The organism is Microcoleus sp. bin38.metabat.b11b12b14.051 (genome assembly GCF_013299165.1).
GTDB lineage: Bacteria > Cyanobacteriota > Cyanobacteriia > Cyanobacteriales > Microcoleaceae > Microcoleus.
Map to the genome: position 1 here is coordinate 1 of NZ_JAAFKD010000003.1, position 57,671 is coordinate 57,671.

Annotated in this window: 52 protein-coding genes and 1 riboswitch (1 of these 53 running past the window's edge); of the genes, 30 read left to right on the forward strand and 22 right to left on the reverse strand. The window is 45.9% G+C overall.

What is annotated here, in order from left to right:
• Positions 1 to 138 precede the first annotated feature (138 nt).
• Positions 139 to 360, forward strand: a complete 222-nt coding sequence (locus QZW47_RS04435; protein ID WP_293124433.1) for a hypothetical protein — start codon at positions 139 to 141, stop codon at positions 358 to 360.
• 706 nt (positions 361 to 1,066) lie between these two features.
• Here the strand turns inward: QZW47_RS04435 and QZW47_RS04440 are convergent.
• Positions 1,067 to 1,339 carry a hypothetical protein gene (locus tag QZW47_RS04440; protein WP_293124435.1) on the reverse strand — a complete coding sequence of 91 codons (273 nt, stop codon included), beginning with the start codon at positions 1,337 to 1,339 and terminating at the stop codon, positions 1,067 to 1,069.
• Between the two features lie 77 nt (positions 1,340 to 1,416).
• On the opposite strand from QZW47_RS04440, the gene QZW47_RS04445 reads away from it, so the two are divergent.
• From QZW47_RS04445 to QZW47_RS04480, 8 genes are all read left to right on the forward strand, one after another.
• Positions 1,417 to 1,689: a hypothetical protein gene (locus QZW47_RS04445; RefSeq protein WP_293124437.1), complete on the forward strand. Its 273-nt coding sequence runs from the start codon at positions 1,417 to 1,419 to the stop codon at positions 1,687 to 1,689.
• Positions 1,690 to 1,936: 247 nt separating this feature from the next.
• Positions 1,937 to 2,881: an Hpt domain-containing protein gene (locus QZW47_RS04450; protein ID WP_293124439.1), complete on the forward strand. Its 945-nt coding sequence runs from the start codon at positions 1,937 to 1,939 to the stop codon at positions 2,879 to 2,881.
• Positions 2,882 to 3,121: 240 nt separating this feature from the next.
• Positions 3,122 to 3,586, forward strand: a complete 465-nt coding sequence (locus tag QZW47_RS04455; RefSeq protein ID WP_293124441.1) for a Fur family transcriptional regulator — start codon at positions 3,122 to 3,124, stop codon at positions 3,584 to 3,586.
• Positions 3,587 to 4,320: 734 nt separating this feature from the next.
• Positions 4,321 to 6,546, forward strand: a complete 2,226-nt coding sequence (locus QZW47_RS04460) for a hypothetical protein (RefSeq protein WP_293124443.1) — start codon at positions 4,321 to 4,323, stop codon at positions 6,544 to 6,546.
• 47 nt (positions 6,547 to 6,593) lie between these two features.
• On the forward strand, positions 6,594 to 8,525 hold the full coding sequence (locus QZW47_RS04465) for a DUF3685 domain-containing protein (RefSeq protein WP_293124445.1): 1,932 nt from the start codon (positions 6,594 to 6,596) through the stop codon (positions 8,523 to 8,525).
• A gap of 273 nt (positions 8,526 to 8,798) precedes the next feature.
• On the forward strand, positions 8,799 to 9,284 hold the full coding sequence (locus tag QZW47_RS04470) for a CRR6 family NdhI maturation factor (RefSeq protein WP_293124447.1): 486 nt from the start codon (positions 8,799 to 8,801) through the stop codon (positions 9,282 to 9,284).
• A 306-nt stretch (positions 9,285 to 9,590) separates the two neighbouring features.
• Entirely contained in the window at positions 9,591 to 11,123 is a 1,533-nt protein-coding gene (locus QZW47_RS04475; protein ID WP_293124449.1) for an NAD(P)/FAD-dependent oxidoreductase, read from the forward strand.
• Between the two features lie 257 nt (positions 11,124 to 11,380).
• Positions 11,381 to 12,595 (forward strand): FAD-dependent oxidoreductase, encoded by a 1,215-nt coding sequence (locus tag QZW47_RS04480; protein ID WP_293124451.1) that lies wholly within the window; start codon positions 11,381 to 11,383, stop codon positions 12,593 to 12,595.
• A 127-nt stretch (positions 12,596 to 12,722) separates the two neighbouring features.
• Here QZW47_RS04480 and QZW47_RS04485 read toward each other — a convergent pair whose 3' ends face one another.
• Positions 12,723 to 13,595: a pentapeptide repeat-containing protein gene (locus QZW47_RS04485; RefSeq protein ID WP_293124453.1), complete on the reverse strand. Its 873-nt coding sequence runs from the start codon at positions 13,593 to 13,595 to the stop codon at positions 12,723 to 12,725.
• A gap of 852 nt (positions 13,596 to 14,447) precedes the next feature.
• Between QZW47_RS04485 and QZW47_RS04490 the strand changes: the two genes are divergently transcribed.
• Positions 14,448 to 14,711 (forward strand): helix-turn-helix transcriptional regulator, encoded by a 264-nt coding sequence (locus QZW47_RS04490; protein ID WP_293124455.1) that lies wholly within the window; start codon positions 14,448 to 14,450, stop codon positions 14,709 to 14,711.
• A complete protein-coding gene (locus tag QZW47_RS04495; protein ID WP_293124457.1) occupies positions 14,708 to 15,625 on the forward strand; it encodes a hypothetical protein in 918 nt (305 codons plus the stop codon). Before QZW47_RS04490 ends, QZW47_RS04495 begins: the two co-directional genes overlap by 4 nt.
• On the opposite strand, the gene QZW47_RS04500 is transcribed toward QZW47_RS04495, so the two are convergent.
• From QZW47_RS04500 to QZW47_RS04520, 5 genes are all read right to left on the reverse strand, one after another.
• A complete protein-coding gene (locus QZW47_RS04500) occupies positions 15,591 to 16,676 on the reverse strand; it encodes a DNA methyltransferase (RefSeq protein WP_293124459.1) in 1,086 nt (361 codons plus the stop codon). The genes QZW47_RS04495 and QZW47_RS04500 overlap by 35 nt on opposite strands.
• A gap of 132 nt (positions 16,677 to 16,808) precedes the next feature.
• Positions 16,809 to 17,486, reverse strand: a complete 678-nt coding sequence (surE, locus tag QZW47_RS04505) for a 5'/3'-nucleotidase SurE (RefSeq protein WP_293124461.1) — start codon at positions 17,484 to 17,486, stop codon at positions 16,809 to 16,811.
• A 227-nt stretch (positions 17,487 to 17,713) separates the two neighbouring features.
• Positions 17,714 to 18,211 carry a transposase gene (locus QZW47_RS04510; RefSeq protein WP_293124463.1) on the reverse strand — a complete coding sequence of 166 codons (498 nt, stop codon included), beginning with the start codon at positions 18,209 to 18,211 and terminating at the stop codon, positions 17,714 to 17,716.
• Between the two features lie 267 nt (positions 18,212 to 18,478).
• Positions 18,479 to 19,168, reverse strand: coding sequence for an alternative oxidase (locus QZW47_RS04515; RefSeq protein WP_293124465.1), 690 nt, complete (start codon positions 19,166 to 19,168; stop codon positions 18,479 to 18,481).
• Positions 19,169 to 19,220: 52 nt separating this feature from the next.
• On the reverse strand, positions 19,221 to 19,502 hold the full coding sequence (locus QZW47_RS04520; protein WP_293124467.1) for a hexameric tyrosine-coordinated heme protein: 282 nt from the start codon (positions 19,500 to 19,502) through the stop codon (positions 19,221 to 19,223).
• A 728-nt stretch (positions 19,503 to 20,230) separates the two neighbouring features.
• Here QZW47_RS04520 and QZW47_RS04525 point away from each other — a divergent pair.
• A complete protein-coding gene (locus QZW47_RS04525; RefSeq protein WP_293124469.1) occupies positions 20,231 to 21,718 on the forward strand; it encodes a DUF3370 domain-containing protein in 1,488 nt (495 codons plus the stop codon).
• A gap of 141 nt (positions 21,719 to 21,859) precedes the next feature.
• On the opposite strand, the gene QZW47_RS04530 is transcribed toward QZW47_RS04525, so the two are convergent.
• Both QZW47_RS04530 and QZW47_RS04535 read right to left on the reverse strand, forming a co-directional pair.
• Positions 21,860 to 23,434, reverse strand: a complete 1,575-nt coding sequence (locus QZW47_RS04530; protein WP_293124471.1) for an FAD-dependent oxidoreductase — start codon at positions 23,432 to 23,434, stop codon at positions 21,860 to 21,862.
• A gap of 9 nt (positions 23,435 to 23,443) precedes the next feature.
• Positions 23,444 to 23,737, reverse strand: coding sequence for a Uma2 family endonuclease (locus QZW47_RS04535; protein ID WP_366930803.1), 294 nt, complete (start codon positions 23,735 to 23,737; stop codon positions 23,444 to 23,446).
• Positions 23,738 to 23,932: 195 nt separating this feature from the next.
• Positions 23,933 to 24,080: riboswitch (cobalamin riboswitch) on the forward strand.
• A 60-nt stretch (positions 24,081 to 24,140) separates the two neighbouring features.
• On the opposite strand from QZW47_RS04535, the gene QZW47_RS04540 reads away from it, so the two are divergent.
• The 6 genes from QZW47_RS04540 to QZW47_RS04565 all read left to right on the forward strand — a co-directional run bounded on the left by QZW47_RS04540 (position 24,141) and on the right by QZW47_RS04565 (position 31,669).
• Positions 24,141 to 24,860, forward strand: coding sequence for an energy-coupling factor ABC transporter permease (locus tag QZW47_RS04540; RefSeq protein ID WP_293125049.1), 720 nt, complete (start codon positions 24,141 to 24,143; stop codon positions 24,858 to 24,860).
• A gap of 3 nt (positions 24,861 to 24,863) precedes the next feature.
• Positions 24,864 to 25,196 (forward strand): energy-coupling factor ABC transporter substrate-binding protein, encoded by a 333-nt coding sequence (locus QZW47_RS04545; protein ID WP_293124473.1) that lies wholly within the window; start codon positions 24,864 to 24,866, stop codon positions 25,194 to 25,196.
• Positions 25,193 to 25,999, forward strand: a complete 807-nt coding sequence (gene cbiQ / locus QZW47_RS04550) for a cobalt ECF transporter T component CbiQ (protein ID WP_293124474.1) — start codon at positions 25,193 to 25,195, stop codon at positions 25,997 to 25,999. Before QZW47_RS04545 ends, cbiQ begins: the two co-directional genes overlap by 4 nt.
• Positions 26,000 to 26,932: 933 nt before the next feature.
• Positions 26,933 to 27,829 (forward strand): DUF2207 domain-containing protein, encoded by an 897-nt coding sequence (locus QZW47_RS04555; RefSeq protein WP_293124476.1) that lies wholly within the window; start codon positions 26,933 to 26,935, stop codon positions 27,827 to 27,829.
• 555 nt (positions 27,830 to 28,384) lie between these two features.
• Positions 28,385 to 30,493 (forward strand): SPFH domain-containing protein, encoded by a 2,109-nt coding sequence (locus tag QZW47_RS04560; protein WP_293124478.1) that lies wholly within the window; start codon positions 28,385 to 28,387, stop codon positions 30,491 to 30,493.
• Positions 30,494 to 30,586: 93 nt separating this feature from the next.
• Complete coding sequence (locus tag QZW47_RS04565; RefSeq protein WP_293124480.1) at positions 30,587 to 31,669, forward strand: leucine-rich repeat protein; 1,083 nt, start codon at positions 30,587 to 30,589, stop codon at positions 31,667 to 31,669.
• Between the two features lie 14 nt (positions 31,670 to 31,683).
• On the opposite strand, the gene QZW47_RS04570 is transcribed toward QZW47_RS04565, so the two are convergent.
• Positions 31,684 to 31,926, reverse strand: a complete 243-nt coding sequence (locus QZW47_RS04570) for a hypothetical protein (protein WP_293124482.1) — start codon at positions 31,924 to 31,926, stop codon at positions 31,684 to 31,686.
• 109 nt (positions 31,927 to 32,035) lie between these two features.
• Here QZW47_RS04570 and QZW47_RS04575 point away from each other — a divergent pair, with 109 nt between their 5' ends.
• The 5 genes from QZW47_RS04575 to QZW47_RS04595 all read left to right on the forward strand — a co-directional run bounded on the left by QZW47_RS04575 (position 32,036) and on the right by QZW47_RS04595 (position 38,743).
• Positions 32,036 to 32,629 (forward strand): Uma2 family endonuclease, encoded by a 594-nt coding sequence (locus QZW47_RS04575; protein WP_293124484.1) that lies wholly within the window; start codon positions 32,036 to 32,038, stop codon positions 32,627 to 32,629.
• 275 nt (positions 32,630 to 32,904) lie between these two features.
• Positions 32,905 to 33,765, forward strand: a complete 861-nt coding sequence (locus QZW47_RS04580; protein ID WP_293124486.1) for a methyltransferase domain-containing protein — start codon at positions 32,905 to 32,907, stop codon at positions 33,763 to 33,765.
• Positions 33,766 to 34,513: 748 nt separating this feature from the next.
• Positions 34,514 to 36,463: a long-chain fatty acid--CoA ligase gene (locus QZW47_RS04585; RefSeq protein WP_293124488.1), complete on the forward strand. Its 1,950-nt coding sequence runs from the start codon at positions 34,514 to 34,516 to the stop codon at positions 36,461 to 36,463.
• A 375-nt stretch (positions 36,464 to 36,838) separates the two neighbouring features.
• Positions 36,839 to 37,279, forward strand: a complete 441-nt coding sequence (locus QZW47_RS04590; protein WP_293124490.1) for a YlqD family protein — start codon at positions 36,839 to 36,841, stop codon at positions 37,277 to 37,279.
• A gap of 177 nt (positions 37,280 to 37,456) precedes the next feature.
• Positions 37,457 to 38,743, forward strand: a complete 1,287-nt coding sequence (locus tag QZW47_RS04595) for a dihydrolipoamide acetyltransferase family protein (RefSeq protein WP_293124492.1) — start codon at positions 37,457 to 37,459, stop codon at positions 38,741 to 38,743.
• Positions 38,744 to 38,840: 97 nt separating this feature from the next.
• Here QZW47_RS04595 and QZW47_RS04600 read toward each other — a convergent pair whose 3' ends face one another.
• On the reverse strand, positions 38,841 to 40,973 hold the full coding sequence (locus tag QZW47_RS04600) for a pentapeptide repeat-containing protein (protein ID WP_293124495.1): 2,133 nt from the start codon (positions 40,971 to 40,973) through the stop codon (positions 38,841 to 38,843).
• A gap of 25 nt (positions 40,974 to 40,998) precedes the next feature.
• Positions 40,999 to 41,316, reverse strand: a complete 318-nt coding sequence (locus tag QZW47_RS04605) for a hypothetical protein (RefSeq protein ID WP_293124497.1) — start codon at positions 41,314 to 41,316, stop codon at positions 40,999 to 41,001.
• A 583-nt stretch (positions 41,317 to 41,899) separates the two neighbouring features.
• Here QZW47_RS04605 and QZW47_RS04610 point away from each other — a divergent pair.
• Positions 41,900 to 42,349 (forward strand): hypothetical protein, encoded by a 450-nt coding sequence (locus tag QZW47_RS04610; protein WP_293124499.1) that lies wholly within the window; start codon positions 41,900 to 41,902, stop codon positions 42,347 to 42,349.
• A gap of 113 nt (positions 42,350 to 42,462) precedes the next feature.
• Here QZW47_RS04610 and larC read toward each other — a convergent pair whose 3' ends face one another.
• Entirely contained in the window at positions 42,463 to 43,905 is a 1,443-nt protein-coding gene (gene larC / locus QZW47_RS04615; RefSeq protein ID WP_293124501.1) for a nickel pincer cofactor biosynthesis protein LarC, read from the reverse strand.
• A 75-nt stretch (positions 43,906 to 43,980) separates the two neighbouring features.
• Here larC and QZW47_RS04620 point away from each other — a divergent pair, with 75 nt between their 5' ends.
• On the forward strand, positions 43,981 to 44,646 hold the full coding sequence (locus tag QZW47_RS04620) for an L-threonylcarbamoyladenylate synthase (RefSeq protein ID WP_293124503.1): 666 nt from the start codon (positions 43,981 to 43,983) through the stop codon (positions 44,644 to 44,646).
• 516 nt (positions 44,647 to 45,162) lie between these two features.
• Here QZW47_RS04620 and QZW47_RS04625 read toward each other — a convergent pair.
• A complete protein-coding gene (locus tag QZW47_RS04625; protein ID WP_293124505.1) occupies positions 45,163 to 45,447 on the reverse strand; it encodes a DUF427 domain-containing protein in 285 nt (94 codons plus the stop codon).
• A 97-nt stretch (positions 45,448 to 45,544) separates the two neighbouring features.
• Between QZW47_RS04625 and recQ the strand changes: the two genes are divergently transcribed.
• The 3 genes from recQ to QZW47_RS04640 are packed head-to-tail and all read left to right on the forward strand — an operon-like array spanning position 45,545 to position 49,598.
• The gene (gene recQ / locus QZW47_RS04630; RefSeq protein ID WP_293124507.1) at positions 45,545 to 47,740 is read left to right on the forward strand and encodes a DNA helicase RecQ; all 2,196 of its coding nucleotides are present in this window, start codon (positions 45,545 to 45,547) and stop codon (positions 47,738 to 47,740) included.
• Positions 47,741 to 47,799: 59 nt separating this feature from the next.
• Positions 47,800 to 48,921 (forward strand): AAA family ATPase, encoded by a 1,122-nt coding sequence (locus QZW47_RS04635; RefSeq protein WP_293124509.1) that lies wholly within the window; start codon positions 47,800 to 47,802, stop codon positions 48,919 to 48,921.
• On the forward strand, positions 48,918 to 49,598 hold the full coding sequence (locus tag QZW47_RS04640) for a hypothetical protein (RefSeq protein WP_293124511.1): 681 nt from the start codon (positions 48,918 to 48,920) through the stop codon (positions 49,596 to 49,598). The genes QZW47_RS04635 and QZW47_RS04640 overlap by 4 nt, the downstream gene beginning before the upstream one ends.
• Positions 49,599 to 49,768: 170 nt before the next feature.
• Here QZW47_RS04640 and QZW47_RS04645 read toward each other — a convergent pair whose 3' ends face one another.
• From QZW47_RS04645 to QZW47_RS04655, 3 genes are all read right to left on the reverse strand, one after another.
• Entirely contained in the window at positions 49,769 to 50,509 is a 741-nt protein-coding gene (locus tag QZW47_RS04645; protein ID WP_293124513.1) for a peptidylprolyl isomerase, read from the reverse strand.
• Positions 50,510 to 50,605: 96 nt separating this feature from the next.
• The gene (locus QZW47_RS04650) at positions 50,606 to 52,324 is read right to left on the reverse strand and encodes a calcium-binding protein (RefSeq protein ID WP_293124515.1); all 1,719 of its coding nucleotides are present in this window, start codon (positions 52,322 to 52,324) and stop codon (positions 50,606 to 50,608) included.
• Between the two features lie 217 nt (positions 52,325 to 52,541).
• Positions 52,542 to 52,859 (reverse strand): hypothetical protein, encoded by a 318-nt coding sequence (locus tag QZW47_RS04655; protein WP_293124517.1) that lies wholly within the window; start codon positions 52,857 to 52,859, stop codon positions 52,542 to 52,544.
• Positions 52,860 to 52,899: 40 nt separating this feature from the next.
• On the opposite strand from QZW47_RS04655, the gene QZW47_RS04660 reads away from it, so the two are divergent.
• Positions 52,900 to 53,067: a hypothetical protein gene (locus tag QZW47_RS04660; protein WP_293124519.1), complete on the forward strand. Its 168-nt coding sequence runs from the start codon at positions 52,900 to 52,902 to the stop codon at positions 53,065 to 53,067.
• Here the strand turns inward: QZW47_RS04660 and QZW47_RS04665 are convergent.
• The 4 genes from QZW47_RS04665 to QZW47_RS04680 all read right to left on the reverse strand — a co-directional run bounded on the left by QZW47_RS04665 (position 53,064) and on the right by QZW47_RS04680 (position 56,787).
• On the reverse strand, positions 53,064 to 53,366 hold the full coding sequence (locus QZW47_RS04665) for a hypothetical protein (protein ID WP_293124521.1): 303 nt from the start codon (positions 53,364 to 53,366) through the stop codon (positions 53,064 to 53,066). The genes QZW47_RS04660 and QZW47_RS04665 overlap by 4 nt on opposite strands.
• A 178-nt stretch (positions 53,367 to 53,544) precedes the next feature.
• Positions 53,545 to 53,844: a hypothetical protein gene (locus QZW47_RS04670; RefSeq protein WP_293124523.1), complete on the reverse strand. Its 300-nt coding sequence runs from the start codon at positions 53,842 to 53,844 to the stop codon at positions 53,545 to 53,547.
• 558 nt (positions 53,845 to 54,402) lie between these two features.
• Positions 54,403 to 54,867, reverse strand: a complete 465-nt coding sequence (locus QZW47_RS04675) for a HetP family heterocyst commitment protein (protein WP_293124525.1) — start codon at positions 54,865 to 54,867, stop codon at positions 54,403 to 54,405.
• Between the two features lie 117 nt (positions 54,868 to 54,984).
• Entirely contained in the window at positions 54,985 to 56,787 is a 1,803-nt protein-coding gene (locus QZW47_RS04680) for an HlyD family efflux transporter periplasmic adaptor subunit (RefSeq protein ID WP_293124527.1), read from the reverse strand.
• 78 nt (positions 56,788 to 56,865) lie between these two features.
• On the opposite strand from QZW47_RS04680, the gene QZW47_RS04685 reads away from it, so the two are divergent.
• Positions 56,866 to 57,051 (forward strand): hypothetical protein, encoded by a 186-nt coding sequence (locus QZW47_RS04685; RefSeq protein WP_293124529.1) that lies wholly within the window; start codon positions 56,866 to 56,868, stop codon positions 57,049 to 57,051.
• Positions 57,052 to 57,053: 2 nt separating this feature from the next.
• Here the strand turns inward: QZW47_RS04685 and QZW47_RS04690 are convergent, their stop codons facing one another.
• Positions 57,054 to 57,671, reverse strand: partial view of an ABC transporter transmembrane domain-containing protein gene (locus tag QZW47_RS04690; protein ID WP_293124531.1) — the final stretch only. 2,559 nt of this gene lie beyond the right edge of the window; the window shows 618 of its 3,177 coding nt (coding positions 2,560–3,177); the start codon falls outside the window, past its right edge — the gene reads right to left on this strand; the stop codon is at positions 57,054 to 57,056.

Below are 57,671 nucleotides of genomic sequence, written 5' to 3' on the forward strand. Positions count from 1 at the left end.
GGAATAAAAGTCTTACCAAAAAAGTTAAAAGAGTATCTACCCTTATGGCAACGTTCTGAAACTTTACCGAAATGGGATATCACGATTACCCCAATTTGACTGGTATTTTATTTTTCCGCGCCTCCCCAAGGCCTTGAATTGATTGACTGCGCCAAAGCCAACGCCCAACAAGGAATATCCACAGCCGCGGAGCTTTGCGGCTACGGAAGCGACCTCAACACCTTTGAGCGGGAACTGAAACTGGCTTGCCAAAAAATCGGTGTCGAAGTCAAGGAATTGAATGACTTGATTACGGATCAGCAGATGGTGCAACAAGGAATGGGCATCGAAATCGCTCCCGACACACCCTCAGAACTCTAGCTTCGGCGTCCGCCACACCTGTTTCCAAGCAAATACTGCCCAGTCTGGGCAGTATTTGGAGTCAGCTAGCTGAGGCAGGGCTAGAATATTTTGCATGGAAGCTTGCGACTCGGGCCTGGAGTCGCGTTTTGTCCCGCCAAGAGCGTGGTTTTGGCGGGCTATAATAGTTGATTTTTCCAACAAAACTCGCTTAAACTGTAGATATCTAAATGGTTTAGGCGATCGACGACTAACGTTCAGCAGATATTCCTCAGGCGAAGAAGGATGCAGAACATGAGGCTAGTTGAACGCCATCTTATTGATAAAAACCACCGAGATTGGGCTGAGATTGACGACCTCAGTTTCAAGGCAAAGAATCTCTACAATCTAGTTAATTACTACTGTAGAAAGCGATTTTTTGTAGCAAAAGGCGTGGGGACTCAATTACCTCTACTACCAGAGCAAAGAGTCGGAGGCTGACAAAGCTTTGCCAACAAAAGTTAGCAAGCAATTAGTTAAGCGCACCGTCAAATGTTGGAAGAGCTACTTTGCAGCAATCAGGGAAGATGGCAAGAGTTCCGAGAAGTTTCTGTGTGATCCTAAAATATCTGGTTACAAAACAAAACTCACGGTCGCTATGTTGTGCCCGATCCAAGCAAGGAATCAATTTACAAGACTGAACTTGTCAGCGGCATTGTACATCTATCTATGAGTGAAATTCGCATTGCTACGTGCGATCGATCAAACAAGTGCGATTAATACACAGTTGTAATTGCACTTGTTGTAGAAACTGTTTGCGATCGACCTGAGAAGCCCCCCGCTGGGGGCTTGTTCGTTGCTGGCACGCCAAACCGATCGCTAGACAACCTTGTGGCTCGATCGCCAAACCGATCGGGATTCGTCCTGCTCTTGGTAAGGAGAACGCCTCCCAAGTCAGTAAACCAGTTCTATAACAAGCGTAAAGCGCAGCTACAAAGCCTATCCGGCAAGGGTCAAACATCTCATCGGCTCGATCGGCCCAGGCAATCGAGCCATCAGTAAGTTGGTAGCTACTTGCGTCAAACGAGTAGATTAGTGGTGAACGATCTGAAGCAGCAGGAGGCGGGCGCGTTGGTCATCGGTAAAAATAACCAGTGGAAGCAGTCAATCAACACTTGCCAGCCCAATAACCACAAGTGTGTCGAGATTCCTGACGGTTTGATTGAGATGATTGGCTACAAATGTCAACTAGAACGCATTGCGATCGTTGTGACTGAGGAAACCTATTCATCCAAGGCATCCGCTTTAAACTGCGATCGACTGCCCCAATTTGGCGATGCCGTGCCAAAATTCAGCGATCGTAGAGTGTAGCGCCGTCTGTGCGAGACTGCGAGTGGCAAGTCGCTGAATGCTGATATTAATGGCAGCTTGAATATCATCCGAAAAGTATTCCCCAAAGCGTTTACCGAATAGGGGATGGTGAGTGCAGCCGTTGCACGATTGAAGGTTCTTCCTTCATCAAGAGCGCGATCGAAACAAATGTAAATTTGTGGAGTTGAGCTTAAACGGTGCTGAGATTGTTAGGAGGACTGTCGTGTCAGATCAGCAAGACCGAATTATGCGTTTGTTTATCGAAGAGGCTAAGGAGCATCTCGATACTCTAGAAAATGGTTTAGTGGATTTGAAGTCCACCATGAAAGATCCCGAAAGCGTCCAGGAGATGTTTCGAGCCGCCCACTCGGTGAAGGGAGGGGCGGCTATGCTCAGCTTGGATAGTATTAAAACAACCGCTCACCGCTTGGAAGATTGTTTTAAGGTGCTCAAGGACGGGCCCGTCAAGCAGGTTGACCAAACGGCAGAATCCTTATTTTTAAAGGGAGTTGATACGCTTAAAGACTTGATCGCACGACTGGAAGGGCCTTTTGGCTTGAGGAATGAAGAGGGAGAAAAACTTGTCCAGCAGGTGATGCCAGTTTTTGCTCAACTGGAAACTCATCTCAAAAACTTGGCGGCGGGTAAAGTTCCAGCGGTTGCTACTGCTGGCTCTCGTGCGCCCGGGGCGGCTCCAGCAGCCGGGGCCGCGCCGGCAAATTTTGCTGGTGAAGTCATGGTTTTACTTAAAGAGATGTTGCAGGTGTTCAAGCAGAAAGAATCTGCTGCTAGCCGTCAGGAGTTGGCGGCTGTGTGCGTTCGCCTCTATAAGTTGGGAGCTAAATTTGAGCCTTGGCAAAATTTAGTTAAAATAGCTAGAGGGGCGATCGTTAATCCCAAAAACTCTTATAAAGTCTTAGCTCCGCTGATTATCAAAGAACTCAAGGATGCTGGGGATTTGGTACAAGGGGGGAAAGTCAAGACGATCGCTCCGAGTAAAAATTTGCTACTTTTGGCAGCGGCCCCAAAACCAGCAGAGGCAAGCGCGACAGCAGCACCAGCAGCAGCGAAGCCAGCAGCACTTCCCGCCGAACCGAAGGCGGTAGTGAAGCTTTTGCTCAAAACCTTCAACAAAAAGCAACTCTCGGAAATTGCCAAGTTACTGGTTCACGCGCTCAAATCCTCTTCCTAGCAGTTGTTGCAGTAGTAGTAGAAGATAGAGCCGCCGCAATATATTTGAGGAGAATAATTTTTGGGTGCGTGCTGGCAGCCTGAGTTGAGCAGTAACTCGAAAAAATGCACTCTGGAACAGATTTTTGCCCTCTACCTTCTACTCTTAGGCAACCCTGCGTTAGAATTAATTAATATAGGATCGGTGTGCAATGTATTGTACCAGAATAAAAAATCGAGCAGGCTTTAGAAGGCGGTAGCTGTGAAACCAATTCGTTCATTAGAAGATGCTTTAAACCGCTGTCAGGCGATGGGAATGCGCTTGAGCCGCCAGCGTCGATTTATTCTAGAACTTTTGTGGGATGCCAAAGAACACCTCTCGGCTCGCGAAATTTACGATCGCCTGAACCAACAAGCGCATTCGATCGGTCATACTTCTGTTTATCAAAATCTCGAAGCTTTGTCGAGCTCCGGGATTATTGAGTGCGTAGAACGCTCGGACGGACGCTTGTATGGGAATGTCAGCGATTCTCACTCTCATGTTAATTGTCTCGATACGGCTCAAATCCTCGACGTTCACGTGGAATTGCCGATCGAATTGCTGGAACAAATTCAACAGCAAACTGGTGTAAAAATTGTAGACTACCGGATTGATTTCTACGGATACCGCTCGTCCGTACCAGCCGCGGAAGAATCGAGTGTCAGCGATACGCCGAAAGCTTCGTAACCTATGGGCAAGCCACTGCCATTGGCGAAACAGAGTGTTTTCACCATGGCTGTTGGCGGTATAAAATGAGTTAAGTATCGGTGATTCCTCGGACTTGATTGCTGTCGGGCGGCGGCGTTGGGCAGAGTTAAAAATAGTGAGACTCGCTGAGCCCAAAGGGCGATCACCAAAAAATTTACGACTAAAAATTTACGACTAAACCTCAAAAATCACATCCAGCCGCTCGCTACAGGTAAAAGTTGAGATTTAACTGGGCTGGAGTACCTTGTTGATTGTTGAGCCGGCAAAAAGTTGAGGAAAGTTGCTGTAGTTGCCGTTGAAACCGCAGCAGGACGATCGGGTGAATTTCTGATCCGGATTGATGATGAGAGCTTAGTTTAACAAAAAAAATTGCTCTGCAAAGTCAAATCGAAAATCTTCAATAAATACTTGAATACGAAAATTGGTAGACTGATGGGGGGTTGATCATGTTTTTTCCGCTAAACTCCCCCGGGAGTTGTGAATAATTGTTGGATAACTGGTATGATTTACGTGCTTCTAGAGCCAAAAAAGCGATCGAAGCAAGCAGTGGGGCTGGACACGAGCCTCACTATAAAACGCCGTAGAGGGAAAGATTGCCAGTACCTTTAAGGAAGTTCTCGATCTCCTTAACAGGAGTCAGAAGCCGACATCACAATCTATGATTTGATGTGGGAGTGTTACGCAGAGAGCGCATTACAGGACAGGCTGAAGTAATGGCGAGACGACAATCTGACCAATTCCACACACCACCGCAATACAACCCATCCACCAAACCGACAGCACAGTTGAGTGCAGAGGCGACAGGCGATGGGAGTTCCTCTAGCCACCAGGCCCCGCCTCGGGAGGGCAAAAGAACTTTTTGGCAGTGGCAGCTCATCTGGCTCAGTCTTCTGGTGGGATTTGGAGTAACCGGTGCCGCTGCATTTCTGTGGTTGCTGACGATGCCGCCGCCGCCCAACTGCCAGCAACTGTCACCGCTGGCGGCGGACGGAGAGCGACTTTACTGCGCTCAGCAAGCTGCGAAGTCGGGCAAGCTAGAACAGCTAGAATCGGCAATAGGACTGGTGCAGGCTTGGCCGAAAGAACACCCGCTGTACTCGCAGGGCCAACATTTGATCGGGGAATGGTCGAAAGCCATGCTCGGATTTGCTAGGGCAAAAATTGAGCAGGGCGATTTGAAAGGCGCTCTGGACATTGTGGCGAAAATTCCCAAAACCAGTCCGTCTTACCCAGAGGTACAGGAGGCTGTGAATGCTTGGGAAAAAAATTGGCAGGAAGGTCAAAAATTATACGATACAGCCCTGGCAGCTTTGAAAAGTGAGGATTTGAGAAAAGCCTGGGATTACGCTCAAGCTCTGTTCAAGCTGGAAAATATTTTCTGGAGTCAGAAGCGTTACAACGAGCTGATCCAGCAGATTTCTTTGGAAAGAAACGGCTGGCAACGCTTGCAAGAGGCGAGAGATTTGGCGAAGGAGGGAACTCCGCAAAAGTTCGCTGAGGCGATCGTCCTGGCTCGTAAAATAGACCCGCAACTTTTTGCCCGCGCTAAAGCTGAAAAGGAAATAGAGGGCTGGAGCCGGACTTTGCTGGCAATGGCGACTAAGCGCTTGGGGGCAAAAGACCTCCCGGGGGCGATCGAGGCTGCTTCGGTGGTGCCCCAGGATTCGCCGCTGTTTGCGGAAGCTCAAGATTTGATGCAGTTGGGTAGAGCTCAGGCGGTGACTTGGAACCAGTCGATATCGACACCGCTGGCGCAACATATTTTTATCTTGCTCGAAGGGCAGGGCGCTGCTAGCAAAATAGCTCCAGGCCGCCCGCTGTACAAGCAGGCTCAAACTCAAATTGAAAATTTGCAGGTGCAGTTTCAAGATTTGGTGCGCCTGCAAGTGGCGAGTACGATCGCTAATTTTGGTCAGACAGGGGCGTTTCAGATGGCGATCGAGCAAGCGCAAAGGATCGGGCCCAAACAGCCGCGGCGGGTTCACGCTCAAACTTTGGTGGCTGCTTGGCGCCGGGAAATTCAGCGGATCGAAGACAAATCTTTTGTCTCCCTAGCGAAGCAGTTGGCAGAACCGGCAACGGTGGAAGGACTCAAGGGGGGTATCGCTCAGCTACTGCTGGTATCTCAAAACCGCCCCCGCAGGGTAGAGGCGCAAACTCTCTTGGCTCAGTGGACGAAACGGATAGAAGTTATTCAAGATCAGCCGTTTTTGGATGAAGCTATCGCTCTGGCCAAGCAAGGAAAACTGAGCGCGGCTGTTGAAAAAGCTTCGGAAATTAAGAGCGGCAGGACTTTGTACGCTAAAGCTCAGGATAATGTCTATCAGTGGGTGAGCGAATTGCAAGTGGCTCAAGACAGACCGATTCTCGATCGAGCTGCGGAATTGGCTTCGGGCGGTAGTCTCTCGGCGGCGATCGATATGGCTTCCCAAATCGGTTACGGTAGAGCGCTCCATTCAGAGGCCGCAGGGGCGATCGGGCGTTGGAGTGCCGAACTCAGAGCCAACACTGCACCGCCACCAGCGGCGGCCGAACCGGCTCGCGAGTACGCACCTGCTCCTCGACAGGAAGAGTACGCACCGGCTCCGCGACAGCAAGAGTACGCGCCAGCTCCCGAGCAGGCTCCGGCTCCGGAACCTTACTATCCGCCCGCCAGACAAGAGGCTCCGGCTCCAGAACCTTACTATCCACCCAGACAAGAGGCTCCGGCTCCAGAACCTTACTATCCACCCAGACAAGAGGCTCCGGCTCCGGAACCTTACTATCCGCCTGCGAGGGAACCGGAACCTTACTATCCGCCTGCGAGGGAACCAGAACCTTACTATCCGCCGGCCAGACAAGAGGCTCCGGCTCCGGCTCCGGCTCCGGCTCCGGAACCACCGCCACCCTCAATTCCTCAACCGGCTGGGCCTCCTGATGCTAATTTGATTCCGGAGTAATTGGGTTTTCGCACGATCGACCTCTAACATCTCAAATTAAAAATCCAGTGACTAATTTGCAACTGTTGTCGATCGATCGCGACCCCATTTTCCGGCTGGGGCTGCGAGTCGCCTGCGAGCAGCATCCAGACTTGGAATTTGTCGCAGAGGTTGCCAACGCAACCGAGGCGTTCCCGATTCTGGAAGCTCGCTCGATCGCCTCTGGATCAACCCAGAAGCCCGCTGATTTGGCAATTTTGGCTGTTGAGACCCTGAATGTGCGATCGGCTCACATCGCAGCGCTGGCGGCTTGTCGGCAACTCAAAAGTTTGTACCCCAACCTGCCGCTATTGCTGCTGGGAGGGCCGCTGACAGGGGATATGTTGGTAGAATTACAGGCTGCGGGCGCAAATGGCTATTGTCCTAAAGGTAGAGATATTGCCCAGACGATCGCAGCGATTCGCGCCGTGGCATCGGGCAGCAGTTATTGGCCGGCGGATGCGGCAGCTAACTCGGAAATAGAGCTAAATTCAGCGGTTCAAACAATAGAAAACTCCCCAGCAAGTAAAGGGGAAAAAGCAGGCGCTCCGATAGTCGATCGGCCAGTACACAAAAAAATACTGGCTTATTTTTGTTTGTCTGGATTGCAGGAAATAGATGCAGCTTTGGCGGTTGTCAAAGCTGATTTGCAACAAGTTAAAGCGGCAGAGCCGACAGATTTAGTTACTATTTTAGATGGAGTTGTACTCAGCGGGAAGCGCCGAGAATTGCTAGCCGCTCGCTGGATTGTCAGTCAGTTAATGTTTGAAGGAAGAAGTAAGAAGGAAGAAGCAAGAAGCAAGAAGGAAGAGGAAGACGGGAGAAGAAATACGGGAGAAGGAAGAGGGGAGAATTTGTTAAATAATGCTCAATTGCAAGTGGCGAATTCTCGATTTTCGGCTGAATCTTTGGCAGTTGCAAGTGATTGGCAAGGGAGCTTGTTTGACTCTGTGGCAGGTAAATTGCAGTTAGATTTAGTGAATTTGACTGGCGTGCCTTTGGAAATCGATATTTTGCGATCGACAAAACAGCGCGAATTGATGAGTTCGATCGTGCGGAAGTTACGGGATTTGCTGGAGGAATTGCGTTTTTCGCAAGTGCAGCAAACTCAACTTTCGGAAAAAATGCCTGCTATTTTGCAAGATTTGTGGGAAGCGACAATCATAGATTTTTTCGGCAGGTACTATAGGGTGCAAACCGGAGAAACTAGGGTTGTTGACGGCAGTCAAAGCAGCTTGAAACTGCTAGAAAGCCAAGCGGGAAGCTCTGCGGCTTTATTTGCCGCCAGCAGTGTAGAAGTTGTGCCTGTGCTGCTGGCAGATGAAAAAGCAGTTGCCGTCGAAATCCTTGACAAAATCCCCATGACTGTTGATTTGTTTGCACATTTCCTATTTGAAATTCCGTTAACAGTTGACAATATTTCTTGTGTTGCTGGCAGCCCGCCAGCGATGCAGCGAGCTGAAGCTTTGTTAGAAAATTTGGTAATTCAAGTTGCTAGCGGAGTGGTGCAACCTCTGCTGAATAATTTTGCGGATATTGAGGAAATCAAGCAAACTTTTTACGATGGCAAGTTGATTTCCACACGAGAAATTGAGCGGTTTCGGAATGATTTATCGTGGAGATATCGCTGGGATAGCTATTTTGTAGAACCGAAAGCTATTTTTGAAAGCAGGTTTTGGTTGTTTGTTTTGGGCGATTCGGGAATTAAGAGAATTTCCATTTATGCTCCGAGAAATTTGGAGTTGGCACAGCTTTCTGGGTGGCAGTTGGCTTTGACTTTGCTGCTGGAAACTCGGGATGCGATCACACCTAGGGTTCGCGCGGTTATTTCGCTGTTGGGTGCTGCGGTTGTTTACGTTTTGACGCAGGTTATCGGGCGGGGAATTGGTTTGGTAGGGCGGGGAATTATTCAGGGGATTGGTAGTTCTTTGCAAGATACCAAATTCGGAAAAAATGGCTGATTTACTGCGTAAAATAAATGATTAAAAGGTTCGTAGTGAGGACTTTAGTCCGCCTTTAAGAAGGACTAAAGTCCTCACTACGAACCTTTCGTGGTGAGGAATTCAAGAAGGACTAAAGTCCTCACTACAAACCCGTTCGTAGTGAGGACTTTAGTCCGCAAAAATCAGGACTAAAGTCCTCACTACGAACCAAATTTATTGTGGTCATCTATCAGGTACGAGCTAATTGGTGGTATTATAAATAATGACTTAATTCTATAAGGTTGACTTTTTATGAGTATTATGATAGCGATTGATGCCGATCGCATAAACAGCTTAGATTTGTCTCCGGTGCGGACTGTGATCGAGCAGTGGTTGGCCCAAGGGGCGATCGCCCAAAACGAACAGCAGCTACAATTTGAAATAGAGTATCCGCGCGAAGAATTAGATCCGCGAGAAATCTCGGAACTTCCCGAAGTACGGCTTTGGTTTATTCGTTTGGATGCTTGTTATCCGTGGCTGCCATTTTTGCTCGATTGGAAAGCCGGAGAATTAGCCCGCTATTCCGCAATGTTGGTGCCGCACCAGTTCCACCGCACCCAAGGCATTCAGTACAATCCTGAAGCTTTAGAAATGTTTTTGATGAGCAAAATTTTTGTGTTGACTGATTGGTTGAACCAGCAGGGAATTCCTAGTAAATCGAAGTTGATGGCGATGTCGCAGATGTTTGGTTACGATTTGGAGGATGCCTTTTTTGATGTGATAGTACCGCACAAATAAGCGATCGGACATCTAATTAACATCATCCTAATTAGGTAAATTAGTCTATACCTTAAGACTTACGTACAAAGGTAAAAACCTGGTTTCTTATACTGTGGGGCGACATGGAAAGCTCGCCCTACAATCGATAAAGTTAGCTAAAAAAAAACTTAATTAATCTTAACAGCAACCGCAAAACGGCTTTAATACAATGTTTGAGCTACCGTGGTCAGCAATGTTGTTGCTTTACTTGACACTTTTATAAAAATTTAGAGTTAGTTTAGATAAACAACGATCGCCCGATGCAATCGATCGAGGAAATGTCCTATGAAAACAGATTACCTCATCGTCGGTAGTGGTTTATCAGCACTGGTTTTCGGAGCCTTGATGGCAAACTCCGGCAAAACCGTGCACATCCTTGAAGCTCACGAGCACCCCGGAGGCTTTGGCCACAGCTTTACAATGGCCAAAAAATACAGGTTTAATGCCCAATTCCACTACGTTTGGGACTGCGGCGAAGGACATACAGTCGATCGAGTCCTTAAAAAACTCAATCTCGATCGCAATGTCACCTTTGAGCGCTACGATCCGAATGGGTTCGACCACATGAGAATGCCGGGATACGCCCTAGATATTCCCTCGGAAGCAGAGGAACTAATCCGCAGATTGTCGGCGCTGTTTCCCGAAGCGGGCGACAGAATTCGCAAATTCGTCAACGAAGTCGAAAAAACCGGCGAAGGACTCAGAAAACTCGCTCCTCCCGTCAAACCAATTGAATTGCTCAAAAACTTCGGTGACGTATTCTGTGCCATCCAACACCTCAACAGCACGCTTCAAGACGTTTTTGATAAGTTCAAACTCCCGCAAGCCGCCCAGACCCTATTAGCCCTGCAATGGCCGGACTTTTTACTACCTCCGAACCAGCTTTCTTTCTATGCTTGGATTGCCTTATTTCGAGGCTATCAAGAAGGTGCATTTTACCCGACGCAGCATTTTGAAGATGTCATCAATTCTTTAGTTAAAGTCATTGAATCTAACGGCGGGAAAGTTCTACTAAACCATGAAGTCACGAATTTCCGGCTGACAGATAGAACTGTGACGGGAGTGGAAGCGATGGATTTAACTACTCATCAAACCCATGAATTCACTGGCGACACGGTGATTTGCAACCTCGACCCGAAAAGAGCGGCCAAGATGATTGGTGAGGAACTGTTCTCGAAAACAGTGCGACGGAAACTCAACTATGAGTATTCTGCATCCAACTACATGGTGTACTGCGTTGTCAAAGATATCGACCTCCGAGACTACGGCTTTGGCAATTGGAATACGTTTCATTCCGAACATTTGGATCTGAATGAAGCTTTTGCTCAAATGTACGATAAAAATGATTTTTCTCGTCCGAGTTTCGCGATTACCACGCCGACTTTACTGACCGAAGCGCGGGGAGATTGTCCCGAAGATTGTCAAATTGTGGAATTTCTGACTGTTGCTAATTACAGTTATTTTAAACAACTTTGGGAAAGCGATCGCAAAGCTTACAGGCAGAAAAAACAAGAAATTTTAGACTCAATTTTAGACGTAGTTGAAAAACACTATGTTCCAGATTTCCGCAAACACATGATTTTTCATATTACCGGAAGTCCTACGACTAACGAGCGCTTTTGCTGGTGTCCTAACGGCAATTCCTACGGTTCTACCCTGACGCCGAAAAACATGGGAGTCGATCGGCTAAATCACGAAACATCCCTTAACAATTTCTACTTCTGCAACGCCTCCTCGGGCTATCCAGGCTTTGCGCCGACATTTTGGACGGGCGCGCTGCTTTATCAACGTTTGTCCGGTGATGCGATTTTAGGGTGAGGAATCACAATTAAACAACTGTGAGATTTCGTGGATTGGATTGAGGTTTGGGCGATCGAAAATTGGTTGATATCGATGAGGTGAGGGCAGATGCAGAGGGCGGTTGAAACCGCATCTACACAAACGATGTCCGCCTCCGCGGACTAAAGAAAATAACGTAATTTTCACCGCCAGTTCTTCAACCCGCGGAGGCGGGTGAGTGTTTGTGTAGACGCGGTTTCAACCGCCGTCTTCTATCAATTTAGGAGTTAACAACCATGAGAATTGCAATTGTTGGGGGCGGAGCTAGCGGTATGGCTACAGCCTACTGGCTCAATAAACAGGGACACCATGTCACTGTTTTGGAAAGTCAAGCAATTTTAGGCGGACACATTCGCACGCTGAATAAAAATGTTTTACCAAATCAATCTGAGTGCAAGGAAATATTAGAAAATGGTGTCCTGGAATTTCCCACTGTGTTTTACAATTTCCTTAATTTAATGGGAGAGTTAGGTGTTGAATTAGAACCCGTACAGATTGGTTCTGCCCTGTTTTTAAAAGATGGCGGTCACTTTTTATCGGCGGTTGCTATTCAAAAGAACTTCACGGGAATCCGACGCCTAATTGAGTATTTGCGGCTCGATAGTTTCTACGCTCGCTCGGCGGGATTTATTTTAAAAATGCGGTTTGCTAAACAGCATGATTTCTACGATATGCCACTTTCTCATAGTTTGAGAACCTCGTGCATTCGCAATGATTGGCTGAAGTTGCTCACGATGTACAGCTATTCTATACCGTTGGAATTGCTCGATGATTTTCCAGCAGAATTGGCGATGCCGATGCTGCGAGAATATGCTTCGGTGAATTGGGTGAGAATTAAAGGCGGGGTTTATTCTTACATTGAAAAGATTTTGGAGCGGTTTAAAGGCGATATACTGCTGAATGTGGAGATTGCCAAGATTTTTAGAAGTGCTGATGCTGTAAAAATTGTGTTGGCGAATGGGGAGATTTTTGAGTTTGATCAGGTGGTTTTTGCGGTGCCGCCAGACCAAGTGATGAGGCTGTTGGCTGAGCCGACGGAGGCGGAAACGAAGCGGTTTGTGGCCTGGAAACCCAATTATGCCACGACTGTGCTACATTCGGATACTTCGATGTACGATCGCTACGGTATTCGCAAGTTATCGGAATTCGATTTTTTCGAGATGGACAAGGGCTGGGGCTACAATGCGAGCTTGAATCAGCTTTGTGGCATTACATCGGCGCGAGAGTACAGTTTAGCGTTTAAGTTGGAGGAGGCGATCGACAAAAACCAAATTATTCACATTCAAAAACATCACACGCCACTGTATAGTGTCGAGTCTTTTCGATACCGAGACGAAGTTATCGAGACTAACGGCGAAAACAATACCTATCATGCGGGAGCTTATTTGGGGGATGGTTTGCACGAAGGAGCGATTACCTCTGCTTTGCGAGTGGCAAAATTAATCGGGTGAGCTTAATGTTGAGGCTAGAAACTTTAAAAAATAGCGATAAATTTCTGGTGGGTAGAGCACCCTCACAAAAGCGATCGTGTCTGCATCAAAAGTTAAACCACTGCGAGAGTAGATTTTTGCTGAATGCTTAGGCTGCAACATAACCCGTCACAGTTAAGCAGACACCATATTTCAAAGGTGCAGCATTTGTCGAACTCACTAACACAGTACCATCAAAGTTAGCTCCGATGAAGGTTGCGCCACTCAAATCTGCTTCGCTCAAGTCGGCGTAACACAGCTTAGCCCAATCGAGGTTTGCTTGCACCAAAGAAACTCCCACTAGATTTGCTCTAGTTAAATCTGCTCCGATCAACTTGACGCCGCGCAACTGAGCGCCGCTGAGATTGGCTGCTACCAAGTTCGAGCTTTCCAAGTTGACCCCGTTGAGTTTGGCTTCGCTGAAGTTAATACCATTGAGGTCTATCCTGCTGAGGTCGATGCCATTGAGGTAAGCTTTCCTGAGAATAATGCCTGTTAGTTGAGTAGCAAAGAGCTTTGCACCGCTGAGTTTTGCTCCTTCGCAGTTAGCCCAGTTGAGGTTGGCTCCCGTGAGGTTAGCGCCCCGCAGGTTGACCAATTGCAAGTCAGCCGTACACAAATTAGCATTCCAGAGGATGGCGTTCCGCAGGTTGCTACCGATGAGTTGCGCGCCACTCAACTTAGCCCTGGGCAGTTTTGCTTTAACGAGGTAAGCTCCACTGATATTGGCTTTCGTGAGTTCGGCGTCGGCTAATCTGACTTGCCCCATTTTGGCAAAACTCAGATTTGCCCTGCAAAGGTTGGCGCCGTTGAGTTCTGCTTTGGTTAGGTGCGATCGACTCAGGTTAGCTCCCGACAGGTTAGCCCTCGAAAGGTTTACTCCGTCCAACATAGCTCCGCTGAGGTCGGCTCCGCCCAAGTCGGCGCCAGCAAAATCTCTGCACCCGTTTTTGTAATTATTGAGCAGCTCGATTACTTTCATAGTGGTCTGATTCCCAATAGCGTAAATTTGTCTAGAAATACTCACTCTTTATAAAGATTTTATATCGAATGTAGCGGAGGCGATCGCACTTTCGATAAACCTGACAATTAACTTTATATTTATCAAAATACTTAGTTCTTTTTGTAACACAGAAAACTGTTTTTGACACTCAACCCTAGAATCAGGGTTTCAGGGGATCATTACGAAGAGAACGCGGGCGGAGGCAAACGATAGAATTTCCGGTAAATTAAGAAGTTTCAGACTGCGACCTAAAAACTGTCGGGTCAAAAGTAATTTCCGACCTTGTAGTGAGGACTTCAGTCCGCAGAATTTTCAGAATAGAGAAAAACCCATCAGTAAAATAGGTTCGATCGTTCGGACTTCAGTCCGCAGAATTTTCAGAATACAGAAAAACCCATCAGTAAAATAGGTTCGTAGTCAGGACTTCAGTCCGCAGAATTTTCAGAGGGCTAAAGCCCTTACTACGAACACATTTTCTGATTAAAGTTAATTGACAGGATACGCTCTAATTGCGGTTAGGCATAGGTTTCAATCTATGTTATGCTGAAAAAAAATGGGTGAATAACTATGTCAAAAGAAAGAAAAAGCAACAAAGAAGTCAAAAAGCCCAAGAAACAACCTGATGGGGTTGCTAAGCCGAAGGACGACAAGAAAAATTATGGTAGTACCGACGGCCGCAAGTAGAGATAGCGGTCGGTCTCAGGATGGCGATTAATGCAGTTTAGTGCTCATTACTATCGCTCCGCGACAAATTTCACTATCCTATTTTGGGATTATCCGAAAACAGGTTTATTATATTTAGGGTAGATGCTGTGCTAAACCAAAAGTAAAATGAAATCTGTTTTTAGTGATGAATATGAGACATTCCGTCGCTGTATGATTGCGGCTCGTAAAGAGGCACAACTAACTCAAGAGTCTGTTGCTAAATCTCTGAAAAAGCCTCAATCTTTCGTAGCAAAGTATGAAAACGGCGAACGACGATTAGATGTAATTGAGTTTTTGTTAGTTGCTCAGGCAATTGGTGTAGATCCTTGCCATATTATTAGGGCAATTTCACAAAAAATATTTGAAGTATCTTGTGAGAGTAAGATATGAATACACAAGATGTCATCAAAGTCGCATCCCAATATCTCGGTCATTTATCAACTCATATTTTTGACGTTATAGAGGTATCTAAGCCTGTTAGCGTAGATGCAGCAGTGAACCTATCTAAAGTTATCTCAAAGCTTTCGCCGTTAGTCGGAAATTTGATTGAATTTAACACCGTTGAATTCTTGAATCAACAAAATGAGTTCGCTGAATTTGGAAAGTGGCAAAGGCAAGATCCTGGCTTTCCAGATACTATTTTTGTAGGCATAGTTCAACCAACGCCCGGATTAGAAATTAAAGCATGGTTCCCACTAGCAACAGAGATAACAGCACGTTTCAAAGATAGTCAGAATCACTTTAGGTTCGATCAAACCTACGTTGCTATCCTGGCATGGCTACCCGATAAAATCATCTATGGTAAGCCTCGCATTCTCGATGTGTGTGTTGTTTCTGGTTTATCGGTAGCCGTAGCAAGAGATACCCACTATCACAATCCGCCGGATTACCTTGTTTTAGAGCCGGAAGATACAACTCAAAGAACAGCAAATTTGCAACAGACAAACACCAGTGGGTATAAATTCCAAGGCTCTGCTGAGGAGTTTTTAGAAGCTGATAAAATAGTTGATTCATGGGGTATTCAAGGAAAAATCTACAAACCAACTAGAGAGTATCAGCGGCTTCTACGCGAGCTAAGGATACGGTATGAATACAGACTCGATACAAATTTTGCCAAGATGGATAGAATTGTACATCCAGGGATCGAGGAATTTAAGCGACGTGTTTACAACACTGAGGTTTCCGGTATGACTGTTGGTAGGTGGAATAAGCTTTTATCAAGTCGTCGAGAAGATAGGATTAAGCAATCTCTACAAGACTATCTACAGATTAGAGAAGAGAGTATTGATGAACTTCTTGATTGAATCTCTGTACACCATAATAGAAGTAGTCTGAGTCTATCTCGCAAGAAAAGGCTTTCCGTTTTAGTTGACGTGCTGCCAAAGCAGCACTAAAAAGTCCGCCAAAAGGTTCCCATACAACATCGTTTTCATCTGTCGATGCCTCAACAATAAGGTTCATTAAATCCAGAGGCTTTTGGTTGAGATGCAATGCTTTTCCTGAGATAGTTTTAACTCTTTCATCGCCCCGTAAAGGTTGACGATCCCAAACGTTTGTAAAGCCGTGAGGGCATCTAAATTTCGATCGCATTTTGCTCCATTCTTGTCCCGTTAAAGACTGATTGCCATCCAGAGAAAAGTAGGGTTTTCCTTGAGGACTACCATACTCATTTGCATAGTTCACTAGCCTTTCAAACATCTCTGTGGGAGGGAAATACCACAAATGCCCTTGATCGAAGTATTTTCTGGTTGCAGCATCCACCACCCCGCAAGCATCGTTAGCCCGTCGTAACGGCAAGCCAGAGCGTTTCCACTCTTGCAATAACCATCCTTTTAAGGTAAGTTCATTAACTTTTACTTCTCTGACATATTGAACGCAGATTTCTGTGACAACGGGAAACCTGCGAATTTTTTGTGTATTAACATTCCCTGCGATATGACCTTTTCCCTTGTTCCAAATATTGGAATTAACATAGCGCCAACCATATTTTTCTAGAATTGGATGCACAACAGCCCAACCAATTTCTGAATTCCAAAACCAGAGTGTTGTACAGGGTATGGCTGCTTTTGACCATGCCTGGATATGAGGTTGATACCAATTAGGTAAATCAATGTGATCTGAGGTATCTCCTTCAAACCCAAGAATACCGTAAGCTCCATCTGAAATGATGACAGTAGGTTGCTCCCAATTATCGTAGTGCTGAAGACTATCGCCGAGATTTAAAGTAACGTATTCGTCACTCCACGCAGAAAAATTAAAGTTGGTATTGAGGTTAGCTACTTTACCACGACCAACAGTGCTGCTCGCCTTGCGTTTTAAGATGCTGGGAGAATTTGGTTCTGGGTTAGGATTCATTTGTTGACTTACATGACTGTAAAAATTAAGTACAAATATTTTATCCTGTTTTGGGATATTGAGGGTAAATGATACCTAAGTTAACCTACCTACTTCCGCTTTTTGCCCAAAAAATATACTTCCATAATCCCATCACAGCGATATCTCAGTCACAGCAATATTACCACCAAAACACACATCAACATCAGTCCCGGAAGCCCGATCGCGATTCCCGTATTCTCCAACATAATAAAAGTAATCTCCGTCCCTCCTGTAAACCACCGGTAGTGGCTGCGTTGAAGGCTGGCAAAACACGATTTCGGGTTCCGCACTTCCCGGCGCTAAATGCGGTAAATTTACATTCCAAAAACACCCAGGCTTTGATTCCCGGTTGAGCAAATCGGCTAATACGCGCGATGTCCAGCGAGTGGCGACATCCCAGTCAATTTCCCAAGGCCTTTTAATCCAATGGGAAATGGCGATTCCAGGAATACCGTGCATGGCTGCTTCCCGCACCGCAGCAACCGTACCCGAAATATATACGTCAACGCCCAAATTGCCACCCGCATTAATCCCCGAAAGCACTAAATCTGGCTTTGGACAAACGTGATTGAGAGCGATACGCACGCAGTCGGCTGGTGTTCCCCCTACAGCATACTCAGATTCCGATCGCCGATCGACATGAATCGGACTGTGAGCCGTCACCTGATGCCCGCAGCCCGACAACTGCCCCTGGGGAGCAACCATAATTGTCTTGCCTTCTACAGCCTGCAAAAGTGCCTGAATCCCCGGAGCGTCTATGCCGTCGTCGTTGGTTAAAATTATCGTCATTGAAAATTTTTCTGTTTATTAGCGATCGTCAGTTTTAACATTGCCACGCATTTATATCATGGCATTGATTGAACATTTGCCCCCAGAACTTTGCCGCGTGGTGAGAGTATCACTTCAGAAAAGACTGGCATCGTTGTCCAACAATGGGGACAAAACCAACAAATTTCATGGTGCTGAAGGTGTCGCAGCAAAGGATAAGAACAACAAGGACACTCGTGCATGATATTTCACCTGTTTGATTGATACGGAAAAACAATTTTAGGATCTGCCATATGTCCCAAATAAATATAGGCAGCAGAGCGGAGTACAATTTCGGAATACAGAATCTTTTGAATATCTAAACTCGGCGCACGCTTTGCTGCGAAGTTATAAGCCGCAATTTCTCCCTTCAAGCTGAAGTCGCTATCTGTCAAATAGTGGTCATAATCGTGGATTCCCTGAAAAATAAAGCCATAAATTGGATTAGGATAAACAGCAGAATCGTAACTATCGGCGGATATCCAAAGCTGATATTTCCTAATATCTGCAAACATTTCTTGGGCGTTGTCATAACGCATATAATCTGAAAATTGCAGATTTAAGGGCAATTGATGGAACTCATCCATCAGCCAGTCACAGAGTTGGGCGATGGTTTCATGAGAAATTTCGGCTGGATTGCCTTCCAGGTATAGTTTGGCGAGGGTTTCTACTTGAGATGCGGTTGTCTGTGCTTTCGTGAGAGTCATATCATTACCTCGATCGCCTTGGACTACCTTTACTCTAATAATTCTTGTCAAGAATTTCTATGATCTAGCTCATAGTTGCCAGAGAAAAAGATAAATTGGAGTATAAAAAGTTTTGCTGCGAAGCTGTAGGGTGCGTCGCCCTTAAAAGTATTTCAAAAACAATCACTAATCTAATAGCGACGCACCTGTGCCTGTACTACCACCGTAAAAAGCAATCAACAACTTTTGTTGTGGCAAGACTTTTCAAAGAGCCTAAAAATTCTAGAATCAGCCTGTTTTATCGGAATTGCCAGCTATCAATTCAAAAACCGTATGGGGACTTTTAAAGGTTTGCCGTGCTTCGGGTTCTTGGAGTGCCACCATTGTTTTTACGTGTTCGCGTTCGTCATCACGGATATTCACGAATACGTCGTATAGATCATCTACCTTGGGACGGCGAAATTGATGATTTGATGTAGTCTGAACTTCGTCAAACATATAGAGATCGCCATCGCGATAGAAGTTGATTGCGACTTGGGGAGCAGGTTGAGTTTTCAGCGCCACTTCATTGATTTTCAAGTATTCATCATAGGTGTGGTAGGCATGATCTTCAATCAACTCCATGAGGTAGTAGGCGTACTTGGGAAACAGCATATAGAGCAGTACGACGACCCAGTAGTACGCAAATGCGATGTGTTGAGCGATCGCGCGATCGATCCACAGCCGATCGCCTCCGAGTGATTCCATAATCAACAAATGATGTAATTCGTTCCAGGTTTCAGCAAAGTGAATTTTCAACAAGTCAGCTTTGCGCCAATAACCCAGTGTCTCGTAGAGATGCAGCACTGAGACATAGGAAAAATAAGGCACGCGGGCGATCGTTTCGAGTACATAAAACCGAGCGTAGGAGCGATCGCCATACACGACATCCACAATAAACACGAAAAAACTGACGATTAATTGAATTAAAGCTTTCATGGTATATTCCTCCAAAATCTGAACACATTATTGATCTAACGATTTTGAAATACTACTTCCGCCAGTAGTTATTGGCAGCAGCGATTGTGGAAAACTCTGTCGCAACTGTCTGCCCAACTGCAATTAGCATCATGGCATCATTGCCATAAACATCTCGCAGTTGTAACCGTTTCGCTTCATCCGGCTGAGTCATTTTGATAATCAGACGCGCCATTTTCACGGCTAAGTGCCGCCCCTCTTCAGGCGTTTCGGTTAACAGCGAATTATTTGGGATTAGGGTGATTTCAGGTGGTGCTGCTACGGGTGTATGGATTGAAACTGTTTCGCTATTCATGGCAATATCTGCTTTGATGTGTTGAGAGAGATTGGACAGTTCATCTGTTTTGATTATGCAAGAGGATTCCCATTGCTTCTATGAGCTAGCTCATATAGCAGTTGACAGTTGACAGTGGACAGTTGACAGTTGCATAACGGGAATCAAACCATTGATGCAGTACGGTATCAGCTCTATTCATGAAGTTATTTATGTCCTCACCGATGTGGCGGTTGCCATATTTGAAATTATTGATCATCGATCGCGCGATCGGCTGTAAACTTCGGTGCATCTCACTTTTGAAGAGGGCGAAGCATGACCGCATATAAGTTATTAGTTATAATCCCATATTGACGGAGGTCATGCTTCGCCCCTACAAACATATTTGCCTTCATTGAGATGCACCCGTGAACTTCCTGTTAAATCTTGTGATCTATTGATTTCCTTAGTCTGCAACTGTCAACTGTCAACTGTCAACTGTCCACTGGTATACATCTAGTTGAGCGCGACTGATGGCAGCCTGAACTGCATCCGCATCGAATACATCTGCGATCGCAGGTTCCACACCTTATTCAGCTAAAGTCTCTGCTTTTTCTGGAGAACGGGTTTCCCTGCATTTCCCGTCAGCAACCGGGTTTCTCGCCTTTGCTGAGTCAGTCGTGAATTGGTCGATCGGTCTAATTACCCATAAAATTCACAGCAAATCGCCAAATTGCCCAAAAATATCAACCAACTTGTGGTAAAGTTTTGTGTCGATTGCTTTGCGTCAAGGCAATCTGCAAGTTCAGTTAAACGCGCTCACAGCTATGTTTTTGTTACCGATTCTACCCTTAGCTCAGGCAATCCCGACACGTCCCGCCCGAGAACTGATCATCCAGCCAGAAGTCCCGCTACCCGAAAACGAACTGGATTTGCCACCGCAGCCAAGCAGCAGCCCGCTGAAAACTGTGACAATGCCCCAGCAAGTGCGCGTTTTGCCTGGACAACTCGACAACATCCCCGTTTTTAATAGCAATAGCCCAGAAGTTGTGCAAACCGAAGGCATTTTGCTCTCGACATTTCCGCAGTCAGCAAAACAAGTACCTGCTGCACATTTAAACTTTGCATTCAAAGGCAGATTTGATATCTTCGCCCACCACATTGCTAAAGCTAAAAATCGTGCCGAAACTCGCACCTTATTTCAAGGGATTATTGTCTACAATCCCAACTCCGAACCTGTTACTTTAAATATATTGCAAGGAGCAACTTATTTAACTCGGCCGGATGCTTTGTTTGTCGATTTGCCGTCGTATTTAGAAAATCGATTCGGTACTGTGTTTGCGGGGCCTGGCAGCCGCATCACCAGCGATGTGTTGCGGGGGTACAGACAAAGCATTTTGCCGGCTGCGATCGAGATTCCGGCGAATCAGAGCCGAATGCTGATGAATTTGCCGATACCTGTGGGCAATGTCACGCCTGCTTCCAACGGGCGATCGACTTTGATGCGAGTGTCGAGCAGCAATTCGGTTTATGTGGCTAGTTTGGCGATGTTTGCTCCTCAAACTAAAGAAGGAGTCGAACAATATCCGACTTTAGAACAGTGGGAAAATATTTTAAACACCAAAGGTTTAGCGGGGCCGAGAGATTTGGCTCCCACTCCCACAGGCGAAAATCCGCTGCAAAAAATTTACGGGCGCGTGGCTGGAGTCGCTGAAGGTTCCCAATGGCAAGCTAAAATTACTGACAATACGAGAACCGATTATTTAACTGTTCCCAAGCGCGGCGAGTCATTTTCCTATGCTTTGAGCACTACGGATACTGGTACTTTTGGGACTGGTCAAGTTCAAAGTGCTAAAATGTTAGCTCGGTATCCCGATACTGCTTATTTTGCTCACGGTAATTACGGAATTCAATACAATTTAACTTTTCCGCTTTATAACAAATCTCGCGAGTCGCAATCTGTGAGCATTAGAATGCAAACACCGATTAAGGCAAATACAGAATCGGCGGGATTGATGTTTTACGATCCGCCGGAAAATAGGATATTTTTCCGAGGTACGGTGCGGGTGATGTTTAATGATGATTCGGGCAAAACTTTGACGCGCTACATTCACATTGTGCAGCGCCGGGGACAGCAGGGGGAAGCTTTGGTGAATGTGAATATGAAGCCGGGGGAACGCCGTTTGGTTCAGGTGGATTTCTTGTATCCGCCGGATGCGACGCCTCCGCAAGTTTTGACTGTGCGATCGAGTAATTAGCGGTTAGTCAAAGGTTCGATCGGGCTAAAGTTCAATGACTCCGAAAGTTTGAGTCAAGCTGTGATTCAATCAGGGAGCGGAAGGGAGTCCGCACTACCAACGTGGATGCGGACTTGCTTTGCTGAGTGCTCCCGCTGGATATTATGCAATGGCGTCGGCACCTACAAGAGTCTCGAATTGTGCTAATAGCGTTCCATCAGTATTGTTGTTAACTCCAAAAATTTTAGGTAATTGATTTGTTTGGGCGAGAACTTGTCTCACTTCTCGGTTAGATATATCTGCTAGATTTTTGTTATTTAAAATAGCATTAACGGCGGCGATACCGATACCTTGACCAACTGCGGCGTTGAATTCTACAATTCTGCCGACAGAACACGCAAACCCTTCAAATCCAGAGCAGGGACTGACAACTGCCAGGTTAGGAATGTTTTTTATCAATGCGTGGCGGATGCCAATATTGAAGGTTGGCTGTTTGAAACTCAGGCTTTTAAACCACCCCAGACTGTTTGCTTTATCGCCAAGGCTCGGAATGCCTCCCCGAACATCAAAATGATAGCTAAATGTGCCGAGTGCCTCATTAGCAGGTACGCCACCAAGCAGCATTTGTGCGCCGGTTAAAGGTTCTACAACTCCCGTCACGTTCCCGGCGTGTCTGATATAAAGTTCTGAGGCAGAAGTAACAGAAGTAGCTCCCAAACTCTTCAGCCAAGTTGCTACAGATAGCATCTCTCTTTGCATATTAGCTGTGGGTTTGCTGCCGCTTCTGGCTAAGGCTTCTGCTTCGCTGCCGGTGACTGCAAATAACAGCGCGTTCCACGACAGTCTATCATCGGGAAGTATGGCGATATTTCCCTCATCTAAAATTATGCCGGTTTCAGGAAAAGATAGCTTTCTGCCTCTAAACGAGTGGTATGCTACAGACAGTGCGGGCGATCGCACATCGATGTAATCGTTCCCCGCCCACAGAGTTTTGAGGTTTCCTCTGGTGTCGATCATTTCCTGGCGCAGTTGTTCTGCTAGTTTGGCATCTTTACCCGCAGCGGCTAGCAAAAATTTTTGAGCCTCGGAATCAGCAAGGTTTGTGAAGCGTTTTAGATAAAGGTAATCGAGTTCTTTCAGTCTTCTGACACTGAGTCCTTGGGTTTCAAAAACTAGGGTGACAGGAAGTTCTGAGTTAGGCAAACCAAAGGTTTCAAATCCATTCAGCTTTCGCACACCTGCCGCTTGAGCTAATTCGCCATTGACAGTGGCATCAATAAATTGTTTGGCTGCATAAACTGTCCCTGTCGAGGTAATTATGCTAGAAATTTTTTTGCCTTCTTTATTAACTGATTTAATTTCTACTTTGCTGAGGATTGCGACTCCTGCTTGTACCAGCATTGCTTTCAGCGCTGGACTGGCTTTGCGGGGGTCAAGGGCGATCGCGCTGACACCGGATTTTTGCAGGAGTTCTTGATAGATTGTCGGCGGTGAACCGAAGGTATCTAAATTTAAAGATTGTTGCAGTTGTTGACTGATTTGACTTCTATCTAAATAAGCGAGTCCACCTCTGACTAAATGCCCGCCAATTCCTTCTTGCAAGCTTCCTTTAGACATCAGCAAAACTCGCGGATAAAGGTTTGTCCGGCGGCGGTATTCTCGGGCGGCTGAGATAACGGCTAGAACTCCTGGAACTTCATCACCAAAGCAAATGATGTCGTAAGAACGCAAATTCATTAGCATTATTTAATTACCTCTGGCGATCGCCATTTTTGCGATAGGACGCAATTCCTCCCGAGAAAACCGTTTTACTCCTAAACTCAAGAAGGCATCAGGCACAATAGCAGGTTTTTTTGGGTGATGGTAAAGACCCATATCTATGCCAAAAAACCAGTCCATGCGTTCTGCCCAAAGTATGAGCAATATTGCTTTTAGCAATCCTGGAATTAATTCTTGAAGTTCGTTATCCACTGGTGTTTCGTCTGAGTCTGGTAGTTCGTCGGCTGAGGGCCAGTGCTTCGGAAAGTTGTAATCTAACATGGTGGTTGTCCTCAAAACTCATTGATATTATAGCATTGAGTTGTTTAGCTATAATTTTGAATTGTGTGAAGATTTTAACGAACCTCGAAGGCGCGAAGGACGCGAAGGAAGAGAAGGAAGAAGATAGGCGATATTGAGTTATTTAATCTGAAATAATTTTTGTAAAATATCGGTTGAGAGTTGCGCGATCGACTAAACTATATCTAACCAGTCGGTTCTAATGGGGAACAGCCGTTAGAGGAAAGGGGGAAAGTTCGGTGCAAGTCCGGCGCTGTCCCGCAACTGTAATGAAAGTCTTGTTGCTTTCTGAGTCAGGATGCCCGCCGATGCGTTAGTTTAGATTGTCTCATCTGCGAGGTTCAGTGTGAAGGCCAGAAATCGGAAATTGGTCAGCTTGGGATTGATGGCTGGCTTGAGTTGTTATCTTGTCCTAGCATCGGCAACACCGGCCGCAGCTATGCACATTTCGGAAGGTTTTTTGCCGGTGCAATGGGCGGCGTTTTGGTGGATGGTGGCGCTGCCTTTTTTTGTATTCGGTTTGCGATCGATCGCCCAAATTACCAAAGAACACCCGGAACTTAAATTATTACTTGCTTTGGCGGGTGCGTTTACTTTTGTGCTTTCTGCGTTGAAAATTCCTTCGGTAACGGGGAGTTGCTCTCACCCAACGGGTACAGGTTTGGGTGCAATTTTGTTCGGCCCTTCGGTGATGGCTGTATTGGGGGCTTTAGTGCTGTTGTTTCAAACATTACTGCTAGCCCACGGCGGCTTGACAACGTTGGGCGCTAATATGTTTTCGATGGCGATTGTCGGGCCTTTTGCTGCATATTTTATCTATCGATTGCTGTTGCGAACTGGCAGTCAGCGGGCGGCAATTTTTGGTGCGGCGGCTTTGGCAGATTTGCTGACTTATCTGACGACTTCGATACAATTAGCGTTAGCTTTTCCGGCAGCAACTGGCGGTTTTATGACTTCATTTCTCAAGTTTGCTGGCATCTTTGCAATTACTCAAGTTCCTCTGGCGATCGCTGAGGGATTGCTGACTGTATTGGTCTGGAATTGGCTACATTCTTACGGAAAGCCGGAGTTGGAAACTTTGAAATTATTGAGACAGGAGTCATAAATTGTGAATCAAAAACCTACCAAAAATCAGCAAGCTACTTCGCAACAAAATTGGCTGTTAGCGGTTGCAGTGATTGTTCTGGCAGCATTTCCTCTTATTTTTGTCCGGGGTGAATACGGCGGTACGGATGACCAAGCTAAGAAAGCAATTACCGAAATTCAACCGGGTTATAAACCTTGGTTCAATCACTTATTTGAGCCTGCTAGCAGCGAAATCTCCAGTCTATTGTTTGCGTCTCAAGCAGCGATGGGGGCGGGCGTAGTTGGCTACGTGATTGGGTTGTATAAAGGCCGATCGCAATCTGGGCAACAATCTGACAAGAAATCCTCGGAATGAACCATCAGATTGATAGTCTGGCTTATACAAATCGCTTACGGGGGTTGCCGCCAGCTCACAAACTATCATTTGCGATCGCCCTATTAATCCTGTCTCTAGTTTCCCATGTCGCGGTGCAGTTGTCGATCGCCCTTTGGTTGACAATCTGGATCGTTGTTTATGCAGGAATTCCCGCGAAACTCTATCTGCGCTTGCTGTTGCTACCGCTGATGTTTTTGCTGACGAGTGTGCCGGCGTTGGCGATTGGTGCGGTTGCGGGCGATCGAATTCCGACAATTCAATGGGATATTTGGGAAGGTTGGGGGATTAACATCGGCAGTTTTTATCTGTATGTGAGTCGTATTGGCATATATCAGGTGAGTTTATTGTTAGCGCGCGCGATCGCATCCACAAGCTGTATGTACTTCATCCTGTTGACAGTCCCATTTACCGAAATCTTGCAAATCCTCCGCAAACTAAGGTGTCCAGAGTTAGTCACAGAACTGCTATTACTAATGTATCGCTTTATTTTTAGCTTATTGGCGATCGCAGATGAAATTTGGATCGCCCAAAACTCCCGATGTGGCTATCGCACTTGGAAATTAGGAATGCACAGTTTAGGCATTTTAATCGGGCAATTATTGCAACGAACATTAGTAAACTACCGTCAAGTTTCCCTTAGTTTAGCCTCGCGTGGCTTCAACGGAGAATTGCGCGTTTGGAATTCCAACCCTTACAAACCTTCGCGCAGATACACATTTGAAGCTGTATTTGGCTGCACGGTTTTAACCCTGTTAAGTATTGTCAGGATACCCGGCGGTTGAAACCGCGGCGACACAAACAAAACCTGCCTCCGCAGGTTGAAGAATCCGCGGTTGAAATCATCTTATTTTCTTGAGTCCGCGGAGGCGGACATTGTTTATGTAGACGCGGTTTAAACCGCCGTGTCATCTGCACGGTTTTAACCCTGTTAAGTATTGTCAGGATACCCGGCGGTTGAAACCGCGGCGACACAAACAAAACCTGCCTCCGCAGGTTGAAGAATCCGCGGTTTTAACCGCATCTATACAAACACTCACGTGCTTCTGCAGGTTGAAGAATTGACCATTAAAATCATGTTTCTTTCTTGAGTCCGCGGAGGCGGACATTGTTTATGTAGACGCGGTTTAAACCGCCGTGTTATCTGCACGGTTTTAACCCTGTTAAGTATTGTCAGGATACCCGGCGGTTGAAACCGCGGCGACACAAACAAAACCTGCCTCCGCAGGTTGAAGAATCCGCGGTTTTAACCGCATCTATACAAACCAAACCTGCTTTCGCAGGTTGAAGAATTGACCATTAAAATCATGTTTTTTTCTTGAGTCCGCGGAGGCGGACATTGTTTGACAAGATGCGGTTTCAACCGCCGTGTCATCTCGGACATTGTTTATGTAGACGCGGTTTGAAACCATACGTCCGATCTTTCTTTCGTCCGCGGAGGCGGACATTGTTTGTGTAGACGCGGTTTTAACCGCCGTGTCATCTCCGACATTGTTTGACAAGACGCGGTTTCAACCGTACATCCCATCTTTCTTTCGTCCGCGGAGGCGGACATTGTTTGTGTAGACGCGGTTTCAACCGCCGTCTCATTTCGGACATCGTTTGTGTAGACTTATCAATATGACTTTTATGAACTAAACAAATGATTTTTATGAATTGACCTGACCAGAAACCTATTGAATAATAGTAATCAATAGCTGTTCAGTAGGAATCATTTTATGAACAAAAGGCAACTCCAAAAAATACTTTATTTCTGCACCACCTTATTGACCATATTTCTAGTCACAGTCACTCATGTAGCCGCTCAAGAAGTACCATTCTACTGGGAAAATATTAACGTCATCATCGACGTTCAGACCAACGGAGATATGTTAGTTACCGAAACCCAAAAATATGTATTCACAGCCGACTACAATACTGAACGATATCGCTATATTCCTTTAGGCAAAGTCGATGAGATTAAAGATGTCACCGTTGCCGAAAACAATCAAATCATTGCCAGTACCACCGGGATTGATGAAAACAATCAACTTTGGATTCGTTGGCAACATCAATTAAAAGCACCAGAATCACATACTTTTGTCCTAAAATATCGAGTAATAGGTGGATTGCAACTAGATGGTCAGGATACTCAAGTTTATTGGAAAGCCATTTCATCCGGTCGCAAAGCCCCGATTAATACTGCCAAAGTTAGAGTTCAATTACCAGAAGCTTTGTCAGGTAAAGTTGTCTCGTTTAAAAACTTTGGTACGCCAGCTAGTCCTAGCCAAGTAGATGGTAAAACTTATGAATTTGTCGCAAGTCAGCCTGTCCTACCGGAACAAGAATTAGAAGTGCAGATCGCATTTCCCCAGCCAATTCTTAATGTGCCTCAACCTCGCTGGCAAAAAACTGGCAACCAATCTCAATCTTCTTCGGAAGGAAGAGGTTTTCCTATAAGCTTTGCTCCTTTTCTAGCACTGTTAGTCTTGCTTTTCTTGAGCCATGACAGTAGCAGTGGCGGTGTTTATAACAGTGGCGGTGGCGGTGGTGGTGATGATAGTGGTGGCGGCGGTGGCGGTGGCGGTGGCGGCGGCGGTGGTGGTGGTGGCGGTGGCGGTGGTGGCGGTGGTTGATATCCACGGAAATTACGCATCACAACCAAAGAAACCGGGTTTTTACTTAATCTGTGGTTTGTAATTAAGTATTGTCGCAAAAAACCCGGTTTCTGGCCACCCGCGCATCCACAACTATTGTTGATAATTCTCGTATTCTCGTTGGTTTAGCGGGCAATATTTGCATAAAGCCGATTCCCTACGGGATAGCTACGCCGATCGCACAATCTGTCCAAAAGTGCGATCGCCTTTCATTTATAACATTGGGCGAGAGATATCTTATATCATGTCCGGTCAATTACCATAACAAAAAGGGTTCGTAGTACGGACTTCAGTCCGCAGCATGAGAGCGGACTGAAGTCCGCACTACAAACCTTACTTATTGCGCCACCAGACATGATATCTCGCTAATTTTTGAGTACAATAATTCGCAATTTATGACAAAAGATTTTATAAATATGACTTTTATGAACTAAACCAATGACTTTTATGAATTGACACTCAAATAAATTAGTTTAATACTTATCTTAGTTAACAAATTTTCCGTACATCCTAGCTTAAATTAGGTAGAAAAATATGACTAAATTAACAGGTTGGTTCCGCAAACTTTTACCCCTAACACTATCTGTAGCAACCACGATCGCAACAGCCGGCGCGATCGCCCCACCAGCATCCGCTCAAACCAATCCACCACCGCCCCAACCCCAACAAGTCCAAGTACCCCAGAATGAAGGAATAGGCATCCCGATGTGGATCTATCCCGTTGGAGGACTTGTAGTATTTTTTATGTTCATACCTAAGATTGGCTGGATTTTGGGGTTAATTGCGATCGGCGAACGAGAAGTCGGAATTGTCACCAAGAAATTTTCCAGTAAAAACTTGCCATCCAGTAGATTAATTGCTCTCGATGGTGAAGGAGGTTTGCAAGCAGACACCCTTCCTCCAGGCTGGCATTTTGGTTATTTTCCCTGGCAATATAGCATTAAAAAAGAACCAGTTGTAGTCGTTCCTCAAGATGAAATCGGTTTAATTATTGCCAATGACGGAGCCACCATTCCTCCCGATCGCATTTTAGGTACAGTCGTCGATTGCGACAATTTCCAAAATGCCCGCAAATTCCTCACCAACGGCGGAGAAAAAGGACGGCAGCTAGCTGTAATCACCACGGGTACTTATCGGATCAATACAGCTATATTTGAAGTCATCACTTCAGCCAATGCTGCTCAAAAGGGTATGGAGCCGTGGGAATTTGAAGTATACAAACTTGCTCCAGATCGTGTGGGAATTGTGACCATACTAGACGGAGTTCCCATTGATGAAGGTGAAATCGCCGGCCCGATAATTCCCGGTCACAACAATTTCCAAAAAGCGCAATCTTTTATCAAAGGTGGCGGTCGCAGGGGCTTGCAAGAACAGATAATTCTATCGGGTTCGTGGAACCTCAATCCTTGGTTTGTGCAAGTGGAACAGGTAGAGATGACCGAAGTGCCGATCGGTTATGTAGGTGTAGTAATTTCCTTTGTCGGCGCATCGCAAAAAGATGTAAGTGGGGAGGCTTTTACTCACGGAAATCTCGTCACCAAAGGTAATAAAGGTGTATGGGTAGAACCGCTGTATCCAGGCAAACATCCCGTCAATACAAAAGTGATGAAAGTAGAACTTGTTCCCACAACCGATGTAGTTTTAAACTTCACATCACGGTTTAGTGGAGAACATGGCTATGACTCTAAGTTAAGTGCGATGAGATTGCTTTCTTTTGATGGATTTGGCTTTGAATTAGAAATTTTCCAAATCATTCATGTCGGCACTTTAGATGCACCGAGAGTGATTTCGCGGCAAGGTTCTATGCAGAATCTAATCGACCAAGTGCTGCGTCCAATTGTCGGTAATTACTTCCGAAATTCGGCTCAAGAATATACCATACTTGATTTTTTGATCGCGCGGAGCGATCGCCAAGCAGAAGCCGGGGAACACGTGCGCCAAGCCTTGCGCGCCTATGATGTGCAAGCAGTGGACACGCTGATCGGTGTGATTTCGCCACCAGCGGAGTTAATGCAAACGTTGACCGATCGCAAAATTGCTCAAGAACAAGAGAAAACCTACGAAGCACAGCGCAGTTCAGAGTCTCAGCGTCAAGAATTGGTGCGCGCAACTGCGATCGCCAACATTCAACATGAGGTAGTGGCGGCAGAACAAGGCGTAAAAATTGCTCAATTGACTGCTAGTGCTGCGATCGAACACGCAAGTGGTGAAGCACAAGGAATTCGCTTGATGGGACAAGCAAAAGCCGATGCTTATCAAGTTGGTGTCAGCGCTTTGGGCACCGAGAGTTACACGATGTTACAAGCTATTGGGGCGATCGCAGATGGTAGCGTTCGCGTCGTACCCGATGTCGCAGTCAACGGTAGCGGCGGCGGTGGCGGTTTGCTTGACGGTTTGATGGCCACATTCATGCGGAATGAAACCACCGCCAAAAAAGGAGACCAAGCAGCAAAAATACCTGTACTCAACGGACATAAATCGCAGCCTGTAGTTGTGGAACCTGTAGCCCAATTACCAGCAGCAAAGGTTAATTCCCGATCGGTGAATTCGCCAGATTCTCTGAATCATTTACCAGTTGATAAATTTGAGGTTGTTACCGAGGATGATATTGATTCGCTCTTTGGTGACTTTTCCGATATTTGAGTTAATTTGTGCAGTTTATAGAGAGGACAACCGTCCTCTCTGAAGGCTTTTTGTCTAAAACTTTACTGTTCACGGAATTATAGGTGCAATATTATGAAATTTATGGTCATGCAGAAATACGTGCATTTGTCAAGGTTGATGGTGGTAGTTGCTTTTAGTGCGATCGGTCTATCATCATGCGGAAATATATCTTCTTTGTCATTTCCACAGATACGGGGAAACAAAACATTTGGTGATTGGTGTCGCGAAAAAGATTCTCTGAGTCCTGAAATTAAACATACTGTTGAAGTTTTGTTAGAAAAAGCTGCAACTACTCAGTGCGATGCAGCTAATCAGAAACTTTCGAGTCTCACGGAACTCGACCTCAACAGTAATGAAATCACTGACATCAAACCCTTGCAATCCTTAACGAAACTAACTAAACTTTTAGTCCACAAAAATCAAATCAGCGATCTAAAACCCTTGCAATCCTTGACTAACCTGACTAATCTCGGTCTCAGCGATAATCTAATTAGTGATATCAAACCATTACAATATTTAACCAAGCTGACTAATCTCGGCCTCTACAACAATAAGATCGGTGATATCCAACCATTACAATCTTTGACTAACCTCACTCAACTTGGTCTTGAAAACAATCAAATTAGCGATATCCAATCATTGCAATCCTTAACTAACCTCACTCAACTCGGTCTCATAAAGAATGAAATTACTGACATTAAACCATTGCAATCCTTGACCAATCTAACTACTTTAAATCTCAGTCTAAATGAAATTACTGACATCAAACCATTACAATCCTTGACCAACCTGACTACGCTCGGACTCAGCAACAATAAAATCAGCGATATCAAACCATTGCAATCTTTGACTCAACTTGACTGGATCGAGCTCAGCGATAATCAAATCAGTGATATCAAACCATTGCAATCCTTGACTAAAGTAACTACTCTCATCCTCCGAAATAATCAAATCAGCGACATCAAATACTTACAATCGTTGACTAAACTTAACTGGCTAGAACTTAATGACAATAAAATCAGCGATATCAAACCCTTACAATCCTTGACTAACCTGATGTTATTTCACATCGGTGGAAATCCGATTTCTCCCAAGATTTGCCCGATCAAACCAGAGTCTACCTGCGATTGGGCACACTGGAATCATATGCTCTAACTTGAAACTTCATATTAATCCACCAAATCCATCGCACTTACTTGTTTTACGATCCTAGCATTGTCTGGAAATGCACTATGTGCGATCGCGGCAGAAACGCAACCTGCAAACAAAACATTTGGTGACTGGTGTCGCGAGTATGTTTCTTTGAACCCAGAAGCTAGAAGCACTGTTGAAGTGCTTTTTTCGTTCCCAGGTTCTGCCTGGGAATACTTATCTGGATGCAGATCATCCAAACAATATCGTAATATCCACATTGCCGAATTCTTGAATAAGTCTTAGCTCAAATATTTATGAAATTTCACATTTAATTATAAAAAATCTTATGATAAACTGGAATCAGTCGATTAAAGGAGACCGTTGTGTATGATCGCGCAAGTTGAAACGAAAACCTACACGGCTGAAGAATATCTAGAATTGGAAATCAATTCTGAAGAGCGACATGAGTTTATCAATGGGGAGATAATTCTGATGGCAGGTGGCACACCAGATCATAGTGAAATTACTACTAATTTAGTTTTTGCGCTGAAACTGGCGTTAAAAGGCCAACCATATCGGACTTTTAGTTCCGATCAGCGGCTTTGGGTTCCGCAACTTAATAATTATACTTATCCAGATGTGATCGTTGTGGCGAAACCGATCGAGTTGCAATCGGGACGCAATGATACAATTACCAATCCTGTGCTGATTGCAGAAGTTCTTTCTAAAAGTACCAAAGCTTATGATCGCGATGAAAAGTTTGCGGCTTATCGTAGTATTCCGAGTTTTCAGGAGTATTTATTAATCGATCAATATCGGTTACAGGTGCAGCAATACTCTAAAACTGATGGAAATAAGTGGATTTTTTCGGAATATAGCTGTGCGGGCGATCGAGTTTCATTAACTTCTATTTCTGTGGAATTTTCGGTGGGAGATTTGTATGAAAATATTGAGTTTGACGTTATGCCAAATCCGGCTTAAATATCTATTTTAGTCTTTGATGTTTTATACCATTTTTCTAAAGTAGTGTTATACAATAACCCCCCCAACCCCCCCGATGCTTTGGGGGGGCTAAGAGTTCATCTCTAGAAAATCTTTATAAAATTGGTATTATTCGATCGCACTTCGACGGTAAAATTATATCAATTTGTGGCAACAGTTGGCAATTTAGGCACTTCAGTGTTATTAACATATATGCAAGCGCTGGGAAGAATTTTAATCCTCCCGGAAATCCTCAATTGTATCGAATTTTCTCAATGCCGAACTCAAAATCAATTTCTATTTCCAAAGTCACTCGCTACCAAAATGCAGCGCTGAATTACTATTTGGGGCTGACAGATTCGCCATACCTTCATTACGGCTATTGGCAAACTCTACCCGTGCCTGCTGAGGAACTCACGATCGCGCGTTTACGCAAGGCTCAGCAAGCTTATACTGATAAATTGTTAGATTTTATCCCCAAAGACATCAAGACGGTGCTGGATGTAGGGTGCGGGATTGGGGGAAATGCGGCTTATTTGCTCGATCGAGCTTTTGCAGTCGAAGGACTCGCACCCGATCCGTTCCAACAACAGCGGTTTCTCAAGTGTACAGGCGATCGGGCAATCTTCCACCTCACCAAATTTGAAGACTTCAAAGCCACCCACTCCTACGATTTGGTTCTGTTTAGCGAAAGCAGTCAATATATGTCTGCTGTCGATATAGCCCAAGGTGCTGCGGCTGTCCTCAATCCCGGAGGCTACGTACTGCTTGCCGATATGATGCGCTCTAATCCTAACTATACAGAGGGAATGTTTTCTAACTGTCATCTTGTCACCGAGCTTAACACAGCATTGTTGCAAGCTGGATTTACGTTAGTAAAAACTGAGGATATTTCCACTCATATTTTACCGACAATTGACCTCTATGTCGATACTTTCCGCAGGTATGGACTGAACACAATGATTTATGTTGCGGACTTGATTTCGATCGCAGTTCCGCCAATCCACAAATTACTGCGCTGGATATTTCGGCGCTGGTTTAAGAAGTTAGTAGTTGAAGGATTGGAAGCCAGTCAACTTTTTGAGCGGCATCTTTGTTATGAAATTCAACTTTGGCAGTTAACGAAAACTGAATGAAGCACATCTCCTGAAACCCAAATATTCAAAATAGTTGGGCTGCTAATTGGGCCGCCCAACACATATCTCGCCCTGCTCGCCCAACCACGCCATAAAGTCGGGTAGCCTGGATTTGAATTTAAAATTATGAAAAAAAAACTACCACTCGCGAGCTACTGATTGCCAAAATTGCGATGATTCAATTGCTGATTAAACAAGCGCGGTAGCAAAGGAATTTCAAGATCGTGTCCGGTAGATATAACGCAATAAGTAAGGTTCGTAGTGCGGACTTTAGTCCGCAGATGAAGAGCGGACTAAAGTCCGCACTACGAACTATCATTGTTATGGTAATCTACCGGATACGCTCTAACATATAATACGGCCCTGGGGTAAAAATTTATGAAAAATAAACTTGGCGATTGCTTTCATAAAATATCGCTAACGAAGAGCGTTCCTCGCAATGACAGTATTAAGTGAAATTTATTGATTTATACAATTAATTTTACGAATCTGACTATTTTTTGGAAGATTTTCAGAAGCGCACCAGAGAATATGAGTATTTTTCTGTTCCCAGAGTGCCGGAAAATTGTCTAAATCTCTTTGTCAGGACTTACGCATCAAGACCAAAAAACCCGGTTTCTGGCCATCCGTGCGTAAGTCCTATTTGTTTGGGTAGAAGGCGATGATGTAGAAGGCTATTATTCAGAAGCCTAGAGATGCTAAATTCACATCCAATACTTCGATCGCCCACAACTGACAAAACATACCTATGAACCACCCTGCACCTGACGCCCCGTCTCAAATGAGCGACATTGAACGCGCCAACCTCAGCCACCTGATCGATTACAGTTCCATTCGATCGATACCAGAAATTTGGGCGATCGTCAAACAGCGATTTCCCCAAACCGTGGCCCTCCACGATCCCCACAGCAAACCCGAAATCAAACTCACCTACACCGACCTCTACCAACAAATCCAGCAATTCGCCAGCGGCTTGCAGGCCCTCGGCATCAATCCAAACCCAGCAGAAACAATCCCTCCCCGCGTCGCCCTCTTCGCCGACAACAGCCCCCGCTGGCTGATAGCAGACCAAGGAATCATGACCGCCGGGGCCGCCAACGCCGTTCGAGGCGCCACCGCCGACCCCCAAGAACTCCTCTACATCATCCAAGACAGCGGCAGTACCGCCTTAATAGTCGAAAACCTGGCATTACTCCAAAAACTCCAACATCGTCTCCCCGATTTGCCGATCGAACTCATCGTCCTCCTCTCCGACGAAGAACCGCCAACCAACACAACTCTCAACACAGTTAAATTTTCCCAAGTCATGGCCTCGGGCGCCAACAACCCCTTAAAACCCGCCAACCACAACCAGCAAACCCTCGCCACCCTCCTCTACACCAGCGGTACCACCGGCAAACCCAAAGGCGTCATCCTGACCCACGGCAACCTGCTGCACCAAATCACCACTTTCGGCACAATTTTGCAACCCCAACCGGGCGACTCCGCCCTCAGCATCCTGCCCAGTTGGCACGCCTACGAACGCACAGTCGAATACTTCCTGCTTTCCCAAGGCTGCACGCAAATCTACACCAATATTCGGTATTTCAAACAAGACTTTAAAACTTGCAAACCCCAGTACATGGTAAGCGTTCCGCGCATCTGGGAATCGATTTACGAGGCAGTACAAAAGCAATTTAGGGAACAGCCACCCAATAAACAAAAACTGGTAAATTTCCTGTTGTCTGCCAGCCAGCAATACATCGAGGCGCGCCGCATTTTTCAAGGATTAACTCTCAATTTAAAACCTGCTTCTGCTTCCCAAAAACTGATCGCCCGCATCAAAAGCATTCTGTTGTTTCCCGTACACGCCCTTGCCGAAAAACTGGTTTACCAAAAAGTCCGGGAAGCTACGGGAGGACGTTTTAAGTGGGCGATTAGCGGCGGCGGTTCTTTGGCCGCGCATTTAGACAACTTCTTTGAAATAGCAAATATCGGTTTGTTGGTGGGATATGGTTTAACCGAAACATCCCCAGTTTTGACAGTCCGCCGTCCTTGGCACAATCTTAAAGGTTCTGCCGGACAACCGATCGCCCATACCGAAATTAAAATAGTTGACCCCGAAACGAAACAGCAACTGCCAACTGGCCAGCGCGGTTTAGTTTTGGGACGCGGGCCGCAAATCATGCAGGGCTACTATCTCAATCCCCAGGCTACGGCCAAAGCCATAGACTCCGAGGGCTGGTTCGACACCGGCGATTTGGGTTGGCTGACTCCGGGAAACGACTTAGTTTTGACTGGGCGCGCCAAAGATACGATCGTCCTTAGCAACGGCGAAAACATCGAACCGCAGCCGATCGAAGACGCCTGCGCGCGCAGCCCATACATCGACCAAATTATGGTAGTTGGCCAAGACCAGAGATCGATCGGCGCCTTGATTGTCCCTAATTCTGAAGCTGTGCAGAAATGGGCAGAAACTCAGAATCCGCCAATACACGAAATTGACTGGAATAGCAAGACAATTCAAGACTTATTCCGCCAAGAATTGAACCGCGAGGTGCAAAATCGCCCCGGATACCGTGCCGACGATCGGATTGGCCCGTTCCGGTTGATTCAGGAGCCGTTTTCGATGGAAAATGGAATGTTGACCCAGACGCTGAAAATTAAGCGCCCGGTTGTGACGGAACACTACCGCGATATGATTGACGGGATGTTTTGAAAATATTCGCTGGACTTGGGGAATGGAAAAGCAAAAATTATCCCAACACCCGAGTCCCCATTGGTGTCAACTTAAGCCTGAAAACCTTTGTATCTCTCGTTTATAGCAGAGGCCAGATCCCCCTCGCATCCCCCTTAATAAGGGGAGTAGGGGTTGACTTTGAGAAGATTCTTATCCCCCCCTTAATAAGGGGGGGCTAGGGGGGATCTGGCCTGAATCGCCAGACAGAAGACTGATAATAGGTTTGACGTTAAGTTGATATCAATACCCGAGTCCCGAGTCCGAGTCCTGAGTCATTAGGAAATATTGCTCAACTAACTAATGACTAATGGCTAATGACTAATTCCTACTTCGCAATTGACAAGCAACAACTTTATGGAAGCACAATTACTCTTGAAGCGATCGATTAACGTTAAAGTCGTCGTTACTCCCCGCTGGAAAGAAGAAGCTCAACAGCAACTCCAAGCCCAAATCAATCAAATAGATTCTCAGCTACAACAGCTAGAAATGCAAGGGCAGCGGATGGTTTCTGAAATTCAAAAGCAAAACCTGCAACCCCCCGGGCCGCAAGTAATGCAGCAAATAGAAAACATTCAAATGCAGGTGAATCAAAAAAAGAGCGAACTGCTAGAACAGAAAAACCAAAACCTGCAACAGCTTCAGCAAGTGCAGGTGCTAGACCTCGAACAAGAAGTCAGTCAAGGTCAAATTGACGGCACGTTCACCGTCGGGTTGGGAGAAAACTTGATTCAAAAAATGCAAGTAGAAGTTCTGCTCCGCGACGGCATCGTTGAAGAAATTCGAGGTGATATTTAGAAATTAGAAATTGGTAATTGGTAATTGGTAATTGCTAATTGGTAGATAATTTTGAGTTAATAGTCACACATCTTCGGACTAGAGGCTGGCATAATAATAATTATTGCCAATTGCCGATCGCCAATTATCAATTCCCAAATACCGATGGCCAATTAAACTCACAAGGACTTTTTACAGATGATTCGCGAAGTTTTCATGCCAGCCCTGAGCTCTACCATGACAGAGGGCAAAATTGTTTCCTGGGTCAAATCCGCCGGAGACAAAGTAGAAAAAGGCGAAACCGTAGTCGTAGTTGAATCCGACAAAGCCGACATGGATGTCGAGTCTTTCTACGAAGGCTATCTAGCAATAATTATTGTACCAGCAGGCGAAGTTGCGACCGTCGGAGCTGCGATCGCCCTGGTAGCAGAAACAGAAGCCGAAATCGCCGCCGCCCAAAAACAAGGAGCCGCAGCCCCAGCAGCCGCAGCCCCAGCAGCCCCAGTCCCCGCTCCTGTCGCAGCAACCGCATCAGTGGGTTTGCAGCAAAACGTCAGCCGCCAAAACGGGCGCAGCATCGTTTCTCCCCGCGCTCGCAAGTTAGCCAAAGAATTTAAAGTAGATTTGAATTCGATCAAAGGCAGCGGCCCCAACGGTCGGATTGTGGCAGAAGATGTCGAAGCAGCCGCCGGTAAAGCCCAACCCGCCCCGGTTCAGCAACCCGTAACAGTTCCCGCAGCACCAGCACCCGCAGCAGCCGCACCCGCAGCAGCCAAACCCGCACCCGCACCAATCCCAGCGGTAGCGCTTTCCGGTAACAGAGTACCGATGAATGCGCTGCAAAATGCGGTAGTTCGCAATATGGAAGCAAGTTTGAGCGTGCCGTGTTTCCGCGTCGGCTACACAATTACTACCGATAATCTCGACAAACTCTACAAACAAATTAAGTCAAAAGGCGTCACAATGACGGCTTTGCTGGCTAAAGCAGTAGCTGTAACTTTACAAAAACATCCTCTGCTGAATGCTTGTTATGTAGAGTCCGGAATTCAACACCGGGCTGATATTAATGTGGCGGTAGCGGTGGCCATGGACGGCGGCGGTTTGATTACGCCGGTGTTGCAAAATGCCGATCGCCTCGATATCTATTCGCTCTCCCGCACTTGGAAGGATTTAGTCGATCGCTCCCGCGCCAAACAGCTAAAACCTGACGAATACACCACGGGAACTTTTACTCTTTCCAATCTGGGAATGTACGGAGTAGATAAGTTTGACGCGATTTTGCCGCCAAATCAAGGCTCGATTTTGGCGATCGGCTCTTCGCGGCAGCAAGTCGTAGCTAACGAGGAAGGCTTGATGGGAGTGAAGCGGCAAATGCAAGTGAATATTACTTGCGATCACCGAATTATTTACGGTGCTGACGCTGCATCTTTCTTGCAAGATTTAGCCAAATTGATTGAAACAAATCCTCAATCTTTGACGCTTTAATCAGGACTCGCATTCCTGACTACAAACAAATAGGTTCGTAGTGAGGACTTTAGTCCTTCTCGGGATGCGGACTAAAGTCCTCACTACAAACCAACCCTTAATTTTTTGGCGGACACTTCGGATGAATCCCGCCCTGCAAACAAATGTAAGCAATTTGACTTTGATCTAAATTCTTAGCCTCAGCAAAATTAATACCTTGGAATCGACCTGATTTGCTACCGGGCGGACTTTGAATAAACTGCTCCGCAGTCGCCTTCCCCTGAAACACAGCGCCTTGAAAATTCGCTCCCGCTAAATTTGCGCCCCGAAAATCGACCGAACTCACGTCCGCATTCTGCAAATTAGCATCTTGCAACCGAGCATCTTTTAAATTAGCGTTAGCCAGTTTAGCCGAACTAAAATCGGCATTTTGTAAGTTAGCGCCGCTCAAATCTGCACCGGACAAATCTGCACCTTGCCATTCCGATTTAGACAAATTTGTCGAGGACAACTGAGTACCTTGAGCCTTGACTTTACCCAAACGCGCACTTGACAAATTTGCTCCCGAAAAATTCGCGCTGCCGATATCTGCACCCGTAAAAATTGCCTCTTTTAACATGGCTTGCTGCAAAAAAGCCCCGATTAAAAGACTGTTGCTAAGATTAGCTCCATTCAAATTGCCGTTTGACAAATTAGCTTTGTTCAGGATAGCACGCACAAAAGTAGTGCGGTACATGACAGCACTGTTCAAAGATGCTCCCGTTAAATTTGCTCCCTCAAAATTAGCTTCGCTTAAGTCAGAAATCCAATCGTCAAAGGTTCCCGGACGCCTGTCTTCTCCGGTACCATAAAAGCGAATTCCCTGCAAGTTAGCATTGGTTAAATTGCTTTTTCTCAGCTTAATTCCCGATAAGTCAACTTTGTCTAATACTAAAGTAAACTGACCCGAGCCGGCAGGACTTTGACTTAAATCTGTGCGGCTGAGATCGACGCCGTTGAGCTGGCCGCTATACACTGTGAGAATTTTGCCGATCGCCCTTTGCACTGTTCGCTGGCGGGTCGCCGCTAACTCGCGTTCCGGCGCCTTTCCCCCGTAGCGCAGGGATTCGAGATCGTTGCTAAGAGCTTGATTCAACCGCTGCAAATCAGGCAAAGCCTTGGGCCCGGTACTGACTAAAGCTTGCTGGATCGCATCCAGCATCGCCTTGCTGTCTTCTTGAGCCAGCAAATCGGCTAACAGCGGTACGGCGCGGGAGTCTTCCACCGCCCCCAAAGCCAAAATTGCCGATCGCCTCCCCGAGGTGCCGCTAGCCGAAGTCGGAGACAATTTACTCACTAAAGCCACAAATAATTCGTCATTCCGCTGGCGGGAATCGCGCAAATTTGCTTGACTTTGAGTGTAAATCAGAGTGCCGACAAACAAAGCCAAAATCAATCCCGCGCTGCCGGTAGTAACTATTACCAAAGTTGTGCCGGGGTGCTGGCGAATCCAATTCCACAAACTAGGCTCTTGCTTCACGTCGGTTTCCGGAGTCAAAACCAAAGCAGCAATCTGCGCGTCTTCCTCAGTCCATTCTTGACTTTTGACAGGATTGGAAGACAGTTGGCCCGATCGAGCATAGACGACCAAAGTATTAGCGAGGCGATCGTGTCCCGATTGCCGTTTGTAGCGCAGTGCCAAAGCGCCATCTGCCAGCACTGACAAGCCGCTCAACGCCCCTAAAATAATTAAATCCGGAAACGCCCCAGACAAGCGCCAAATGCCGTAAGCGATGCCCAGAGGCACTCCCCAGCGCCCTAAAATTTCGCGAATTAGCACTCGCCCAAAACCCGGAGGATGGCCCGATGTTGTGACAACTTTCACCCCAAACCAGCGTTTCGGGAGAGTTTGACCGGTTCTGGCGAGCAAAAACAACTGCCACGCCACTAAAGCTGCCGGTGCCAGCAGCGCCCCCGACCACAATAGATTAGTTAGGGGTGCAACTCTGGGGTTGCGATCGCGCACCGGTATGCCCAAAACACGGGCGACGCTTTCCGATGCTGCTGCTACTGAGGAATTGAGGGGTACCGTTGGAGATTCCTGATTCACCAATGCGCCGATGCTGAAGGGAACGAGGGCACTGGCCACCAGAAAGGAAATTTCAACAGCAAAGGTGCCGCACCGGCGAACCAGCAGTGGCATTTGCTGGGATTGTCTCTGCCAAGACGGATCGGGTTGATTAATACCACCGGGTGCGGTTGGGCCAGCCATATTGATAATTTCCTATTTTTAGTCGTTAGTGATGGGACGAATCTGGAGATATTGCCAATTTATACGCTATGTAGATTAGCACTCCCAGAACCGCAAGAGTCATCAGGGCGGAAATTAGCTGTACGATGCTATTGAAGACTGTCAGGACAACGATCGCTCCGACGGCAAAAACTGCCACCTGCCCCGGTTTGGGCAGTCTTTGAAACTTGTCTAAAAATTGATTGTAGAACGTGCCGACAGCTTGATAGCTGTCGGGATTTTGTTGGACGAGGGGCGATCGTTCTAGTTTAGCTTTGAGTTCTGCGATCGCCTGCTGCCAATTGAAGTTATTTTGAGGATTCATAAAATTCAGTAGTTAAGTCATTAGTCATCAGTCATCAGTCATCAGTCATCAGGTAGAAGGCAGAAGACATACACAGCAAGCTTGTTACGGATCTGTATTTTACATTTAATTAAGTGGATTTACTTAGTTTAGATTAATGTGTTTGGAACCGCAATTATCATCTATCGTCTAAAGAACTAGGACTAAACGTCATTGTGTGAGGAAATGTCAGTAACTCAGCCCTAAAGGGACTGAGCTTGTAAGAGAAATCGAGCAAGCTGTGCTGACCAGACCCCTCGATCACGAGGAGCCGTTATTTAGGTCACGACACTCCTTGAATGCGACGCCAGTTTTTCGCTCTGTCATCTGCAATTAAACAGTTTTAAAGTCACTGAAACAGTGTTGCAGGTCTAACAAGCCTTTATAACCAGGTCTGCACGAACATTACCCCGCAAGGGAGAAAGGAGACCACAATATCTCCATTGGAGGGGCAACCATACCCCTCCAACCCCGCAAGGGGGTTCACGGGGACTGAAGTCCCCCGTGTCGTTTCCCTCTCCGAGGCTCAAGCCACGCTGGTTTCCCACTTACCGAGTTTTTTTTTATGAAGATACACTGTGCGGGCGATCGCGGCAAACGGTGGTTTAGTGCGATCGTCACCCTAGCCTTGGCAATGATTTTAGCGGATGCCGGAGCCCTTCGGAGCCAACCGCTACAAATTGCCCCCGGATTTCCCGAACCGCTGAGCGTTTCCGGCGTTTCCGGCGGCCCGAACAATAGCGGCGACTGCGGTTTCGTCGCCCCAGGGCCGAACCACGTCATCGAAGTAACGCAGGATTTACCTTACTGGCGAATTGCAGTAAAAACAGCAGGAGCGCCTAGTTTGATGATTCAGGGGCCGAGGGGTCGTTTCTGCGTCCTACCAGCGAATGCTGCTGCGGGTAATGTAGAATTTTCAGGTTATGGGGACAAGGGAACTTACGTGATTTTTGTGGGCGATCGATCGCAAGCCCAACACCCTTACTCTCTCTCTATTTCCCAAAAGCGCAACTAACAGTAAAACTGGACGATCGGCACGGGAGTTTACCCTCCGAAGCTTTCCTACCAACCGCCAACTGTCAACTGTCAACTGTCAACTGTCAACTACCAACTGTCAACTGTCAACTGTCAACTGTCAACTGCTCGATTGCGATCGTACCAAATTTGCAGCGCCAACCGATGAACTTCACGCCAACTAACATTTTTCACGCGGGCAATTTCCGCACAATCTTCGTACTCCGGCTGCACATTAACAATCGTTTCTCCAGACTTAGCAACTTTTATTTGCACGTCGCCATACTCAGTTTGAACTTTGGCGATTTCTCGCTCCAAAATAGTTCTCTGTTGAGTCGATCGCCTAATTCCCAAAGTAGTAGTCTCCCGAAACATCACAGCCTCGCAAGCATCCTGAAATTCGGGATGACAAATAGCAGTTAACAAAACCCCCAACCGCGACTTTTTCATCACAATTGGCGTAGTAAAAACATCCAGAGCTCCGGCGAGAAACAAAGCATCAAAAACATAGCCGATCGCCTGCGGATTCAAATCATCAATTTGCGTTTCCAAAACACAGATTGTTTCCTGCGAATTGGCGATCGGTAATTGTAAATTGGTAATTGGTAATTGGTAATTACTTGACTTTTCCCCTCTTCCTTCTTCCTTCTCCTCTCTTCCTTCTTCCTTCTTCCCTCTTCCTTCTTCCTTCCTACCAATCCAGAGGCGCAAAATATTAGGAATTACTAGATTTCGCGAACCCGCACCCAAACCGATCGCCTGAATCTGCATCGATGGTGGCGGGCCAAAAGCAGAAGCGAGAGTACAAGCGATCGCAGTACCCGTAGGAGTGCACAACTCGCGATCGATCCCATTGCTATAAACCGGCACTCCATGAGTTTCCCACAACCGCATCACAGCAGGCGTGGGCACAGCTAACTTGCCATGTGCAGCCTTCACCGTACCCCCACCAGTCGGCATCGGCGAAAAGTAAAACTCCTGAATATCCAACCAATCCAAACCCAAACAAGTACCGACAATATCAATAATTGCATCCGTAGCCCCCACCTCGTGAAAGTGAACCTCGCTTGGGGGAATACCATGTACGGCAGCCTCTGCATCTGCTAATTTGCCAAATACGCTCAAACTCCACGCTTCCACGCGCGGAGGCAATTTTGCAGAGACAATGATTTGCTCAATTTGGGGCAAATGGCGGTGATGGCTGTGGCTAATTTCGGCATCTGCTTCGCCGTGACTGTGAGAATGTTCTTCCCCGTGGTGATGGTGGTGGCGCGCATCGAAAGTCGGCGATTCCGTTTCCGAGGGATCGAGGGCGGAGTCAGCAGCCAGATTGTTTGATTTTAAGGGCAAATCTCCTGTTAAATCGACATAAAATTTAGTTGCTTGTTGAGTATTGCGGTGGACTAATTGGGCCCGCAATTGGTACTCAGTCGAAATGCCTAGTAAATCTAGTTTTTCGATTAGGTAGTCTAAGGGAACACCAGCGTGTACAAGAGCTCCTAGGCACATATCGCCAGCAATGCCGGTAGGACAGTCAAAATAAGCTATTTTATTCATTATTAACAATTAATTTTCAACATTGATTGTTTTAGCACATTTGTCGATCGCCCACTTAGCCTGCAATACCTTAACATGGCAATTATTTACGGACTCCATCCAGTTGCACCCCAGAAAGACCGGATCGAGAAGATTACAAAATCTCTCAAAGATGGGGCAGTGATGCTTTATCCAACAGATACAGTTTACGCGATCGGCTGCGATCTCAACTCCAAATCTGCCGTAGAACGAGTCAGGCGGATCAAGCAACTATCCAATGATAAGCCCTTAACCTTCTTGTGCTCCTCATTGTCAAATATCACCGAGTATGCTGCCGTCACCGATGAAGCATACAGAATCATCAAGCGGTTAATCCCCGGGCCGTATACATTTCTGCTACCAGCTAGCAAGTTAGTGCCAAAATTGGTAATGAACCCAAAACGCAAAACCACGGGAATTCGCGTTCCCAACCACCCGCTTTGTTTTACACTGCTAGAATCTTTGGGAAATCCGATTATTTCCACATCTGCTCACATTACCACTGATGATGAAGGTGCAGCACCAGTGCCGGAATCTAAAGCAGAAAGCTTTGGCAAAGCCGAACTTTTTGACTGTTTTTTAAAGTTAGTAGATATCATTATCGATGATGATTCCGATCCGGGATATCAAGTCTCTACGATTCTCGATTTGACAGAAAGCGAACCAATTGTAGTTCGTCGCGGCTTGGGATGGGAAGCAGCCGCCGCCTGGGAGAAAGATTAACATTTGAGGGCTATTGCGCTTCTCCAACAGTCCGCCGGGGGTTCAAAACCCCCGTCTCATAGCAAAAGTCCTCTCAAAGAGGACTGCTAAATATAGCGGTTATCCTGTTGAATTAAATTTATGTAAATCCTGTATTTTAACTGGTTCCCAGGCTTAGCCTTGGAACCTATATCCAGAGGCTCTGCCTCGCCTGGGAAAATGGAGGCAGAGCCTCCGGATATGCGTTACTTTCGCTTAGCCTGGTAACGAGTTATGAGGCAGAGAAGCCGTCCGAAATTTTGATTGAAAGGACTTTTAAAATCTTGTTTACTGAATAAAAAAAAGTAATTTTAACCGTCCATTCTTCAACCCACGGAGGTGGGTTTTGTTTGTATAGACGCGGTTTTAACCGCCCGGTTGTCTGTTTAAATTAATTTAAATTAAATTTAAATAACCCGTAGGGACACAACAATGTTGTGTCCTCTATCTTGACCGATAACTTATCGAAATCGCGGCTAATCAGCCTACGAAAACCAACTAAGCCTCAACCTTAACTCCTTTCCAAAAAGCCACATATCCTGCAATATTTTTAGCAGCATCCTTCGGAGTAGGATAGTACCAAGCAGCATCCTTATTGACTTGACCGCCGACCTCAACACTGTAATAACTAGCAACACCTTTCCAACCGCAAGTAGTGTTAGTGCTGCTGTCCTTGAAATACTCGCGGTTGATTGCATCCGCCGGGAAATAATAGTTGTTGTCTACAACTTCGCACTTATCGCTCTCGGCCAAAACGGCACCATTCCAAATTGCTTTCGGCATCGGTTTATCTGCTTAAATTGAGATTCTCAAATATTGTAACTGTATTTGTGCTCAAAAGACCTAGAATAGGGTAGAAGTCACCAACCAATTACAGCAAATGTCAGGGTCGAATCCGCCAACATCTCTCGCGCCCTCATCCCTCGAACAATCCCTCAAACATTTCTTTGGCTATGACTCTTTCCGCCCAGGGCAACGGGAAATAGTCGAAGCTGCTCTCCAACAACGCGATATGATGATTGTCATGCCGACTGGCGGTGGCAAGTCTTTGTGCTTTCAATTACCGGCTTTATTGAAACCGGGATTGACGGTGGTGGTTTCGCCACTAATTGCCCTGATGCAAGATCAGGTGGAAGCTTTGCAGGATAATGGGATTGGGGCGACTTTTCTCAACAGCACTTTGAGCGCGATGGAAACCCGATCGCGCTCCACAGCAATTCTCGAAGGTAAAATAAAACTGCTGTATGTTGCGCCAGAAAGGTTGCTGGGCGAGAGATTCTTACCGTTTTTAGATATAGTAGCTTCTAAGTTAGGAATTTCGGCATTTGCGATCGACGAAGCCCACTGCGTTTCAGAATGGGGGCACGACTTTCGACCAGAATACAGACAAATGGAGCGAGTGCGCGATCGATATCCCGACATCCCCATCATGGGACTAACCGCCACCGCAACCGAGCGCGTCCGCCAAGACATCATCCAGCAGCTAAACCTGCGAAATCCCTACATCCACGTCGCCAGCTTCAACCGCCCCAACCTATACTACGAAGTCCGCCCCAAAACCAAGCACAGTTTTGCCGAAGTCCTGCAAATCATCCAAAAAAAAGGCGGTTCAGGAATCATCTACTGCCTCAGCCGGAAAAAAGTTGACGAAGTTGCCTACAAATTGCAGCAAAGTGGCATCCAAGCCTTACCATACCATGCCGGGATGAGTGATAGCGATCGATCGACCAATCAAACCCGCTTCATCCGCGACGACGTGCAAATAATGGTAGCAACAGTCGCCTTCGGTATGGGAATCAACAAACCCGACGTGCGATTTGTAATTCACCACGACTTACCCAAAAACCTCGAAGGATACTATCAAGAATCAGGCCGCGCCGGCAGAGACAACGAACCATCCCACTGCACCTTATTTTTTGGATTCGGCGATGTCAAAACCATCGAATACATCATCGAACAAAAACCCGACGAACAAGAACAAAGAATAGCCCGCCAACAACTACGGCGAGTAATCAACTATGCAGAATCCACCAATTGCCGCCGCACAGTCCAACTAAGTTATTTCGGCGATTCATTCCCCGGCGATTGTGGCAACTGCGACAACTGTTGCAACAAAAAACCAGTAGAAGATTGGACTATTGAAGCCATGAAATTTCTTTCCTGCATCGCCAGATGCCAAGAGAAATTCGGCATGAATCATATTATCGACGTGCTGCGCGGCTCAAAAAGTCAAAAAATATTGCAATACCAGCACAACCAACTTTCCACCTACGGCATCGGCAAAGATAGAAGTGCCGAAGACTGGAAAAGATTGAGCCGTTCCCTAATCAACCAAGGTTTTTTAGACGAAAAAACAGACGGCTTTCCCATTTTGAAACTCAACGAAAAAAGTTGGGAAATCATGAAACGCCAGCGCACAGTCGAAATTGCGATCGAAGCGGCGCGAGAAGTCCAGGGAAGAACTCGATCTTTAGCAGTAGAAGTCGAAGGTTTATTTGCCATCCTGCGGACACTTCGCAAACAAATAGCCGACGAACAATTTGTGCCACCTTACGTAGTATTTGCAGACAAAAGCTTGCGAGACATGGCAGAAAAACGCCCGCAAAACCTCACAGAATTTGAGGAAGTTTACGGAGTCGGCAGCAACAAACGAGACAAATATGGCAAAGTTTTCTTAGCAGCAATTCGCACTTTTTGCAAAGAACAAGGATTGCCAACAGGTGCCGCATCTTCTGATGTCAGCAATCTTCCCCATGTTGCTAATGGCCCATCTTATTCGCAGATGCAAACCTGGGAATTATACCGACAAGGTTTGACAGTTCAAGCCATAGCCAATGCGCGGGGCATGAGTCCTAATACTATTTCCGGGCATCTGGTAGAATTGATGGATATGGGCAAGGAAGTTGATATAAATTTGTTGGTTGACTCGGAAAGCCAGCAGGCTATTGTCCAAGCAATTGAAGTGATTGGAGATGAAAGAATGAGAGCAATTTACGAGTATTTGAATGAACGTTATACGTTTGATGATATTAAGTTTGTGCGCGCTTGGTGGCGGCAAAATTATGTTAGTTTTTAACCGCAGATGTAGCTGATAAACGCTGATGGACGCAGATTATTAAGAGATGGAATAGAGGCATGAGAATTAAACAAGTAGCTTTTTGGGATAATGAATTAGAGTGGCGTTTTGAACCGATCTATTTTTCAAATCTAGCATTGCTAGTTGGGGTGTCTGGTGTTGGCAAAACTCAAATACTCAAAGGAATTTTGCGTTTAAAAGAGATAGCAAATGGTGCTTCATTAAACGGTTTAGCGTGGGATATCACATTTTCTACAATCAACGATGTGGAGTACCAATGGCAAGGCGAGTTTGAAACAAAAAAAAATCCTGTCATAATTCCTAACCAGGAAGACGAAGCCCATAACTTTAGGATTGTTCGCGAGCATTTATCTAAAAATGGAGATACAATCATCGAAAGAAACTCTACTGAAATCAAGTTCAAAGGAAATATAACACCCAAATTATCACCGTTTCAAAGTGCAGTCCAAATCCTAAATCAAGAAGAAGATATTTTACCTGTTCAGCAAAGTTTTAATAAAATTATTGACAGCGGTAATTCTAGTTCGGTTAATGAATTTTACGATATACCTATTAGGCTAATATCGACGATTGTAAAAAGTGATATTTTATTAGATAAGGTTAAATCAAGTAATCTGCCTCTTCAGATAAAAATAGCTTTAATTTATCGCGACTCAAATATTTTTAATGAAATTAAACGTGCATTCATAGAGATTTTCCCTCAAGTGGAAAATATCAAAATAGAAGCCGTTGAAGATGAGGATTCATCATTTACAAGTTTTCCCATTCAGATAAAAGAAAAAGGTGTCAATAATTGGATCGAGCAAAATAACATTTCTTCGGGAATGCTCAAGACTCTCATTCTGATTAGCGAACTCTATTTATCCCCAGAAGGAACGGTGATTTTGATTGATGAATTTGAAAATAGTCTGGGCGTTAACTGTATCGATATTGTTACAAATTTGCTCACGGAAAACCGAAATATTCAATTCATTCTCACCAGTCATCACCCGTACATTATCAACAACATTAGCATGGAATACTGGAAAATAGTAACCCGCAAAGGAGGCATCGTAACGGTAACTGATGCAAAAGATTTGAACTTGGGAAAATCTAGGCATCAGGCTTTTACGCAATTGATTAATCTCGAAGAATATAACGAAGGAATCAAAGTTGAATGAATTTGTATTTTTTAGTCGAAGGGATGCAATCGGAGAGAAAGGTTTATCCAGCTTGGTTAAGTCATCTACTGCCAGAATTAACGCAAGTTCACAGTTACGATGAGGTGAAGGAAAAAAATTATTACCTGATTAGTGGTGAAGGATATCCATCATTATACGATTTTATTGGGCCTTCGGTTGAGGAAATTAACTTAAGCGGCAAATACAACTATTTTGTAGTGTGTCTTGATGCCGAGGAAAATACTGTTGCTGAGCGACACGCAGAAATTTATAATTTTTTAGCTCGGCAAAAGCTAGTATTAAAGAATACAGAATTTGTACTAATTGTTCAAAATCGCTGCTTGGAAACTTGGCTGCTGGGCAATCGCAAGATTTACTCAAAACAGCCTCAAAACCAACCTTTATTAGATTATACTAAATATTATGATGTTTCAGTTGACTGTCCTGAAACAATGGGCAAATATCGAGAATTTAATACTCACGCTCAGTTTCATGGAGCTTATTTAAAAGCGTTATTTGAAGCGAAAAACACTACATATTCTAAAAAAAGACCGGCAGATGTACTCAAGTCGTTTTATTTAGAAAACCTATTGAAAAGAATTGAAGAGAAGCCACAACAACTGACTACTTTTCGTCATTTTGTCAATTTTTGTAAGATAGTTCAATCCAAATTGTAAGATCAAAGTCCAATATATTAACCGCACGCACTATCAGTTCGTTCGTAGTGCGGACTTCAGTCCGCTCTCAGACTGCGGACTGAAGTCCGCACTACGAACCATTTTTTTATGGTAATCTAAATACCCTAAGTTGGAAATGATAAATTATGACTCTGTACTCCGGGTACACGCTATACTTTACAATTGTACAATAAATAGTTGACCTCATTAGCCAGCCATTCGTTAAACAGATTGTGCAATATTTCTTGATATCGTTCAGGCGTTAATTCCGCCGGTATAAACTTTTCAACCATGAACAAGTGATATCCTCGCTCTGTTTCAATTGGACGAATCACTTCCCCAGGTTTAGCGCTAAATACGGCGACGGCTATATCTGGTTTTAAACCCCACCGATAAACTTTGCCTTCGCAACCGCATAAATGCCGACGACTTTCGTCAATGTCGTAAAGATGGGCGGCATCAAAAAAGCTGATTTCTCCTTCTTGAATTTCATAAAATATTTCTTGGGCAAGTTGTAGGTTGGCAACAATTATTTGATAAAGAATGATTTGGTCGAATTGCAATTTGCTTTGCACGAAAATCTTTTCTACGTCTTTGGCAAATAACTGTTCCGCTAATTTTTGGGAGAGAATTTGATAGCAAATTCCGGCCTCTAAGTCTTCTACGGAAATCATCTGCTCCGCCAGCCAAGCAATCGTATCCGCTGCTTTCTCCAGACGCTTCTCGCGCCGCAGCTTGTCGCCGGCAACTTGAATTTCTTCGGGAGTCACAGTTAACCGCCGTTCCTCGGCTGCTTTGTCAATAACTTTTTTCTGCAATACTTGTTGACAAAAGGGCTTTAATTGCCGCTGTTGTCTGAGTAGTTTGATTATTTCAGTTGATTCAATCAATGGCTGGTAAAAGTCTTTCATCTTTCTGTCTCAAGCTATAGAAGTTGATTCAGCTCATCCCCCCGATGCTTCCTGCTGGGGAGTTCGTGTTGACGGTTAACGGCTAGCTACAAGGCTTTATGCAAGCAAACTGATAAAATCAGTATTGGTTAAAGTTGTTGCACCCGCTGCGTTCACTGTTCCCAAAACAACGGCTAAAATTCGATCGCCATTATTTGAACTAAACTTGACCAGAGTTGCGTCTGCGGTACCGTTACCGTCCGTATCAAACGCCACCAGTGCAATGTCAGCAGCAGAAAGTCCGCCTGTCAGCCCAATTTTATCACCTTCAGCGGCATTGAAATCAACGACTGTATCCGCTAAAAATAGATTAGCTACAGAACTCGTTGTTTCAGGTCTAAATACAAACGTATCAGCGCCGGTACCTCCAATCAATGTATCGATGCCGAAGTCGCCACACAGAAAATCGTCGCCGTTACCGCCAATCAGCAAATCTTGACCTCTTCCTCCCCGCAAAGTGTCGTTTCCGTCGCCTCCGTCGATCGTATCGTTACCTCTGTTACCTTTGACAATATCGTCGCCATCTCCTGCCAAAACTAGATCGAACCCGCTACCACAAGTAATCACATCAATGTCGTCGGTACCCAGCCAATATCCGCCGCCGTTGCTGTCGTAGGTGACAGTTAATTCCGTAGGATTGTTTTCTGAGGGGGTAATTTCTGGGGGTGGGGCTGTATCAGCATTGCTGTTGTTGGTACTGTTATCGGGAAGTGCGATCGACAAATTGCTGGTAGCGTTATCTGTTGGCTCAGCAATTATCGTACTCTCGCCACCACCACCGGTACTTTCAGGAGACAAATTAGAAGGACTTGAATTGCTAGAAGTTCCGTCAGTCACCGCAGCAAGTGGCCCACCGTCATTATTTGAGGGTGTTGGAGTTGGTGCTGGTGTTGGTGTTGGCGCAGGAGTTAGCCGTATTGGTATTGGTATTGGCGCAGGTGTTGGTGTTGGTGTTGGCGCAGGTGTTGGTGTTGGCGCTGTGATATTAATTGCCGGTGCAGAGTCTGTAGCCGCCGCAGGTGTCGGTGCAGGAGTTGGTGCAGGTGTCGGTGCAGGTGTCGGTGCAGGTGTTGGTGCAGGTGTTGGTGCTGGTGCAGGTGCTGGTGCAGGTGTCGGTGCAGGTGTTGGTGCTGGTGCAGGTGTCGGTGCAGGTGTTGGTGCTGGTGTTGGTGCTGGTGTTGGTGTCGAAGCAGTGGCGATCGTAGTCGGCGGAGTATCTAAACCACTGCTAGCTGACGCGATCGCGCTACTAGAAGTGCCACCGGGAGTCCATGCTGTCTGAGTGCTGGTGCTGCTCCCAGTCGGAGAAGTTGCTGTCGCGCTGCTGGTGCTGCTCGCACCGCTGCTGTCTCCTAATGGCGCAGGTGTTGGTGTGGGCGCAGGCGCAGGTGTTGGTATGGGCGCAGGCGCAGGTGTTGGTGTTGGTGCAGGCGCAGGTGTTGGTATTGGTGCTGCTGCTGGTGCTGCTGCTGGGGCAGAAGCAGTGGCGCTAGTAGTTGGGGGCGCGACTGTAGAAGCACTCGCTGTTGCGCTGCCGCTGCTCGATGTAGCCCCCGCAGCATAAGCAGTCTCGCTACTGGTACTGCTTCCCATCGGGGAAGTGCCTGTCGCGTTGCTGGTACTGCCCGCACCACTACTATTTACAAAGGAACTAGACTTGCTGGAACTGCTGCTGCTGCCCGCACCAGGGTTATTCGCCTGCGAATTCAAGGTGTTTAAACTATTGCTGTTTCCAACAATATTATTTAAGGGATCAGATGAATTTAAGGAAGGCATCGCGATTTATCTCCTTTTACCTGTATGGCTGTCCCGCAGAATTTTTATTAAATTTGATTTAGCCATCACAATCACCATCAAAACACCTTTTAAAATTTGAAACCCACCTGACACTCGCCGGGACTATAACAGTTTTATATTGGGTGAGTACAGCCTGATAATTACCTTTTTTCCAATTACCATTTCTGATTCAACTGCCAACCGCGATCGCAAATCATTAGGGGTGACCGCTAGAGATGAACAAAGATCTGCTATCGTTCAATGACACAGAATAACTGTTGTCAGTACGAGCGTAAGAGTTAGCTGTAGCTGAGGCTTCAGTAAAAGCCATATAAGGGCTAACATAGACCTTTGTGTAAGCGTTAGCCTCAGTCGAGGTATTTTGGCCAATAGCAAAAGCATTAGCATCAGCACTGCCAAATCCATAGGTAGCAAAAGTTTGAGCGCTACCAGTCGCGCGCGTATAACCAGCACCTACAAGTTTGCTCGCTCCTGAAACTGCCTCTACATAATAATCTAAATCATCAATAATCATGTTTTTTGCACCGGAACAATTTTTAGTGGCTGCTTAGCTGATGTTAGAAAGCGAGCCAGCCAACGCCATTAAGTATGTTGGCACAGTTCAAAACAGCTATGTAAAGTTGGGCAAGGATTTCTGGCTGACTTATCTCGATCTCAATCCAGCAATTCTTGCATTGCTTTACATAGCTGGGTTTTTGACTGCTTGTCTGCGCTATTGTTAGCACCCGCAGAAGCTAAAACCAGAACTAGCTGCGATCGAAGTACCGCTAGAGGAAGAGCTGTAAGGTGTGGTGACTGCGTTGTTGAAGGTCTGAGTCAAACTGCCGGGGCCGTAGGCGGAGGCGTTAGATTCAGCAGTGGCTGCATGACCGTAAACATACACGTTCGAGCTGATGTATTTATTCAGGCTGAAACGCTCGTTGAAATACACGTTCGAGTAGTCATTGCCTAAGTCAAAACCGCCGACTACGCTGGTGGATTCAGCAACTACTTCGACATGGTTTAAGTCTGAGATAATCATGGTTTTTCTCCGCGAGGTTCAATGTAGTTTGTGTAAAGATTGCAAGATTTGTTCGAGGAGTTTAAACTGTCGTTACCGTGAGGGTTTTACTGACTGTTTGACGGTCAAGCTGCTACGGCGATGCGATGGATTGAGTTTAAACTCCAACGTGAGCGAGAGTCTGGCTTGAGTGTGGTGATTACCAGCGGTAGTAGAAACCAGAACTAGCTGCGATCGAAGTACCGCTAGAGGAAGAGCTGTAAGGTGTGGTGACTGCGTTGTTGAAGGTCTGAGTCAAACTGCCGGGGCCGTAGGCGGAGGCGTTAGATTCAGCAGTGGCTGCATGACCGTAAACATACACGTTCGAGCTGATGTATTTATTCAGGCTGAAACGCTCGTTGAAATACACGTTCGAGTAGTCATTGCCTAAGTCAAAACCGCCGACTACGCTGGTGGATTCAGCAACTACTTCGACATGGTTCAGGTCTGAGATAATCATGGTTTTTGTCCTTTTAATTGAGTGGTTGTTTGAAGCAACCTTGTTTTCTTTTGATGTACCTAATATATCTGGACTAATTAGAGCTGTGTTGCCAATTTGGCAGATTTATTTTAAATTAAAAGCGCAATGTAACTTCATGAATATATGTTAATTATTTGCTCCACGACTACACAAGATATCTCTATGAGTCATGGACGAATCAACCGGGTTCGATCGACGAGAATACTGGCTTTTAGGTATAGATATAAGTTGATAAACCCTGTTTCTGAGAGTAAGGAGTGCGTGCTACAATGTCTGCATTTAGACACGGAAACCAGCCTCATTTTATACTTGATAAACGAGACTGGAATTAGATTTTAGTATTTGGATCGACGATCGCCCTTACAGACAAACCCTGCTCCAGCTCAACAGCATGAATTGCAGATAAGTTGGTCTTTTTTGAGTCGCAAACACATTATCAGGGACGATCGCACAACAGTGTTGCCATTTTGGCAGAAAACTCCGAAAACCCGGCTTGTAGCGACTCAACACTCCTTGAACCGGGTTGTCTCGACTAAATTACTTGCCCGCAAAATTCAACCAGCGCGTCTTCAAGCCCGGAAAAAATCCTTGATTTTGAACATCAACCGCCGGCGCCGAGATATTTGAACCTTCGCCACCGACTTGGGCGACAAAACCTGCGGTATCTGAGTACAACTCGCTCAAAGCCGGAGTTACATAACCCCCTCGAACTCCGACTCGTTTGTCCCTAGCCACCTCCAGATAATCTAAATCGGCAATTTTGCCCAATGCAGACTTAGTTTCCGATTTACTAGACTTGTAGATTTCGGTGTTTTCCTTGAGCAAGCGGTTGGAAGTGCGGTAGGGGATATAGTCGAGCGGGTTGTAACCAGTACAGCGCAAAAGTAAAAAACAAGCCCAAGAATACTTTCCTGCCAAAATTGCTGATATTATCTCATCCAATTGTTCGGGTTTGATATCAACTTGGGAAGGATTTGCAGAATGGTGAAATTGGGAATTCATAGTTTTATCCTATTTTGCGTAAATTATTTGACTCTTGACTGCGGTTTGTAGTGAGGACTTTAGTCCTTCATGAATGCGGACTAAAGTCCTCACTACAAACCTTTTTTTGAGCAATGACTACAAACTCATGCCGCCTTTTTGTAGTTGCTTGAGCGGATCGAGCAAAATGTCGGCTATGCTGCGCTGGCGGATGACAATTTCCGCAGTAGCTGTCTGGCCCGCTTTGAGTTTCCAGGTTTGATTGTTGGCTTTCACTGAGTCTCGATCGATACTGACTTCCACCCGGTAAACAACACCCAATCGCTCGTCGGTTTTGCCATCCGGCGAAATCGAGACAACTTTTCCCGGCATCACGCCGTAATTTTGATAGGGAAAAGCATCGAATTTGACTTGTACAGGCATTCCGAGTTTGACAAAACCCGCTTCTCGGTTCGGCAAACTTACTTCCAGCACTAGCGGAGCTTGATCTGGGGTCATTTCTGCAATAGTTTGACCCGGTTGCACGACTTCGCCTGTGTTGTGAATGTTGAGTGCGGAAATCACTCCGCTGACTGGTGCGTAGAGAAATCTTTGTTTGAGCTTGTTTTTGGCTTGAGCGAGCAGGGTTTGGGTTTCGGCAATTTTGGATTTGACTTGATTTAATTCCATTTCCAACTGCTGAATTTTTTGCTCTTTTTGTAACTGCATTTCCCGGGCTGCTGCTTGTTTGCTGGCGGCTTCGGCTTGCAGCCGATCGACTTCTGCCTGTTGTTCGGTTAATTGGCCTTGCATTTTGCCGATCGAACTGGTGCGATCGCGCAAACCTTGCTCGACTTCAAACAGCTTTTCCTTAACCTGAGTCGTCTCAGACAGTTGACTCCTGATCGCAGCACTTTGTCTGTCGCGCACGGTTTGCTCAACCTCAAATACTCGATCGTCAGCCTGAGTTTTCTCCCCCAACTGGCTTCTAATCACGGCATTTTCGCTTTCCCGCATAGCTTCCTCAGCTTGAAACAATACATCTTTTGACAGCGCTCCCTCATCTACCAAAGGTTTGAGCCGCCCGATCCGCTCTTTGTGAGCAGCCACTTTTGCTTGCAATTGTGCCAGCAAGTCTTGACTCTTATTTTGCAGCGGTTTCACGCGATCGCGCCTGGCCTCTTGAGAGGTGATATCGGTTTTCAGTTGCGACAACAGATTTTGTGCCTGCTTTTCCAGAGGTTTGAGCTGTTCCTGCCGCGCTTTCTGAGACACTACATCTGCGTGCAATTGCTCGATTTGAGACTGCGTGGTAGCCACGGAGGCGCGAGATCTGTCGATCGCAGCTTGGGCCCCCCGCTTGTCCGCCGCAGCAATCGCTTGGCTCGCCTGAGATTCCAGTCGAGTTCTCTCGATCGAACTAACCTCCTGCACCAATTGAATCTCATAAGCGCCCAGCATTTTATCGAGACGTTCCACCTCGCTCGAAGCAGTGGACGGGTCTAATTCCGCCAATAATTGTCCAGCTTTGATTTTTTGACCTTCTTTGATCGCGAGGTTAATAATTTTTCCAGTCTCAGTCGGATGAATTTTGTAAATATCGCCTTTGGGAACTAATTTGCCCTGAGCGTGACCGACTTGATCGATTTTCCCCAAAGTTGCCCACACTCCAAAAACTACGGAAAAAACCATTCCTCCTAAGATCAATAGATGGGGAAAAGATACTGGTGGCTGGTCGAGTACCGAGTGCAAAGAAGTAGACCAATTATCAGTCTCAGGCTGCCGGAATTTTCCAATATTGATACCGTCATTAGTTTGAGAGGAGCGATTTTTCGATTCGACAATTTCTAAAGAGCGGTCTTTTTTTCTGGCTTCATTTTCTTGCCTTAAAGCTACGCCCCCATAGACTTCAGCTATCTCATCAGGAGAGGCGCTTAATTCTGTGCCATGTTGTGAAACCATGATATTTACTCCAAATAGGTAAGTGGTAATTGGTAATTGGTAATTAGAAATTGGTAATCGGTAATTGGGAATTGGTAATTGGTAATTGGGAATCGGGAATTGGTAATTGGGAATTGGGAATTGGAAATTGGAAATTGGGAATTGGGAATTAGTCTTGTGTTGGTTGCTAATGACAACTGCCAACTGCCAACTGCCAACTGCCAACTGTCAACTGCCAACTGCCAACTGTCAACTGACAACTGTCAACTGACAACTGTCAACTGACTTTAAAGATCGAGCTGTTGTTGAGCGAGGTGAAAGTAAAGTCCGCGTTCGGCCATCAATTGGTCGTGGTTGCCTTGTTCGGCTAAAATGCCTTTGTCTAGAACCAAAATGCGATCGGCATTGCGTACTGTAGACAACCGGTGAGCAATCACAAACACAGTGCGATCGCGACTAATGCGAGCCAGATTTTGCTGGAACCTGCGCTCAGACTCGGTATCCAGTGAAGAAGTTGCTTCGTCCAAAATCAAAACTCGGGGATCGCCCAACAAAGCACGGGCGATCGCAATTCGCTGCCGCTGGCCCCCAGACAAACTCGTTCCCCTTTCCCCCACAGGAGTTTGATAACCAAGGGGCATATCTTGAATAAAAGCGTGAGCTTCTGCTAGTTTCGCAACTTCGATCGCCTCTTCCAAGCTTGCAGAATCAGCAAATCTTCCTTCCTCCCCTTGACTAGCGGGGGTTTCCAAATTTTTGTACAGCGTAATATTTTCCAAAATCGTTCCCGAAAACAAGAAACAATCTTGAGGGACAACACCCAACTGCACTCGCAGCGACTGCAAAGAAATGTGCCGAATATCGTGGCCGTCAACAGTCAGCCGCCCTTTTTCTGGATAATAGAA

Excerpts from the sequence above, each read along its gene's own strand:
- QZW47_RS04605 (WP_293124497.1), bottom strand. The coding sequence starts at position 41,316 with ATGAATCCTCAAAATAACTTCAATTGGCAGCAGGCGATCGCAGAACTC.
- QZW47_RS04665 (WP_293124521.1), bottom strand. The coding sequence starts at position 53,366 with ATGATTATCTCAGACTTAAACCATGTCGAAGTAGTTGCTGAATCCACC.
- QZW47_RS04565 (WP_293124480.1), top strand. The coding sequence starts at position 30,587 with ATGAAATTTATGGTCATGCAGAAATACGTGCATTTGTCAAGGTTGATG.
- QZW47_RS04555 (WP_293124476.1), top strand. The coding sequence starts at position 26,933 with ATGAACAAAAGGCAACTCCAAAAAATACTTTATTTCTGCACCACCTTA.
- QZW47_RS04490 (WP_293124455.1), top strand. The coding sequence starts at position 14,448 with ATGAAATCTGTTTTTAGTGATGAATATGAGACATTCCGTCGCTGTATG.
- QZW47_RS04595 (WP_293124492.1), top strand. The coding sequence starts at position 37,457 with ATGATTCGCGAAGTTTTCATGCCAGCCCTGAGCTCTACCATGACAGAG.
- QZW47_RS04515 (WP_293124465.1), bottom strand. The coding sequence starts at position 19,168 with ATGAAAGCTTTAATTCAATTAATCGTCAGTTTTTTCGTGTTTATTGTG.
- QZW47_RS04470 (WP_293124447.1), top strand. The coding sequence starts at position 8,799 with ATGAGTATTATGATAGCGATTGATGCCGATCGCATAAACAGCTTAGAT.
- larC (WP_293124501.1), bottom strand. The coding sequence starts at position 43,905 with ATGAATAAAATAGCTTATTTTGACTGTCCTACCGGCATTGCTGGCGAT.
- cbiQ (WP_293124474.1), top strand. The coding sequence starts at position 25,193 with ATGAACCATCAGATTGATAGTCTGGCTTATACAAATCGCTTACGGGGG.
- QZW47_RS04600 (WP_293124495.1), bottom strand. The coding sequence starts at position 40,973 with ATGGCTGGCCCAACCGCACCCGGTGGTATTAATCAACCCGATCCGTCT.
- QZW47_RS04625 (WP_293124505.1), bottom strand. The coding sequence starts at position 45,447 with ATGCCGAAAGCAATTTGGAATGGTGCCGTTTTGGCCGAGAGCGATAAG.
- QZW47_RS04480 (WP_293124451.1), top strand. The coding sequence starts at position 11,381 with ATGAGAATTGCAATTGTTGGGGGCGGAGCTAGCGGTATGGCTACAGCC.
- QZW47_RS04645 (WP_293124513.1), bottom strand. The coding sequence starts at position 50,509 with ATGAAAGACTTTTACCAGCCATTGATTGAATCAACTGAAATAATCAAA.
- QZW47_RS04450 (WP_293124439.1), top strand. The coding sequence starts at position 1,937 with ATGCGTTTGTTTATCGAAGAGGCTAAGGAGCATCTCGATACTCTAGAA.
- QZW47_RS04495 (WP_293124457.1), top strand. The coding sequence starts at position 14,708 with ATGAATACACAAGATGTCATCAAAGTCGCATCCCAATATCTCGGTCAT.
- QZW47_RS04650 (WP_293124515.1), bottom strand. The coding sequence starts at position 52,324 with ATGCCTTCCTTAAATTCATCTGATCCCTTAAATAATATTGTTGGAAAC.
- QZW47_RS04530 (WP_293124471.1), bottom strand. The coding sequence starts at position 23,434 with ATGAATTTGCGTTCTTACGACATCATTTGCTTTGGTGATGAAGTTCCA.
- QZW47_RS04535 (WP_366930803.1), bottom strand. The coding sequence starts at position 23,737 with ATGTTAGATTACAACTTTCCGAAGCACTGGCCCTCAGCCGACGAACTA.
- QZW47_RS04540 (WP_293125049.1), top strand. The coding sequence starts at position 24,141 with ATGGCTGGCTTGAGTTGTTATCTTGTCCTAGCATCGGCAACACCGGCC.
- QZW47_RS04440 (WP_293124435.1), bottom strand. The coding sequence starts at position 1,339 with ATGTTTGACCCTTGCCGGATAGGCTTTGTAGCTGCGCTTTACGCTTGT.
- QZW47_RS04500 (WP_293124459.1), bottom strand. The coding sequence starts at position 16,676 with ATGAATCCTAACCCAGAACCAAATTCTCCCAGCATCTTAAAACGCAAG.
- QZW47_RS04575 (WP_293124484.1), top strand. The coding sequence starts at position 32,036 with ATGATCGCGCAAGTTGAAACGAAAACCTACACGGCTGAAGAATATCTA.
- QZW47_RS04510 (WP_293124463.1), bottom strand. The coding sequence starts at position 18,211 with ATGACTCTCACGAAAGCACAGACAACCGCATCTCAAGTAGAAACCCTC.
- QZW47_RS04590 (WP_293124490.1), top strand. The coding sequence starts at position 36,839 with ATGGAAGCACAATTACTCTTGAAGCGATCGATTAACGTTAAAGTCGTC.
- surE (WP_293124461.1), bottom strand. The coding sequence starts at position 17,486 with ATGACGATAATTTTAACCAACGACGACGGCATAGACGCTCCGGGGATT.
- QZW47_RS04610 (WP_293124499.1), top strand. The coding sequence starts at position 41,900 with ATGAAGATACACTGTGCGGGCGATCGCGGCAAACGGTGGTTTAGTGCG.
- QZW47_RS04635 (WP_293124509.1), top strand. The coding sequence starts at position 47,800 with ATGAGAATTAAACAAGTAGCTTTTTGGGATAATGAATTAGAGTGGCGT.
- QZW47_RS04520 (WP_293124467.1), bottom strand. The coding sequence starts at position 19,502 with ATGAATAGCGAAACAGTTTCAATCCATACACCCGTAGCAGCACCACCT.
- QZW47_RS04620 (WP_293124503.1), top strand. The coding sequence starts at position 43,981 with ATGGCAATTATTTACGGACTCCATCCAGTTGCACCCCAGAAAGACCGG.
- QZW47_RS04460 (WP_293124443.1), top strand. The coding sequence starts at position 4,321 with ATGGCGAGACGACAATCTGACCAATTCCACACACCACCGCAATACAAC.
- QZW47_RS04580 (WP_293124486.1), top strand. The coding sequence starts at position 32,905 with ATGCCGAACTCAAAATCAATTTCTATTTCCAAAGTCACTCGCTACCAA.
- QZW47_RS04485 (WP_293124453.1), bottom strand. The coding sequence starts at position 13,595 with ATGAAAGTAATCGAGCTGCTCAATAATTACAAAAACGGGTGCAGAGAT.
- QZW47_RS04660 (WP_293124519.1), top strand. The coding sequence starts at position 52,900 with ATGTTAGAAAGCGAGCCAGCCAACGCCATTAAGTATGTTGGCACAGTT.
- QZW47_RS04675 (WP_293124525.1), bottom strand. The coding sequence starts at position 54,867 with ATGAATTCCCAATTTCACCATTCTGCAAATCCTTCCCAAGTTGATATC.
- QZW47_RS04655 (WP_293124517.1), bottom strand. The coding sequence starts at position 52,859 with ATGATTATTGATGATTTAGATTATTATGTAGAGGCAGTTTCAGGAGCG.
- QZW47_RS04570 (WP_293124482.1), bottom strand. The coding sequence starts at position 31,926 with ATGTGGATATTACGATATTGTTTGGATGATCTGCATCCAGATAAGTAT.
- QZW47_RS04640 (WP_293124511.1), top strand. The coding sequence starts at position 48,918 with ATGAATTTGTATTTTTTAGTCGAAGGGATGCAATCGGAGAGAAAGGTT.
- QZW47_RS04670 (WP_293124523.1), bottom strand. The coding sequence starts at position 53,844 with ATGATTATCTCAGACCTGAACCATGTCGAAGTAGTTGCTGAATCCACC.
- QZW47_RS04560 (WP_293124478.1), top strand. The coding sequence starts at position 28,385 with ATGACTAAATTAACAGGTTGGTTCCGCAAACTTTTACCCCTAACACTA.
- recQ (WP_293124507.1), top strand. The coding sequence starts at position 45,545 with ATGTCAGGGTCGAATCCGCCAACATCTCTCGCGCCCTCATCCCTCGAA.
- QZW47_RS04585 (WP_293124488.1), top strand. The coding sequence starts at position 34,514 with ATGAACCACCCTGCACCTGACGCCCCGTCTCAAATGAGCGACATTGAA.
- QZW47_RS04680 (WP_293124527.1), bottom strand. The coding sequence starts at position 56,787 with ATGGTTTCACAACATGGCACAGAATTAAGCGCCTCTCCTGATGAGATA.
- QZW47_RS04475 (WP_293124449.1), top strand. The coding sequence starts at position 9,591 with ATGAAAACAGATTACCTCATCGTCGGTAGTGGTTTATCAGCACTGGTT.